40 protein-coding genes (1 of these 40 running past the window's edge) are annotated in these 43,573 nt (G+C 67.8%); 19 read left to right on the forward strand and 21 right to left on the reverse strand.

Annotated elements, in window-relative coordinates:
* The 7 genes from QUV35_RS09930 to QUV35_RS09960 form a co-directional block, all read right to left on the reverse strand.
* Positions 1-1,222 carry the 5' portion of a glycerol-3-phosphate dehydrogenase/oxidase gene (locus QUV35_RS09930; RefSeq protein ID WP_300873213.1) on the reverse strand. Its footprint begins 362 nt before the window's first position, so only the first 1,222 of its 1,584 coding nucleotides appear in the window; it begins with the start codon at positions 1,220-1,222; the stop codon falls past the left edge of the window.
* A gap of 70 nt (positions 1,223-1,292) precedes the next feature.
* The gene (locus QUV35_RS09935; protein ID WP_300873215.1) at positions 1,293-3,026 is read right to left on the reverse strand and encodes an ABC transporter substrate-binding protein; all 1,734 of its coding nucleotides are present in this window, start codon (positions 3,024-3,026) and stop codon (positions 1,293-1,295) included.
* An 88-nt stretch (positions 3,027-3,114) separates the two neighbouring features.
* The gene (locus QUV35_RS09940) at positions 3,115-3,423 is read right to left on the reverse strand and encodes a DUF2160 domain-containing protein (protein WP_300873217.1); all 309 of its coding nucleotides are present in this window, start codon (positions 3,421-3,423) and stop codon (positions 3,115-3,117) included.
* Between the two features lies 1 nt (position 3,424).
* Positions 3,425-4,237, reverse strand: a complete 813-nt coding sequence (locus QUV35_RS09945; RefSeq protein WP_300873219.1) for a carbohydrate ABC transporter permease — start codon at positions 4,235-4,237, stop codon at positions 3,425-3,427.
* Positions 4,238-4,308: 71 nt separating this feature from the next.
* Complete coding sequence (locus QUV35_RS09950; protein ID WP_300873222.1) at positions 4,309-5,202, reverse strand: carbohydrate ABC transporter permease; 894 nt, start codon at positions 5,200-5,202, stop codon at positions 4,309-4,311.
* A gap of 126 nt (positions 5,203-5,328) precedes the next feature.
* Positions 5,329-6,405, reverse strand: a complete 1,077-nt coding sequence (locus QUV35_RS09955) for an ABC transporter ATP-binding protein (protein ID WP_300873224.1) — start codon at positions 6,403-6,405, stop codon at positions 5,329-5,331.
* Positions 6,405-7,481: an ABC transporter ATP-binding protein gene (locus QUV35_RS09960; RefSeq protein ID WP_300873226.1), complete on the reverse strand. Its 1,077-nt coding sequence runs from the start codon at positions 7,479-7,481 to the stop codon at positions 6,405-6,407. Before QUV35_RS09960 ends, QUV35_RS09955 begins: the two co-directional genes overlap by 1 nt.
* A gap of 160 nt (positions 7,482-7,641) precedes the next feature.
* On the opposite strand from QUV35_RS09960, the gene QUV35_RS09965 reads away from it, so the two are divergent.
* From QUV35_RS09965 to proC, 3 genes are all read left to right on the forward strand, one after another.
* Positions 7,642-8,424, forward strand: coding sequence for a DeoR/GlpR family DNA-binding transcription regulator (locus QUV35_RS09965; RefSeq protein ID WP_300873228.1), 783 nt, complete (start codon positions 7,642-7,644; stop codon positions 8,422-8,424).
* Positions 8,425-8,437: 13 nt separating this feature from the next.
* Complete coding sequence (glpK, locus tag QUV35_RS09970; RefSeq protein ID WP_300873230.1) at positions 8,438-9,931, forward strand: glycerol kinase GlpK; 1,494 nt, start codon at positions 8,438-8,440, stop codon at positions 9,929-9,931.
* A gap of 123 nt (positions 9,932-10,054) precedes the next feature.
* The gene (gene proC, locus QUV35_RS09975; RefSeq protein WP_300873232.1) at positions 10,055-10,882 is read left to right on the forward strand and encodes a pyrroline-5-carboxylate reductase; all 828 of its coding nucleotides are present in this window, start codon (positions 10,055-10,057) and stop codon (positions 10,880-10,882) included.
* Between the two features lie 132 nt (positions 10,883-11,014).
* On the opposite strand, the gene QUV35_RS09980 is transcribed toward proC, so the two are convergent.
* The 7 genes from QUV35_RS09980 to QUV35_RS10010 form a co-directional block, all read right to left on the reverse strand.
* Complete coding sequence (locus QUV35_RS09980) at positions 11,015-11,641, reverse strand: LysE family translocator (RefSeq protein WP_300873235.1); 627 nt, start codon at positions 11,639-11,641, stop codon at positions 11,015-11,017.
* A gap of 198 nt (positions 11,642-11,839) precedes the next feature.
* Positions 11,840-12,154 carry a CcdB family protein gene (locus QUV35_RS09985; protein ID WP_300873237.1) on the reverse strand — a complete coding sequence of 105 codons (315 nt, stop codon included), beginning with the start codon at positions 12,152-12,154 and terminating at the stop codon, positions 11,840-11,842.
* Positions 12,155-12,161: 7 nt separating this feature from the next.
* Positions 12,162-12,431 carry a prevent-host-death protein gene (locus QUV35_RS09990; RefSeq protein WP_300873239.1) on the reverse strand — a complete coding sequence of 90 codons (270 nt, stop codon included), beginning with the start codon at positions 12,429-12,431 and terminating at the stop codon, positions 12,162-12,164.
* A 68-nt stretch (positions 12,432-12,499) separates the two neighbouring features.
* Positions 12,500-13,372, reverse strand: coding sequence for a 4-hydroxybenzoate octaprenyltransferase (gene ubiA / locus QUV35_RS09995; RefSeq protein WP_300873241.1), 873 nt, complete (start codon positions 13,370-13,372; stop codon positions 12,500-12,502).
* 10 nt (positions 13,373-13,382) lie between these two features.
* Positions 13,383-13,886, reverse strand: a complete 504-nt coding sequence (locus QUV35_RS10000; RefSeq protein WP_300873243.1) for a Dps family protein — start codon at positions 13,884-13,886, stop codon at positions 13,383-13,385.
* 29 nt (positions 13,887-13,915) lie between these two features.
* Complete coding sequence (locus QUV35_RS10005; RefSeq protein WP_300873245.1) at positions 13,916-14,875, reverse strand: hydrogen peroxide-inducible genes activator; 960 nt, start codon at positions 14,873-14,875, stop codon at positions 13,916-13,918.
* Between the two features lie 129 nt (positions 14,876-15,004).
* A complete protein-coding gene (locus QUV35_RS10010; RefSeq protein WP_300873247.1) occupies positions 15,005-17,278 on the reverse strand; it encodes an ATP-dependent DNA helicase RecG in 2,274 nt (757 codons plus the stop codon).
* 72 nt (positions 17,279-17,350) lie between these two features.
* Here QUV35_RS10010 and queA point away from each other — a divergent pair, with 72 nt between their 5' ends.
* From queA to QUV35_RS10025, 3 genes are read left to right on the forward strand one after another with little or no spacing between them, the layout of a single operon-like run.
* Positions 17,351-18,469 carry a tRNA preQ1(34) S-adenosylmethionine ribosyltransferase-isomerase QueA gene (gene queA / locus QUV35_RS10015; protein ID WP_300873249.1) on the forward strand — a complete coding sequence of 373 codons (1,119 nt, stop codon included), beginning with the start codon at positions 17,351-17,353 and terminating at the stop codon, positions 18,467-18,469.
* On the forward strand, positions 18,456-19,628 hold the full coding sequence (gene tgt, locus QUV35_RS10020) for a tRNA guanosine(34) transglycosylase Tgt (RefSeq protein WP_300873251.1): 1,173 nt from the start codon (positions 18,456-18,458) through the stop codon (positions 19,626-19,628). The genes queA and tgt overlap by 14 nt, the downstream gene beginning before the upstream one ends.
* A 47-nt stretch (positions 19,629-19,675) precedes the next feature.
* Positions 19,676-20,851 carry an MFS transporter gene (locus tag QUV35_RS10025; protein ID WP_300873253.1) on the forward strand — a complete coding sequence of 392 codons (1,176 nt, stop codon included), beginning with the start codon at positions 19,676-19,678 and terminating at the stop codon, positions 20,849-20,851.
* Here QUV35_RS10025 and QUV35_RS10030 read toward each other — a convergent pair.
* From QUV35_RS10030 to QUV35_RS10040, 3 genes are read right to left on the reverse strand one after another with little or no spacing between them, the layout of a single operon-like run.
* On the reverse strand, positions 20,848-22,074 hold the full coding sequence (locus QUV35_RS10030; RefSeq protein WP_300873255.1) for an osmoprotectant NAGGN system M42 family peptidase: 1,227 nt from the start codon (positions 22,072-22,074) through the stop codon (positions 20,848-20,850). The two genes, QUV35_RS10025 and QUV35_RS10030, sit on opposite strands and share 4 nt — an antisense overlap.
* A complete protein-coding gene (gene ngg, locus QUV35_RS10035) occupies positions 22,071-23,810 on the reverse strand; it encodes an N-acetylglutaminylglutamine synthetase (RefSeq protein ID WP_300873257.1) in 1,740 nt (579 codons plus the stop codon). The genes QUV35_RS10030 and ngg overlap by 4 nt, the downstream gene beginning before the upstream one ends.
* A 14-nt stretch (positions 23,811-23,824) precedes the next feature.
* On the reverse strand, positions 23,825-25,597 hold the full coding sequence (locus tag QUV35_RS10040) for an N-acetylglutaminylglutamine amidotransferase (RefSeq protein WP_300873259.1): 1,773 nt from the start codon (positions 25,595-25,597) through the stop codon (positions 23,825-23,827).
* 421 nt (positions 25,598-26,018) lie between these two features.
* On the opposite strand from QUV35_RS10040, the gene QUV35_RS10045 reads away from it, so the two are divergent.
* The 4 genes from QUV35_RS10045 to fba all read left to right on the forward strand — a co-directional run bounded on the left by QUV35_RS10045 (position 26,019) and on the right by fba (position 30,270).
* Positions 26,019-26,513 (forward strand): hypothetical protein, encoded by a 495-nt coding sequence (locus tag QUV35_RS10045; RefSeq protein ID WP_300873261.1) that lies wholly within the window; start codon positions 26,019-26,021, stop codon positions 26,511-26,513.
* Positions 26,514-26,619: 106 nt separating this feature from the next.
* The gene (gene pyk / locus QUV35_RS10050; RefSeq protein ID WP_300873263.1) at positions 26,620-28,053 is read left to right on the forward strand and encodes a pyruvate kinase; all 1,434 of its coding nucleotides are present in this window, start codon (positions 26,620-26,622) and stop codon (positions 28,051-28,053) included.
* Positions 28,054-28,252: 199 nt separating this feature from the next.
* Entirely contained in the window at positions 28,253-29,128 is an 876-nt protein-coding gene (locus QUV35_RS10055; RefSeq protein ID WP_300873265.1) for an alpha/beta hydrolase, read from the forward strand.
* Between the two features lie 77 nt (positions 29,129-29,205).
* Positions 29,206-30,270: a class II fructose-bisphosphate aldolase gene (fba, locus tag QUV35_RS10060; RefSeq protein ID WP_300873267.1), complete on the forward strand. Its 1,065-nt coding sequence runs from the start codon at positions 29,206-29,208 to the stop codon at positions 30,268-30,270.
* A 55-nt stretch (positions 30,271-30,325) separates the two neighbouring features.
* Here the strand turns inward: fba and QUV35_RS10065 are convergent, their stop codons facing one another.
* A complete protein-coding gene (locus tag QUV35_RS10065) occupies positions 30,326-31,153 on the reverse strand; it encodes an IclR family transcriptional regulator (protein WP_300873269.1) in 828 nt (275 codons plus the stop codon).
* Positions 31,154-31,376: 223 nt separating this feature from the next.
* Between QUV35_RS10065 and QUV35_RS10070 the strand changes: the two genes are divergently transcribed.
* The 3 genes from QUV35_RS10070 to QUV35_RS10080 all read left to right on the forward strand — a co-directional run bounded on the left by QUV35_RS10070 (position 31,377) and on the right by QUV35_RS10080 (position 35,159).
* Positions 31,377-33,065 (forward strand): long-chain fatty acid--CoA ligase, encoded by a 1,689-nt coding sequence (locus QUV35_RS10070; RefSeq protein ID WP_300873272.1) that lies wholly within the window; start codon positions 31,377-31,379, stop codon positions 33,063-33,065.
* A gap of 67 nt (positions 33,066-33,132) precedes the next feature.
* Positions 33,133-34,143: a tripartite tricarboxylate transporter substrate binding protein gene (locus QUV35_RS10075; RefSeq protein WP_300873274.1), complete on the forward strand. Its 1,011-nt coding sequence runs from the start codon at positions 33,133-33,135 to the stop codon at positions 34,141-34,143.
* Positions 34,144-34,250: 107 nt separating this feature from the next.
* Positions 34,251-35,159, forward strand: a complete 909-nt coding sequence (locus QUV35_RS10080) for a phosphoribosylaminoimidazolesuccinocarboxamide synthase (RefSeq protein WP_300873276.1) — start codon at positions 34,251-34,253, stop codon at positions 35,157-35,159.
* Positions 35,160-35,359: 200 nt separating this feature from the next.
* Here QUV35_RS10080 and trxA read toward each other — a convergent pair whose 3' ends face one another.
* A complete protein-coding gene (gene trxA, locus QUV35_RS10085) occupies positions 35,360-36,268 on the reverse strand; it encodes a thioredoxin (protein ID WP_300873278.1) in 909 nt (302 codons plus the stop codon).
* 147 nt (positions 36,269-36,415) lie between these two features.
* On the opposite strand from trxA, the gene purE reads away from it, so the two are divergent.
* The 3 genes from purE to QUV35_RS10100 are packed head-to-tail and all read left to right on the forward strand — an operon-like array spanning position 36,416 to position 39,173.
* A complete protein-coding gene (purE, locus tag QUV35_RS10090; protein ID WP_300873281.1) occupies positions 36,416-36,904 on the forward strand; it encodes a 5-(carboxyamino)imidazole ribonucleotide mutase in 489 nt (162 codons plus the stop codon).
* A 9-nt stretch (positions 36,905-36,913) separates the two neighbouring features.
* Entirely contained in the window at positions 36,914-38,152 is a 1,239-nt protein-coding gene (locus QUV35_RS10095) for a 5-(carboxyamino)imidazole ribonucleotide synthase (protein ID WP_300873283.1), read from the forward strand.
* Positions 38,153-38,159: 7 nt separating this feature from the next.
* Positions 38,160-39,173, forward strand: coding sequence for an L-threonylcarbamoyladenylate synthase (locus QUV35_RS10100; RefSeq protein WP_300873285.1), 1,014 nt, complete (start codon positions 38,160-38,162; stop codon positions 39,171-39,173).
* Positions 39,174-39,188: 15 nt separating this feature from the next.
* Here QUV35_RS10100 and QUV35_RS10105 read toward each other — a convergent pair whose 3' ends face one another.
* Both QUV35_RS10105 and dacB read right to left on the reverse strand, forming a co-directional pair.
* Positions 39,189-39,452 (reverse strand): SemiSWEET transporter, encoded by a 264-nt coding sequence (locus QUV35_RS10105; RefSeq protein WP_300873287.1) that lies wholly within the window; start codon positions 39,450-39,452, stop codon positions 39,189-39,191.
* 12 nt (positions 39,453-39,464) lie between these two features.
* Positions 39,465-40,970, reverse strand: coding sequence for a D-alanyl-D-alanine carboxypeptidase/D-alanyl-D-alanine-endopeptidase (gene dacB, locus QUV35_RS10110; RefSeq protein ID WP_300873289.1), 1,506 nt, complete (start codon positions 40,968-40,970; stop codon positions 39,465-39,467).
* Positions 40,971-41,066: 96 nt separating this feature from the next.
* On the opposite strand from dacB, the gene tsaB reads away from it, so the two are divergent.
* The 3 genes from tsaB to QUV35_RS10125 all read left to right on the forward strand — a co-directional run bounded on the left by tsaB (position 41,067) and on the right by QUV35_RS10125 (position 43,296).
* Positions 41,067-41,855 (forward strand): tRNA (adenosine(37)-N6)-threonylcarbamoyltransferase complex dimerization subunit type 1 TsaB, encoded by a 789-nt coding sequence (gene tsaB / locus QUV35_RS10115; protein WP_300873291.1) that lies wholly within the window; start codon positions 41,067-41,069, stop codon positions 41,853-41,855.
* Positions 41,856-41,992: 137 nt separating this feature from the next.
* A complete protein-coding gene (gene rimI, locus QUV35_RS10120) occupies positions 41,993-42,487 on the forward strand; it encodes a ribosomal protein S18-alanine N-acetyltransferase (RefSeq protein ID WP_300873299.1) in 495 nt (164 codons plus the stop codon).
* Complete coding sequence (locus tag QUV35_RS10125) at positions 42,484-43,296, forward strand: uracil-DNA glycosylase (RefSeq protein WP_300873293.1); 813 nt, start codon at positions 42,484-42,486, stop codon at positions 43,294-43,296. The genes rimI and QUV35_RS10125 overlap by 4 nt, the downstream gene beginning before the upstream one ends.
* The last annotated feature ends 277 nt before the right edge of the window (positions 43,297-43,573 follow it).

The following is a 43,573-nucleotide window of genomic DNA, read 5'->3' on the forward strand; positions in this document are numbered from 1 at the left end:
CACTGCGACCCCCCGGGCGCCGGGGCAGAAGATGGCTGTCGAAGCACCGCTCGAGTACGTCTTCGGCCATGGCACGGTAGGTGGTCCATTTGCCCCCGGTCACCGTGACCAGGCCGTTGGCATCGACCACGATGGTGTGCTCGCGCGACAGCACCTTGGTGCCGCCATCGACGGCTGCGGGTGCCGCCACCAAGGGGCGCAAGCCCACCCACAGACTGCGGATGTCCTCCCGGCGCACCGGCCGGCTCAGCGCCTGGCTCGCCTCGGTGAGGATGAAGTCGAGCTCCTCGGCGAAGGCATCGGGCTCGCGCGCGAGGTCCTGGCGCGGGGTATCGGTGGTGCCCAGCACCAGCTTGCCCAGCCACGGCACCGCAAACAGGACCCGCCCGTCGCGCGTCTTGGGCACCAGCAGTGCGTGGCCGCCGGGCATGAAGTCGCGATCGACCACCACATGCACGCCCTGGCTGGGACTGACCATGCGCGAGGGGGTGCCGGGGTTGGCCGCCGGCTGGGTGTGGTCGCGCAGCGCATCGACCCAGACGCCGGTGGCATTGACCACGCAGCGGGCTTGCACGCGAAAGGTGTTTCCGGTGAGGCGGTCGCTCACCTCGACCGACGAAAGCGGACCTTCGCCACCGCTCAACTGGCTCACCGCCTTCACTTCGGCGTAGTTCAGCACATGGGCGCCCGCGTCTTCCGCGCTGCGGGCCAGCGCCAGGGCCAGGCGGGCGTCGTCGAACTGACCGTCCCAGTACTTGACGCCACCGCGCAGTCCGACAGGGTTCACGCCCGGCAGGGCCTGCAGCGTCTGCGCACGGTTGAGGAATTCGGTGGGTCCGAGCCCGGCACTGCCGGCCAGCATGTCGTAGAGCTTCAGGCCAATGCCGTAGAACGGCGTCTGCCACCAGTGGTAGGACGGCATGACGAAAGGCAGGGGTTGGGCCAGGTGGGGCGCGATGCGCAGCACCGTGGCGCGTTCGGCCAGCGCTTCGCGAACCAGGGCCAGGTTGCCCTGGGCCAGGTAACGCACGCCGCCATGCAGCAGCTTGGTGGAGCGGGAAGAGGTGCCACCGGCGAAGTCGTGCGACTCCAGCAGCACCACGGAAAAACCGCGCAGGGCTGCGTCCAGCGCGACCCCGAGGCCGGTGGCGCCCCCACCGACGACCACCAGGTCGTGGATGCCCTGGCGGGGCAGCGAATCAAGCAGTTCTGCGCGTGTCATGAAAGGGGAGTTGACCCTCCGCACAAGAGCAGTGCGGAGGGCGGGTTGCTACAAAAACCGGTGCATCAGATCAGCGTGCCTTGCCATTCTTCCACGCGTTGAGCAACTGGTCGTAAGCGATGGTCTCTCCCTTGGGCTTCTCGTTCGCCAGCTTTTTCCAGGGTGCAGCCTTGTCGCTCAGGTACTTGGCCGGGTCGCCCTTGGGGTTGAGCTTGGGCGCACAACGCTCCATGCCGGCACGCTCCAGTCGGCTCATGACCTGGTCCATCTGCTCGGCCAGGTTGTCCATCGCCACCTGTGGCGTCTTCTCGCCCGTCACGGCCTGGGCCACGTTCTGCCACCAGAGCTGGGCCAGCTTGGGGTAGTCGGGAACGTTGGTGCCGGTGGGGGTCCAGGCCACGCGTGCCGGGCTGCGGTAGAACTCGACCAGGCCACCCAGCTTGGGGGCCAGATCGGTCATGGCCTTGCTCTGGATGTCGCTCTCGCGGATCGGGGTGAGACCCACGATGGTCTTCTTCAGCGAGGTGGTCTTGGCAGTGACGAACTGTGCGTACAGCCAGGCTGCCGCGGTCTTGTTCTCATCGTGGCCATTGAAGAACGACCAGGAACCCACGTCCTGGTAGCCGTTCTGCATGCCCTGCTTCCAGTAAGGACCGTTCGGGCCGGGCGCCATGCGCCACTTCGGCGTACCGTCGGCGTTGACCACCGGCAGGCCGGGCTTGGTCATGTCGGCGGTGAAGGCGGTGTACCAGAAGATCTGTTGTGCGATCTGGCCCTGGGCAGGCACCGGGCCGGCTTCACCGAAGGTCATGCCCGTTGCTTCCTTGGGCGCGTACTTCTTCATCCAGTCGATGTACTTGGTGAGCGCATAGACAGCGGCTGGCGAATTGGTGGCGCCGCCGCGCGAGACGCTGGCCCCCAGCGGGGTGCAGCCGTCGGCACTGGCGCGGATGCCCCATTCGTCCACGGGTTTGCCGTTGGGAATGCCGATGTCGGCGGTGCCGGCCATCGAGAGCCAGGCATCGGTGAAGCGCCAGCCGAGCGACGGGTCTTTCTTGCCGTAGTCCATGTGGCCGTAGATCGGCTTGCCGTCGATGGTCTTGACGTCTTCGCTGAAGAAAGCGGCGATGTCCTCATAGGCGCTCCAGTTCAACGGCACGCCGAGGTCGTAGCCGTACTTGGCCTTGAACCTGTCTTTCAGGTCCTGGCGCGCGAACAGGTCGGCGCGGAACCAGTACAGGTTGGCGAACTGCTGGTCGGGCAGCTGGTAGAGCTTGCCGTCCGGTGCGGTGGTGAAGCTGGTGCCGATGAAGTCCTTGATGTCCAGGCCGGGGTTGGTGAACTCCTTGCCCTTGCCGGCCATGTAGTCGGTCAGGTTCATCATCTTGCCGTAGCGGTAGTGCGTGCCGATGAGGTCGGAGTCGCTGATCCAGCCGTCGTAGATCGACTTGCCCGACTGCATCGAGGTCTGCAGTTTCTCGACCACGTCGCCCTCCTGAATGAGGTCGTGCTTGACGGTGATGCCGGTGATCTCGGCGAAGGCCTTGGCCAGGGTCTTGCTCTCGTACTCGTGCGTGGTGATGGTCTCGGAAACCACCGAGATTTCCTTCACGCCCTTGGCCTTGAGCTTGGCTGCGGCATCGATGAACCACTTCATCTCGGCGGCTTGCTGCGCCTTGGTCAGGGTGGAAGGCTGGAACTCGCTGTCGATCCACTTCTTGGCTGCGGCCTCGTCGGCCCAGGCGGGCAAGGAGCCCAGGGCGAGCAAGGCTGCCAGGGCCACAGGGGTGTGTCGCATTCTCATGTTGTCTCCTCGATCGGTGTGCTTCCCCGGTGGGTGACAGGTCTCGGCCCCGGGGAAGCAACGGGCCGAATACCGAAGACGACGGCGTTCAGCCTTTTCGCAGAGCCAGCACCAGCCAGGCCATGGACGCGATGAAGGAAATCCAGATGCTGGGCTCCTGCTCGAGCGACAGCCACTGGGCGAACCAACCGGCCATGCCGATGAATGCCAGATTGATGTAGGCCGCGCCGAGCAGACCGATGAAAAGGCGGTCACCGCGTGTGGTGACCATGGGCAGGAAGCCTTTGCGCTCCACCGTGGGCAACTTGATTTCCCACACCGTCATGCCGATCAGCAGCAGCGCGATGCAGGTGAAGAACACCGCCACGGGTGTCGTCCAGACCATCCACTGGAACATGTCAGACCCTCCCCATTGCAAAGCCCTTGGCGATGTAGTGCCGCACGAACCAGATCACGATCGCGCCGGGCACGATGGTCAGCACGCCGGCGGCGGCCAGCGTGGCCCAGTCCATGCCGCTGGCGCTCACGGTGCGCGTCATGGTGGCCACGATGGGCTTGGCATTCACGCTGGTGAGCGTGCGTGCCAGCAGCAGCTCGACCCAGCTGAACATGAAACAGAAGAAGGCCGCCACGCCCACCCCGGCCTTGATCAGCGGCAGGAAGATGGTGAAGAAGAAGCGCGGAAAGCTGTATCCGTCGATGTAGGCCGTCTCGTCGATCTCGCGCGGGATGCCGCTCATGAAGCCCTCCAGAATCCAGACCGCCAGCGGCACGTTGAACAGCAGGTGAGCCATGGCCACGGCGATGTGCGTGTCCATCAGGCCGAGCGTCGTGTAGAGCTGGAAGAACGGCAGCAGGAACACCGCAGGCGGCGTCATGCGGTTGGTGAGCAACCAGAAGAACACATGCTTGTCACCCAGGAAGCGGTAGCGCGAAAACGCGTAGGCCGCAGGCAGCGCCACCGTGAGCGAGATCACCATGTTGATGCCCACGTAGATCAGGCTGTTGATGTAGCCGGAGTACCACGACGGGTCGGTGAAGATGGTCCTGTAGTTGGCCCAGGTGAATTCGGTCGGCCACAGCGTGAACGAGGAGAGGATTTCCTCGTTGGTCTTGAAGCTCATGTTGACCATCCAGTAGATGGGCAACAGAGCGAACACGAGGTAGGCGATGAGGAACAGCGTCCTCTTCCTGAAACGTCTGTTATCCATGGGATCCCCTTCGCGCTGCGCGCTGCCCCCCCGATGGGGAGCGGTATTCCTTGAGGCGGCCCGGCGGAAAGTCATCCATGACCCTGCTCCTTTTCAGACGTGCCCAGGCGCTGCATCCAGTTGTAGAGCACGAAGCAGAACAGCAGGATGATGAGGAAGTAGATGAGAGAGAACGCCGCCGCCGGACCGAGGTCGAACTGACCGACCGCCTTGGTGGTGAGGTACTGCGACAGGAAGGTCGTGGCGTTGCCGGGGCCACCACCGGTGAGCACAAAGGGCTCGGTGTAGATCATGAAGCTGTCCATGAAACGCAGCAGCACCGCGATCATGAGCACGCCGCGCATCTTGGGCAGCTGGATGTAATGAAACACCGCCCACTTGCTCGCACCGTCGATGCTGGCCGCCTGGTAGTACGCATCGGGGATGCTGCGCAGGCCGGCGAAAGCCAGCAGCGCCACCAGCGGCGTCCAGTGCCACACATCCATGGCCAGCACCGTCCACCAGGCGTGCGACGAATTGCCGGTGTAGCTGTATTCCATGCCGGCCTGCTGCAGGTAGTAACCGAGCAGGCCGATGTCGGCGCGGCCGAAGATCTGCCAGATGGTGCCCACCACGTTCCACGGAATCAGCAGCGACAGCGCCACCAGCACCAGCACGGCCGAGGACTTCCAGCCCTGGGCCGGCATGGACAGCGCCAGCGCGATACCCAGCGGAATCTCCACCAGCAGCACGGCCAGCGAGAACTGGATCTGGCGCCACAGCGCCAGGTGCAGCTCTTCGTCGCGCATCACCGCCGCGAACCATTCGGTTCCCACGAACACGCGGCGGTCGGGCGAGAAGATGTCCTGCACCGAATAATTCACCACCGTCATCAGCGGGAGGATGGCCGAGAAGGCCACGCAGACGATGACCGGCAGCACGAGAAACCAGGCTTTCTGGTTCACGGGTTTGGTGGTGTTGCTCATTCGAAAACCTCCGTGCTGCGCACTGCGGTGCGAGCTTGCTTGGGGCGGCCCGGCGTGGCGCTCATTCAAATACCTCCGTGCTTCGCACTGCGGTGCGAGCTTGCTTGGGGCGGCCCGGCGCGGCGCTCATGAAACCAGTGCCTCTTCTTGATAGAAGCAGGTGTGTTCACCCAGCACCCGCAGGTGCACGGTCTCGCCCACCACCGGGGCAGCGGCTTCGGGTGCCAGCCGGCACTTCAGGGGGTGCGTGCCGGCTTCGCAGGTGACCATCAGGTAGGTGCCGATGTCCTGCACCCGCACCACCCGCGCGGGCAAGGTGTTGGGCTCGCCGGCATGACCGAGCGCCAGGTACTCGGGGCGAATACCGAGCTTGAGAGGCCCTTCGGGCAACACCAGGCCGTCGGTGAGCGCCAGCGGCTGGTTCAGCACCACCAGGCCGCCGCGCACGCTGGTCACCGGCAGGAAATTCATGCCGGGTGAACCGATGAAGTGCCCCACGAAAGTGTGAGCCGGCCGCTCGAACAGCGCCTCGGCCGCACCCACCTGCACCGCGCGCCCGCGCGTCATCACCATCACCTCGTCAGCGAAGGTGAGCGCCTCCACCTGGTCGTGTGTGACATAGATCAGCGTCAGCTTGAGTTCGTGGTGGATCTGCTTGAGCTTGCGCCGCAACTGCCATTTCAGGTGCGGGTCGATCACGGTCAGCGGCTCGTCGAACAACACGGCCGACACATCGGAGCGCACCAGGCCGCGCCCCAGCGAGATCTTCTGCTTCTGGTCGGCCGACAGCCCCGCCGCGCGCATGTCGAGCTGGTGGCTCATTTCCAGCATTTCGGCGATGCGACCCACCTGCTGCTGGATCTCCGCCTGCGGCACCTTGCGGTTCTTGAGTGGAAAAGCCAGGTTCTGCGCCACCGTCATGGTGTCGTAGATCACCGGGAACTGGAACACCTGGGCGATGTTGCGCTGTTGCGGGCTCTTGCGCGTCACGTCCTGGCCATCGAAGCTCACCGAGCCCCGCGACGGCACGAGCAGGCCCGAGATGATGTTGAGCATGGTCGTCTTGCCACAACCCGAGGGGCCCAGCAAGGCGTAGGCGCCGCCGTCCTGGAACGTCATCTTCAGGGGCAGCAGTGCGTAGTCCTCGTCCTTCGTCGGATTCGGCTTGTAGGCATGCGCCAGGTCGAGTTCGATGCGTGCCATCAGCCCGCCCTCCCGGGCCGCGCCGGTGCGCGCACCAGCGGACCCTTTTCGTCGAAGACGAACAGGCTCGTGGGCTGCAGGTACAGCGTGATCGGATCGCCCAGCGGGCACACATGCACACCCGTGAGCTGGGCCACCAGCTCACCGACCCCGGTGTGCACGTGCACGAAGGTGTCGGAGCCTGCGATTTCGGCCAGCTCGACCCGCCCGGGCACGGCCACGTCGCCCGGCCGCTCGACCACGCGCAGTGCGCCGGCGCGCAGGCCCAGCGTGAGGCGTTGCGGCGCATCGGCGGGCAGCGGCACCGGCCAGGTGGCGCCCCCCTCCACCCGGACACCGCCGGCCACCGCTTCGGCGGCCATCAGGTTCATGGGCGGATCGCTGAACGCCCGGGCCACCCGGATGCTGTCGGGCGCATGGAACACCTCGGCGGTGGGACCGTATTGCAGCAGCTCGCCCGCATCCATCACCGCGGTGTAGCCGCCCAGCAGCAGGGCCTCGCCCGGCTCCGTGGTGGCATAGACCACGGTGGAGTCGCCGGTGGAAAACAGCTGGGTGAGTTCCTCGCGCAGCTCTTCGCGCAGCTTGTAGTCGAGGTTCACCAGCGGCTCGTCGAACAACATCAGCGGCGCCTGTTTGGCCAGTGCGCGGGCCAGCGCCACCCGTTGCTGCTGCCCGCCCGAGAGCTCGGCCGGCAGGCGATCGAGAAACATCTCGATGTGCAGGCGCGCGGCGATGTCGCGCACCCGCTGGTCGATGTCGCGCTCGCCGCGCAGGCGCAGCGGCGAGGCGATGTTCTGCGCCACCGTCATTGACGGGTAGTTGACGAACTGCTGGTAGACCATGGCCACGTTGCGCTGGCGCACCGACAAGCGGGTCACATCCACACCATCCACCAGCACCCGGCCGCTGCTGGCCACGTCCAGACCCGCCATGACGCGCATCAGGCTGGTCTTGCCCGCCTGCGTGGCACCCAGCAGCACCGTGACGGCGCCAGGCACCAGTTTCAGGCTTTGGGGATAGAGGTGGACGGCAGGCCCGACGGTCTTGCCCACGTGCTCCAGAGACAACTGCATTCGACTCCCGGCGTGAAAAAACGCACAACCATGATCGGTTGGCATTTCGCTTGGGCAATTTTATGTTTCGTTTTTGTTCGTTTTTATTCGGTATTTACCCTGACGGGGGCCAAAAAGAATTCCGTTATGTTTGGACGAACCCCGCCTCAGCCCACGACCGATGAACCTCAACCCGCGACACACCCAGCTGCTCGACGAAGTGCGTACCCACGGTCCGCAGACCATCGAAGCCATGGCCGAGCGCTTCGGCGTCACCCTGCAAACGGTGCGCCGCGACGTGCAGCGCCTGGCCGAGGCCGGCCTGCTTTCGCGCTTTCATGGCGGCGTGCGTCTGCCGGGCTCGACCACCGAGAACATCGCCTACCGCCAGCGCCAGGCCATGCAGTCCGACGCCAAGACGCGCATCGCGCGCACCGTGGCCCGGCGCGTACCCAACGGCTGTTCGCTGATCATGAACATCGGCACCACCATCGAGGCGGTGGCGCGCGAGTTGCAGCACCACCGTGGCCTGCGCGTGATCACCAACAACCTGCACATCGCCTCGCTCATGAGCACCCACCCCGACTGCGAGGTGATCGTGGCCGGTGGCGTGGTCCGCGGCGCCGACCAGGGCATCGTGGGCGAGGCCACGGTGGACTTCATGCGCCAGTTCAAGGTCGACATTGCCCTGATCGGCATCAGCGGCATCGAGGCCGACGGCACGCTGCGCGACTTCGACTTCCGTGAAGTCAAGGTGGCGCGCGCCATCGTCGAACAATCGCGCGAGGTCTGGCTCGCCGCCGACCACAGCAAGTTCAACCGGCCGGCCATGGTCGAGCTCGCGCGGCTCGACGACATCGACGTGGTGTTCACCGACCTGCCCCCGCCCGCGCCCTTTGAAGACCTGCTGGCACAGGCCAACGTCGAATGCGTGGTGGCACGCATCGAGACCGACAACACCTGACCCGGACACTCCCATGACCTACCTGCTGGCCCTCGACCAGGGCACCTCCAGTTCGCGCAGCATCGTGTTCGACCGCTCCGGCCACGTGGTGACCATGGCGCAGCGCGAGTTCCGCCAGATCTACCCCCAGCCCGGCTGGGTCGAACACGATCCGCGTGACCTCTGGCAGACGCAACTCGACACCGCGCGCGAGGCGCTCCAGCAGGCCAGCCTGCGCGCCGACCAGATCTCGGCGGTGGGCATCACCAACCAGCGCGAGACCACCGTGGTCTGGAACCGCCAGACCGGCGAGCCGGTGTACAACGCCATCGTCTGGCAGGACCGCCGTGCCGAGGGCACCTGCGCCGAACTGCGCGAACAGGGCAAGAGCGAGACCGTGCTGCAGAAAACCGGCCTGCGCATCGACGCCTACTTCTCCGGCACCAAGCTCAAGTGGATCCTGGACAACGTGCCCGGTGTGCGTGCGCAGGCCGAGCGCGGCGAACTCGCCTTCGGCACGGTCGACAGCTGGCTGATCTGGCAGCTCACCGGCGGTGCGCGCCACGTCACCGATGTCAGCAACGCCTCGCGCACCATGCTGTTCAACGTGCACACCCGCGCCTGGGACGACGAACTGCTCGCCCTGCTCGACGTGCCGGCGAGCCTGATGCCCGAGGCCCTGCCGTCGAGCGCGCACTTCGGCAAGATGAAGGCCGAATGGCTGGGCGCCCCGCTGGAGATCGGCGGCGTGGCGGGTGACCAGCAAAGCGCCCTGTTCGGCCAGGCCTGCTTCACCGCCGGCATGGCCAAGAACACCTACGGCACCGGCTGCTTCATGCTGATGCACACCGGCGAACGCTTCCAGATCAGCCAGAACGGGCTGATCACCACGGCCACAGCGCAACCTCCTGGACCGCAGCAGTACGCGCTGGAGGGCAGCGTGTTCATCGGCGGTGCGGTCGTGCAGTGGCTGCGCGACGGCCTGAGCGCCATCGAGTCGAGCAGCGAGGTGCAGGCCCTGGCCGAGAGCGTGCCCGACGCCGGTGGCGTGGTGCTGGTGCCGGCCTTCACCGGCCTGGGCGCACCCTACTGGAAGCCCGAGGCGCGCGGCAGCATCACCGGCCTCACGCGCGGCACCACCATGGCCCACATTGCACGCGCCGCCCTGGAGAGCATTGCCTTCCAGAGCGCCGCCCTGCTCGGCGCCATGAGCCGCGACGCGGTGGCCGCCGGCGGCGTGCCGGTGAGCGAGCTGCGGGTGGACGGCGGCGCCTGCGTGAACGACCTGCTGATGCAGATCCAGGCCGATCTGCTGGGCATCCCGGTGGTGCGCCCGGCCGTGATCGAGACCACGGCGCTCGGCGCTGCGTACCTGGCCGGTCTGCACACCGGCCTGTATGGCGGTCTGGACGAACTCTCCAAACAATGGCGCGCCGAGCGCACCTTCCACCCCACGCTGTCGCGCGAGCACGCTGCAGAAAAAATGGCGCAGTGGGAACACGCCGTGAGACAGACGACAGCGGCGTAGCCGCCTGCCCCCGCGCCGCTTTGCGTCACCCGCCAGAGGGGGGCGGCACCAGAGCCCCGGCAAAGCCGGTTCCTCGGTGCCCTTGGCTGACTCCTCTTCGCGGGAGCGGGCGACAATCCCCGAATGAACACCCCCACCCCACCCACCATCACCTTCATCGGCGGCGGCAACATGGCCAGCGCCATCGTCGGCGGCCTGCTCCGCCAGGGACATCCCGTCAGCGCACTGCAGATCGTCGAGCCCTGGGACGAACAGCGCACCAGGCTGGCTCAGCAGTTCCCCGGCGTCTCGGTCTTCGCCGCCGCCAGCGCGGATCTGCGACCCCCGGACCTCGTGGTCTGGGCCGTGAAACCGCAGACCTTCAAGGACGCCGCGCTCGCCAGCCAGCCGTTTCTGGGCAGCGCGCTGCACCTGAGCGTGGCCGCCGGCATCACCAGCGAGAGCATGGCCGGCTGGCTGCAGACGCAGCGCATCGTGCGCGCCATGCCCAACACGCCGGCACTCGTCGGTCTGGGCATGACCGGGCTGTTCGCGCGCGACGGCGCCAGCACCGCCGACCGCGCACTGGTCGAGGCCGTGGTGAAGACCACCGGCGAGTTGGTGTGGGTGAGCGCCGAACAACAACTGGACGCGGTGACCGCGCTCTCGGGCTCCGGCCCGGCCTATGTGTTCTATTTCCTGGAGGCCATGCGCGACGCCGGCACCCGCATGGGCCTGCCGCCCGAGGTGGCCTACCAGCTCGCCGTGGGCACCTTCATCGGTGCGTCGACCTTGGCGCAACGCTCGGACGATCCGCCGCAGACGCTGCGGGAGCGTGTGACCTCCAAGGGTGGCACCACGTACGCGGCGCTCACGTCAATGGAAGCGGCGGGTGTGAAAGCGAAGTTTGAGGAGGCGCTGTTTGAAGCGCAGAAACGCGCCGAGGAGCTTGGCCGAGAGTTCGGGAAGTAATCCCCTTGCGCTCGGCTCGCGGACGCGGTGCACTCTGCTCCGCGGCTGTACGCCTCGCTCCGAAGCGGTCGGTCGGATGGGGCCTGTGCCGTGCTCATTTGTCTGAGAATAAAAAATCATGCCCGGGTTGCATCACGCGCTCCGGCGCGTGAACAGCAGCAGCCCCCCCATCAGCGTGAACAGGCCGCCACAGATGCGATTGATCCAGCGTACGGTGCCGCTCTGTCGCAGCAGAGGCGCCAAGCGCGACACGCTGAGCGCACAGGTGGTGAGCACCGTGAACTCAAAGGCCATGAAGGTCAACGCAAGAACAGTGAACTGGGGTGCCATCGGCGCGGCCGGGTTCAAGAACTGCGGGAAGAACGCCGCGAAGAACAGCACGGCCTTGGGGTTGCTTGCGCCGACCAGCAGACCCTGCAGATAAAACGAGCGACGCGGTGTTCCGGCCGCATTGCCATCGACCGCCAAATCCGACGCGTCGCTGCGAAAGGTCTTGATGCCCAGCCAGACCAGGTAGGCTGCGCCAATCAGCTTGGCAGTCGTGAAGGCCGTCTCCGATGCGGCCAGCAGCGCGCCCAGGCCCATCGCCGACAGCACCATCACCACCAACACGGCGCTCACCGAGCCGGCAACAGAGGTCATCGCCCGACGCGGGCCGTGATTCAGCGCATTGGTCATGCACATCAACATCGTGGGTCCAGGCGTAGCGATAAGCAACGCAACGGCTGCAACGTAGAGAAGATAGGTGGACAGCGTCATGGTTGAAAGTATCTACGAACTGACGTGGCCTGGCGACCAGGCGAAAGACTGCCTCGCGTGAAACACCGGTCACGGCCGCTTCTGACCGTTGGCCGTTGGCCGCCAACGTACAGCGCCCAAACCCATGAACGCGCACTCTCGCGCTACACCGCCCACGGAAGGGGTGCGCTCTGCTCCGTGGCTGCCCCCCGATACAAATCAAATGCCCGACAGCACTGCGTCCATGGCCGTCACCAGGGCGCTGGCCTGCGTTGCCACGTTGCCCACAAGTTGGCGCAAATCTTTGGCGGGCAGGGGAGCGGCATAGTGCGCCAGCGCGTGCAAGCGCTTGCCTTTGACCATGATGACCGGACACAGCGCGGTCGGCACCTTGGTACCTGAGCTGAACAAGGCAAGCGGCATGGTCAGCCGCGTGGCCAGGGCATCGAGCAGATCGCTCTGGATCACGACCACATAGGGAATGCCATCGGCCGCGCTGCGGCTGGGATTGGCGTAAACGTCGTACTGCGGCATCGGCTGTTCACCAGGGGCGCAGCTCTTCACCCGGAATGCCGCGCGTCTCGAAGCGGGCGTTCTGGGCTTCAATCCAGTCACCGAACTCGGCTTCAAACGCCTTCTTGCGGGCAGCTCGGGTGGTCTTTTTGCTGTTGGCCTGCAGCGCCAGGAACTGTTCGGCGGAGAGGATCACGGTGTCGATGTGGCCGGCCTTTTCCACGAAAACCGGTTCGCGCTTGGCTTGCGCGCAGAGGCTTCCAAATCGATTCTTGGCTTCGGTGGCGGTGACTCGCATGGCGGGCTCCTTGTTGATTTGGCCATTTTAGCCATTGACAGGCCAAGACGACCGAAGCGCTGCGCACATCAAACCAGGCCGAGCACCACGCCCACGAACACGGTGAAGCCCAGCCAGTGGTTGAGCCGGAAGGCCTTGAAGCAGCCGTCGCGGCTGCGGTCCCTGATGAGCTGGAAGTGCCACGCCACCTGGGCCAGCGCCACCACCAGCATGGCGCCCCACACCCAGGGGTTCACCACCGGCCACAGCGCGATGGTCCAGATGGCCAGAAACACGAGATAGAACAACGCGACCGCAGGCACGTCGTACGCGCCCAGCGTGATGGCCGAGGTCTTCATGCCGATGCGCAGGTCGTCGTCGCGGTCGACCATGGCGTATTCGGTGTCGTAGGCCAGCACCCAGAACAGGTTGCCCAACAACAGCACCCAGGCCAGCGGCGGCAGTTGCGCCTGCACGGCGGCGAACGCCATGGGCACGCCGAAGCTGAAGGCCACGCCCAGCACGGCTTGCGGCATCGACACGAATCGCTTGGCGTAGGGGTAGGCCAGCGTGATGGCGAGTGCGGCGAACGACATGAACACCGTGAGGGTGTTGGTGGTGAGCACCAGCGCAAACGCTGCCAGCGCGAGCACCGCACCCACGGCCAGCGCTTCGCGGCTGGACACCTTGCCCGACGTCACCGGGCGCTGCGCGGTGCGCTTGACGTGTTTGTCGAACTCGCGGTCGGCCACATCGTTCACGCAGCAGCCGGCGCTGCGCATGAGGATGGTGCCGAGCACGAACACGGCCAGCAGGTGCCAGCCGGGAAAGCCCCCCGCCGCGACCCACAGCGCCGACAACGACGGCCAGAGCAGCAACAGCCAGCCGGCCGGGCGGTTCCAGCGGATCAGGTCAAGGTACAGCGACAGGCGCGAAGGCGCCTGGGACGTTGCAGCGACCATGATCAGCCGATCACTCCTCGAGGATGGAGCGCAGCATCCACGCGGTCTGCTCGTGCACGGTGAGGCGCTGCGTCAGCAGGTCGGCGGTGGGCTCGTCACCGGCCTTGTCGACCACGGCGAACAGCTCACGCGCCGTGCGCGCCACCGCTTCGTGGCCCTGCACCAGGATGCGCACCATCTCCATCGCCTTGGGCGGCGATGCCGGTGCGTCGGGCACCGAGCTGAGCTTGCCGAACTGCGCGTAACTGCCCGGTGCCGCGTGGCCCAGCGAGCGGATGCGTTCGGCCACCGGATCGACCGCCGTCCACAGTTCGGTGTACTGCGCCATGAACATCGCATGCAGCGAATTGAACATCGGACCGGTCACGTTCCAGTGGAAGTTGTGCGTGGTCAGGTACAGGGTGTAGGTGTCGGCCAGCAGCCTGGACAGGCCTTTGGCGATCGCTGCGCGGTCCTTCTCGTTGATGCCGATGTTGATCGCGGGCGCGGTGACTTTGCTGACGGTTTTGGCCATGAGGACTCCAGAAAAAAGAGGTGAAAGAACTAGGAGAGGCGTTTGACGCCCGGCAGTTCACAGGCGTAGATGGCGTTGCGCAACTCGGCGATGGCCTCGTAGCGGGTGAAGCTGCGGCGCCAGGCCAGCACCACGCGCCGCGTCGGCGGCTCGCCCTGGAACGGCAGGTAGCGCACATAGGACGAATCGCCGAAGTCCTGCCCCGGCGTTGCCGAGCCTTCGAGCGCCGACGAAGGCACCGACAGCCGCGGCACCAGGGTCACGCCCATGCCGGCGGCCACCATGTGTTTGATGGTCTCGAGCGACGAACCCTCGAAACTCTTGCGGATGCCTTCGGCGTCATTGGAAAACCGCGCGAACTCGGGGCAGACCTCGAGCACGTGGTCACGGAAACAATGGCCGGTGCCCAGCAGCAGCATGGTCTCGCGCTTGAGCTCGTCGTTGGTGATGTGGTCCTGGCTGGCCAGTGGGTGCGTGTGCGGCACGGCGGCCAGAAACGGCTCGTCGTACAGGGGAGCAATCGCCAGGTTGGTGTCGGGGAACGGCTCGGCCAGGATGGCGCAGTCGATGTCGCCCAGGCGCAGCTGCTCCAGCAACTTGACCGTGAAGTTCTCCTGCAGCATCAGCGGCATCTGCGGCGTGCGGTCGATCACGTGGCGGACCAGGTCGGGCAGCAGGTAGGGACCGATGGTGTAGATCACACCCAGGCGCAACGGACCGGCCAGCGGGTCCTTGCCACGTTTGGCGATCTCCTTGATGGCTGCGGCCTGCTCCAGCACCGTTTGCGCCTGGCGCACGATTTCCTCGCCCAGCGGCGTCACGGTGATCTCGCTGGCGTTGCGCTCGAAGACCTTGAGCTCCAGCTCCTCTTCCAGCTTCTTGATGGCCACCGACAGCGTGGGCTGCGAAACAAAGCACGCCTCGGCCGCCTTGCCAAAGTGCTTTTCGCGCGCCACGGCCACGATGTATTTGAGTTCGGTCAGGGTCATGAAGCTATTGTGCCCCCCTGCGCCGCTTCGCGTCTTCCCCCCTGGGGACCACGCCAGTGGCCCGTCCTGAGCTTGTCGAAGGGCGGTTCCACGGCGTGTGCTTGATGAAGGCACGCGCTCCGGTCGACTTCACGCCTTGAGGAACTCCGCCTTGCCACCCAGCCAGCGCGTGATGTGTTTTTCAGCCAGCTGCGGGTACTCGGCCAGCATCACCGGCGCGGCGGCGCGGGCCCATTCGAGCAGGTGGGTGTCGGTGGCGAGGTCGGCAAAGCGCAACAGGGGCGCGCCCGACTGGCGCGCGCCCAGGAATTCGCCCGGTCCGCGGATCTCCAGGTCGCGGCGGGCGATCTCGAAACCGTCGCTGGTCTCGACCATGGCCTTCAGACGTTCGCGCGCGGTCTCGCCCAGGCGCCCGCCGTCGGGCGGCGAGTAGAGCAGCACGCAGGCCGAAGCCGCTGCACCGCGCCCCACGCGCCCGCGCAACTGGTGCAGCTGGCTCAGGCCGAAGCGCTCGGCGTGTTCGATCACCATCAGCGAGGCGTTCGGAACGTCCACCCCGACCTCGATCACGGTGGTGGAGACCAGCACGCCCATCTGCCCACCGGTGAACAGCGACATCACCGCCTTCTTTTCGGCCACCGGCATGCGCGAATGAAGAAGCCCAACCAGAACACCGGGAAGTGATTCGCTCAACTCGGCGTGCGTAGCGGTCGCGTTCGACAAGTCCAGCGCCTCGCTTTCCTCGATCAGCGGACACACCCAGTACACCTGCCGACCTTGCGCGAGCTGGCCACGGATGCGCTCGACCACCTCGGCGCGGCGGCTGTCGGCCACCACCTTGGTGACGATGGGCGTGCGCCCGGGCGGCAGCTCGTCGATGGTGGAGACGTCAAGGTCGGCGTAATAGCTCATGGCAAGCGTTCTGGGAATGGGCGTGGCCGTCATCATGAGGAGATGGGGCTCCTGGGCGAGGGCTTCGACAGGCTCAGCCCGAACGGGGATGGACTCAGCCCGAACGGAGGCGGGCTCAGCCCGAACGGGGATGGACTCAGCCCGAACGGAAACCGTCTCTGTTCGAGAGGAAGTGGATTCCTTTCGGGCGGAAGAAAAATCCGTTCGGGCTGAGCCTGTCGAAGCCCCTGCCGACACCTCCGCACGACCCGTGCCCATCTTCCCCCGCAACGCCAGCCGCTGCGCCACACCAAAGCGGTGCTGTTCGTCAATGATGGCCAAGGCCAGGTTCTTGAACACCACCTGGTCCTGGATGACGGCGTGCGTGCCCACCACCAGCGCGGCTTCGCCGCTGGCGATGAGCGCGAGCATTTCAACCCGCTGCTTTTTCTTCTGGCTGCCGGTGAGCCAGGCCACGCGTCTGCCCAGCGGCGTGAGCAGGGGCTCCAGCCAGCCGATGAGCTTGGCGAAGTGCTGCTCGGCCAGGATCTCGGTGGGGGCCATCAGTGCACATTGCCAGCCCGCGGCGATCGCGATCGCCGCTGCCAGGGCGGCCACCACCGTCTTGCCCGAGCCCACATCGCCCTGCAGCAGCCGGTGCATCGGGATCTGGCGCATCAGGTCGCGCGCGATCTGCTCACCGACACGGCGCTGCGCGGCGGTGAGGTCGAACGGCAGCACGCCCAGCAGCTGTTCGTGCAGGCCGCCGGGCCGGGGGCGCAGCGCCGGCGCGCTCAGGGCGGCGCGCTCCTGCCGCGCCGTGAACTGCGAGAGCTGCTGCGCGAGCAACTCTTCGGCCTTCAGGCGCTGCCAGGCCGGGTGGCTGCGGTCTTCGAGCGCGTCCAGCGACACGTCGGCGCCCGGGTGGTGCAGGAACTGCAGCGCATCGCGCAGGGTCCAGGTGCCGCGCACCACGGCCTGCAAGCCGCCGAGCAGCGCCGCCGGCAGGCTCTCGCCCAGGTCGGCACGCCGCAAACCGCTGGCCACCACCTTGCGCAGGTAAGCCTGCGGCAGCTGTGCGCTGGTCGGGTACACCGGTGTGAGCGCGTCGGGCAGCTCACCACCCGCGGCGTGGAAGGCCGGGTGCACCATGGTCCAGCCCAGAAACCCGCCACGCAGTTCGCCACGCACGCGCACGCGTTCGCCCACCGCCAGGGTTTTCTGGTGCGCCGGGTAGAAGGTGAAGAAGCGCAGGGTGCAGGTGTCGGTGCCGTCGTCCAGCGTCACCAGCAACTGCCGGCGCGGACGCAGCGTGATCTCGCTGTGGGTCACCGTGCCCTCGATCTGCGCCAGCTGGCCGTCGCGCGCGCCCCGCAGCGTGACGATGCGCGTTTCGTCTTCATAGCGCAGCGGCAGGTGCAGCGCCAGGTCGATGTCGCGCGCCAACCCGAGCTTGAGCAAGGCCTTCTGCGGGGCAGACAGGGGCTTGCGGGCGGGGGTGGCGTCGGTCATGGGACAATTCTGCCCGCTTCCCCTCACCCTTCCCTTCCACTTGGCACGGGCTTCGTCCAGCCCTCAAGCAGCATGACCCTGTCTCCGCCCGAAACCGCCGCGCGCGCCTTCACCGTCGCCGACTTCGATTTCCATCTTCCCCCCGAGTTGATCGCCCAGCACCCGGCGCCCGAGCGCAGCGCCTCGCGCCTGCTCGATGGCACCGACAGCGCGCCGGTGGACCGCATCTTTCGTGACCTGCCCGGGCTGCTGAGCGCGGCTGACCTGCTGGTGTTCAACGACACGCAGGTGGTCAAGGCGCGCCTGTTTGGCCAGAAAGAAAGCGGTGGGCAACTGGAGATGCTGATCGAGCGGGTGCTGCTGCCCGCCGAAGCCGGCGACGCATCCACCGGCGAGGTGGTGGCGCATTTGCGCGTGAGCAAGAAGCCGCAGGTCGGCGGCCGGCTGCACATGGCCGGGGGCCTGCATGGGGGCGGGTTCGATGCCGTCTTCATCGGCCGCTGGCCCGACCAACAAGGGCAGCTGTTCCGCTTTCGCCTGCAAGGCCCGGCGGGTGAAACCCCATACGAGCTGATGGCGCGCCACGGCCACGTGCCGCTGCCGCCCTACATCACCCACTCCGACGAGGCCGACGACGAGCGCCGCTACCAGACGGTGTTTGCGCGCGTGCCCGGCGCGGTGGCCGCACCCACGGCCGCGCTGCATTTCGACGAAGCCGTGCTGGCCGCGCTCGACGCGCGTGGCGTGAAGCGCGCCAGCGTCACGCTGCACGTGGGCGCAGGCACGTTTGCGCCCATGAAGGCCGGCCGCATCGAAGACCATGTGATGCACCACGAGCGCTATGCGATCCCGCCCGGGACCCTGCAGGCCATTGCCGATTGCCGCGCGCGCGGCGGGCGGGTGGTGGCGGTGGGCACCACCACCGTGCGAACGCTGGAGAGCTGGGCGCGCACCGGTGAGACCGAAGGCGACACCAACATCTTCATCACGCCCGGCTTTTCGTTCCAGGTGGTCGACCGGATGGTGACCAACTTTCACTTGCCCCAGTCCACGCTGATGATGCTGGTCAGCGCCTTCGCCGGCTTTGACCACATCCGCGCGCTCTACGCCCACGCCATCGATCACCGCTACCGATTCTTCAGCTATGGCGATGCCATGCTGCTCTCAAGGAACCCCGATGCTGCAATTTGAAGTCATGAAGACCGACCCCGCCAGCCACGCGCGGCGTGCCCGGCTCACGCTCAACCACGGCGTGGTGCAGACCCCCATCTTCATGCCGGTGGGCACCTACGGCACCGTCAAGGGCGTGATGCCGCAAAGCCTGCACGACATGGGCGCGCAGATCATCCTGGGCAACACCTTTCACCTGTGGATGCGCCCGGGCCGCGAGGTGATGAACAGCTTCGGCGGCCTGCACGGCTTCGAGCAGTGGCACAAGCCCATCCTCACCGACTCGGGCGGGTTCCAGGTCTGGTCGCTCGGCGCCATGCGCAAGATCACCGAGGAAGGCGTGACCTTCGCCAGCCCCGTCAACGGCGACAAGCTCTTCATGTCGCCCGAGGTCAGCATGGACATCCAGACCGGGTTGAACAGCGACATCGTGATGCAGCTCGACGAGTGCACCCCGTATGAGACCAACGGCCACCTCACCACCGAGGCCGAGGCGCGCAAGAGCATGGAAATGAGCCTGCGTTGGGCGAAACGCTCGCAGGACGAGTTCGCCCGGCTGGAGAACCCCAACGCGCTGTTCGGCATCGTGCAGGGCGGCATGTTCGAGCACCTGCGACAGGAGTCGCTCGACGCGCTGGTGGACATGAACTTTCCCGGCTATGCGATCGGCGGCGTGAGCGTGGGCGAGCCCAAGGAGCAGATGCTGCAGATCATGGCGCACACCCCGCACCGCTTGCCGGCGCACAAGCCGCGTTACCTCATGGGCGTGGGCACGCCCGAGGATCTGGTGCAGGGTGTCGCCGATGGCGTGGACATGTTCGACTGCGTCATGCCGACGCGCAACGCGCGCAACGGCACGCTGTTCACCCGCTTCGGCGATCTGAAGATCCGCAACGCGCGCCACAAGACCGACCACCAGCCCCTGGACACCACCTGCACCTGCATGGCCTGCGCGGGCAAGGGCGGCGTGAGCTGGGACAACGGCGGGCGCGACGGCTTCAGCCGCGCCTACCTTCACCACCTCGACCGCTGCGGCGAAATGCTCGGCCCCATGCTGGCCACCATCCACAACCTGCACTACTACCTGAACCTCATGCGCGAGGTGCGCGAGGCGCTGGACGCGGGCACCTTCGGCGCGTTCCGGGCGCAGTTCAAGGCCGACCGCTCGCGCGGGGTCTGAGCGCGCACCGGCCCGAACAGAACGGCTTGCGCGACACGTCGGCTTCCATGACCCAGGCCCCGGTCCCCCGCCACATCCTGCCCCTCCTGGTGCTGGCCCAGTTTCTCGGCACCTCGCTGTGGTTCGCGGTGAACGCGGTCATGCCCGACCTGCAGCGCGAGCTGGGCTGGCCCACCCGTGCGGTGGGCACGCTCACCTCGGCGCTGCAGTTCGGCTTCATCCTGGGCACGCTGGTGTTTGCGCTGCTGGCCATCGCCGACCGCTTCGCGCCGCGGCGCGTGTTCCTGGTGTGTGCGCTGGCCGGCTCGGCCTGCACCGTGGGCGCGTGGTGGATGGTGCGCGACCACTCGGCCTTGCTGGTCTGGCGCTTTGCCACCGGCTTCTTTCTGGCGGGGATCTACCCCGTGGGCATGAAGATCGCCGCGCAGTGGTACACGCGCGGCCTGGGTGGTGCGCTCGGCCTGCTGATCGGCGCGCTGGTGCTGGGCTCGGCCAGCGCACACGCGCTGCGCGCACTCGGTGGCGCCCTGCCCTGGCCCACGCTCATGCTCGGAGTGGCGGCCCTCGCGGCGGCCGGGGGTCTGCTGCTGTTCTTCGGCACCACCGACCCACCCCATGCCCAGGCGCGCGTGACGGTGCTGCAATGGCGCGCACTGACCACGCTGTGGACCGACGCGCGCGTGCGCAGTTCGGTGCTCGGCTACTTCGGTCACATGTGGGAGCTCTACACCATGTGGGTGATGGTGCCGCTGGTGCTGGCCACCCGGCTGCAGGGCGCCGCGCTGTCCTGGACCGCGTTTGCCGTGCTGGGTGCCGGTGCCATCGGCTGCGCCGGCGGCGGCTGGATCGCCCAGCGCTGGGGCAGCGCGCGGGTGGCAGGCACGCAGCTGGCCGTCAGTGGCCTGTGCTGCCTGGCGGCGTTCGTGATGATCGACGCCAGCGATGCGTGGTTCTATGCCTGGCTGGTGCTCTGGGGCATCACCGTCGCCGGCGACTCGCCGCAGTTCTCCACCCTCACCGCGCGCAACGCACCGCCCCAGGCCGTGGGCAGCGTGCTCACCCTGACCAACAGCATCGGCTTTGCGATTTCCATCGTGAGCATCCTGCTGTTCGTCTCGCTGGCCGAGACGGTGGCACTGGGCGCGCTGCTGCCCTGGCTGGCGCTGGGCCCGGCGCTGGGCCTGTGGGCGCTGCGCCCACTGCTGCGCGAAGAGTCGCGCTAGTTTTCCGGTGACACGGTGCCGTCCGCCTCGAGGAAGCGCACCGGGTCGGGCAGCGGGGTGGTTGCCACACCCATGTCGCCGGGCTTGAGCTGTTCGGTGAAACCCTCCAGCGATCCCATCGACTTGCGGTCGCGCCGCGCCACCGGCTCCGACAGCATGTAGGCCACGGTGAGTTCGGCAAGGGCCTGCAGCGAATCGCGGTGCGTGCGCTCCTGCGCGTGCGACGCATCGGCGCCAAAGCCGATGAGTGCGGTGCGGATGTCGTTGCCGGCTTCCACGGCCGCGGCCGAGTCGGAGCGGTAGAAACGGAACACGTCGCGACGGTGGTTGATGCCGTGCGCCTTCGCCAGGTCGATCAGCTTGTGCGTGAGGTGGTAGTCGAACGGACCGGCCTGGTCCTGCACGCAGATGGTGGCGGCGCGCTCGTCGGTGTTCTGGCCGGGCGCGGCAATCGCAATGTCCAGGCTCACCATCTCCGCGATATCGCCATGCAGCGCGGCCGACGAACCCGAGCCCACCTCCTCGGTGATGGTGAACAGCGGGTGCGCGTCGACCGCCAGCTTCGCGCCGCTGTCGACGATCGCCTTGCAGGCGGCGAGCAGCACCGCCACGGCGGCCTTGTCGTCGAGGTAGCGCGAGTTGATGTAGCCCCCGGGCTGCAGCTCGGGCTGCGGGTCGAAGGCGATCCAGTCGCCCACGTTCACGCCGGCATCCAGCAGGTCCTGCGCGCTGTGCGAGGGCACATCGACGCGCACCTCCACGTGGTCCCAGCTGGAAGGCTGGGTGTCGATCTCGTCGCCGTAGGCGTGGCCCGAGGTCTTGAGCGGCAGGCAGGTGCCGCGCAGCTGCTGGCTGTCGGTGAACACGGTCAGACGGGCACCCTCGGCAAAACGCGACGACCAGCTGCCGATCGGCACCACGCCGATGCGCCCGTTGGGCTTGATCTCGCGCACCATCGCGCCCAGCGTGTCCAGGTGGGCCACGATGGCGCGGGCCGGGCGCTGCTCGCGCCCCTTGAGCGTGGCCCGGATGGCACCACGGCGCGTGATCTCGTACGGAATGCCGATGGCATCCAGCCGGCTCGCGGTGTAGCGCACCACCGCATCGGTCAGGCCCACCGGGCTTGGAATGGCGAGCAGCTGCAGCAGCGTTTCTTCGAGGAACGCGTAGTCGATAGCGGGCAGTTTTTCCGGGACAGGAATGGATGTGGATGTCTGGGTCAAGCGGGCACCTCGTCATGGGAAGTCTGGGGAAACAGCAAGTCGACAAAGCGCTGCGCGGTGGGTTGGGGTTCGTGATTGGCCAGCCCGGGCCGTTCGTTGGCTTCGATGATCACGTGCTCCGGACCGTCGACGGCGGGCACCAGGAAGTCGAGCCCCGTCACCGGAATGTCGAGCACACGGCTGGCGTGTTCAGCGGCGATCTTGAGTGCGGGATGCAGCTGCGCGGTCACGTCGTGGATGGTGCCGCCGGTGTGCAGGTTGGCCGTCTTGCGCACAGGCAGCGGCCGACCGAACGGCAGCACGTCCTCGAGCGTGTGGCCCTGCAAACCGATGCAGCGGCGCGTCTCGCCATCCACCGGAATGCGCGATTCACCGCCTGTGGCCGCGGCGCGGCGACGGCTCTGCTTTTCGATCAGCTGCGCGATGCTCGACTGCCCGTCGCCCACCACGGTGGCGGGTTTGCGGATGGCCGCGGCCACCACCTGGTGGTTGATCACCACGATGCGCAGGTCCTGCCCCTCGCAGAACTGCTCGAGCAGCACCCGCTCGCCGAACTGGCTGGCATTCTGGATCGCGGCTTCCACGTCGTCGGCGGCGGTGAGGTTCACGGCGATGCCCTTGCCCTGTTCACCATCGACCGGCTTGACCACGATGGCGCCCTGCTCGCGCAGGAAGGCCGCGTTGGCCTCGGCGTCAGCGGCCAGCGTCTGCTGCGGCACCTTCAGGCCGGCCTGGGCGAGCAGGCGCGCGGTCACGCGTTTGTCGGCGCAGCGGCTCATGGCCACGGCGCTGGTGAGTTCGCAGAGCGACTCGCGGCAGACCACGCTGCGCCCGCCGTGGCTGAGCTTGAAGTAGCCGTTTTCAGCGTCGACCACCTCCACCCGGATGCCGCGGCGCTGTGCCTCGTCCACGATGATGCGGGCGTACGGGTTCAGGCCGTCGGCGCCAGCGCCCTGGCCGGTGAACAGCGGCTCGTTGATCGCGTTGCGCCGCTTCACCGCAAACACCGGAATGTTCTGGAAGCCGAGCTTCCTGTACAGCGCGATCGCCGAGGCGTTGTCGTGCAGCACCGAGAGATCCATGAACGCACGGCTGCGCGCCTGAAAGTGTTCGGCCAGGTACCGCGTGAGCGCCTCACCGATGCCGGGGTGGCTGGCCTGCGGCGAGACCGCCAGCGCCCACAGGCTCGAACCCGGTTCGGCATCACCAAAGGCCTCGGCATGGTCCAGTCCCATGGCCACACCGATCACTTCACCCGTGAGCCGGTCTTCGGCCAGCGCATACACGACCTGGCGCTGCGCACGCTCGCCCCAGACCCGCGCCGGATCCACCGGCACCATGCGGCGCGCGCGGTAGATCGCATTGATGGCCGCCACGTCGGCGCGCGAACGCAGTCGGCGGATGGTGAAGCCGCGGCGCACCGCGCGCTGGGGCGTGTAGGCATTGAGCCAGAGCCGGAAGGTCTCCGACGGATCGACGAACAGCTGGCTGGGCGCATGCGCCACCACCACATGGGGCTTGTCGACGTAGAAGGCGATGTCGCGCTGACCGGGCTGCTCCTGCAGCAACGCGGCAGCGATGTCGGCTGCATCGGCAAAGGTGTGGCCGGCGATCAGCCGGCCCCAGCCGCAGGGCAGGACCACCCGGGTCCGTTCGGGCGACTGGCCCCGGGCGTCTGCCTGGGGCATGGGCGCGCGACCGAGGCGCAGGGCGCGTTGGGCTTGTTTGTGGATCATGGTGGTGCTTCCTTTCAGCGCAGGTGTTGCTGCAGCCAGAGTTCGAGCAGGCCGAGCTGCCACAGCTTGGAGCCGCGCAGGGGCGTCATGTGGGCCGAGGGGTCATCGAGCAGTTGTTGCACATACGCCGGGCGGAACAACCCGCGTTCGCGCGCGGCCTGGCTTCCCAGCGCATCGCGCACGCTCTCCAGCACCGGGCCGCGCAGGTGCTTGAGCGCAGGCACCGGAAAGTAGCCCTTGGGCCGGTCGATCACCTCGGACGGAATCACCCGGCGCGCCGCCTCCTTCAGGATGCCCTTGCCACCGCCGGCGAGCTTGTGGCGGGCGGGAATGCGCGCGGCCAGCTCCACCAGCTCGTGGTCCAGGAAGGGCACGCGCGCTTCCAGGCCGAAGGCCATGGTCATGTTGTCCACCCGCTTGACCGGGTCGTCCACCAGCATCACGGTGGTGTCCATGCGCAGCGCCTGGTCCACCGGATCGCTGGCGCCGGGTGCGGTCAGCCGGCTGGCAATGAAACTGGCCGTGACGTCGCCGGTGAGGTAGCGGTCCTGCACCAGCGCGCGCATCTCGGCGTGGTCGCGGTCGCAGAACGCTGCGAGGTAGTCGGCCACCGGCTGGGTGCTGCCCTGCAGCCTGGGGTACCAGTGGTAACCGCCGAACACTTCGTCGGCGCCCTGCCCGCTCTGCACCACCTTGCTGTGGCGCGAGACCGCCTCGCTCAACAGGTAGAAACCGATGCAATCGTGGCTGACCATGGGCTCGCTCATGGCGTGAATGGCCTCGGGCAGCCGGTTCAGCAACTCGGCCTCGGGCACGAAGATGCGTTCGTGCACGGTGCCGAAGCGCTGCGCCACCAGGTCGGCGTATTCGAACTCGTTGCCCTTCTCGCCACCCACGTCCTCGAAACCCACGTTGTAGGTGCGCAGGTCGCGCACGCCGGCTTCGGCCATCAGGCCAACGATGAGGCTCGAATCCACGCCGCCCGAGCGCAGCGCACCCACCGGCACATCGGCCACCAGCCGGCGCTTCACGGCGGCGCGCAGTGCATCGAGCAGGATCTCGCGCCAGTCGTCGAACGGGCGTGCCTCGTCCGCTGCGTCGCGCTCGTAATTCAGCGACCAGAAGCTGTGCTCGGCGGACGTGCCGTCGGCTTCGATCTGCAACAGCGTGCCGGGCGCGAGCTTGCGCACGCCGCGCAGGATGGTGTGCGGCGGTGGCACGATGGCGTGCAGCGAGAGGTAGTGGTTCAGGCCCACCGGGTCGATGGTGGTGTCGACGCCGCCGGCGGCCAGCAGCGCCGGCAGGCTGGAGGCAAAACGCAGCCCGCCCGGGATGGACGCGAGGTACAGCGGCTTGATGCCCAGCCGGTCGCGCCCGAGCAGCACGCGGCCGCTGTCGCGCTCCCAGATGGCGAAGGCAAACATGCCGTTGAGCCGCTTGACGAAGTCCGGGCCCCAGGCGTGCCAGGCCTTGAGAAGGACCTCGGTGTCGCCGCTGGAATGGAAGTGGTAGCCCTTCGCCTGCAGCTCCCGGCGCAGCTCGGCGTGGTTGTAGACCGCCCCGTTGAAGACGATGCCCGCACCCAGCAGCGGATCGAACATGGGCTGCTGCGCAGCGTCGGACAGATCCATGATCTTCAGACGGCGGTGACCAAAGCCCAGGCGATCGCTCACCTGCAGGCCCTGCCCGTCGGGGCCTCGCGAGCACTGCCGCTCGTTCATGCGCGCCAGCGCCGCCACGTCGACACTGCTGCCGTCAAACCGGATTTCTCCTGCAATTCCACACATGGGTGTTCTGCCCTCCAGACAGGAAAGCCGGTCACCTCCACCGCTGCAGAAAATGCGACGGCCCGGACGAGGCCGGGCAAGCGGACAGGGGATGGGGGGATCGGCAGGTGCACGACCGTGGGAACGCGCGTCGCTGGCAACGACGCCGGGCGGAAGCCATTTCCTGACCACCGGGCAGCGGGGCCAAAGGCGGCCCGGCCCGGGACTTCCAACGCTCCGTGGGCACAAGGTGCACGCGGGGTTAAAGATGGGGTGAGGCGTTATTATATTTTTTTCGATATGAAAATCAACCCAAGTGACTTCTTTTTCATATGATGAATCACCGCTCCCACCGGCGCGCTCGGGCAGGCAGCCCAGGCGTCCTCAAGGCCGGGCGACCGCACGGACAACTTTGTGGGACATCACGGGTCACACTGCGCCTATGAAAAAAATTCTGCTTTGTGTCGGCTGCCTGTTGTTCGCTGCGAGCGCCTCGGCCCAGGCGCTGTGGCAAGACATCCCGGTCGACGCGACCGTGGCCGAGGTGCAGGCTTTGGTGCCCGAAGCACAGACCCTGCCCGCCGGGCCGGCCGCCGACGGCGGGACGGTGCAACTGGAGATCCCGGCCTACGAGCTGGCCGGGGAATCGTTCAAGGTGTCTTTCGTGTTCAAGGCCGACCGCCTGCAACGCATCACGCTGCTGGCCGATGCCGGCTCGGCAGACAAGGCGCGGGCCCTGGGCCAGCGGCTGACCACCTCGCTGCGTGCGCGCTACGGGCTGGAGCGGAGCACCCGAAGCCGGGGCTCCACCTCCTCGGTGACGATCGACCGCCAGTGGTCGTTCCGGCGCACCATCGTGCATCTTCAGGTGGTCGACGTGCGGTTCGTGAGCCTGGAGTACAGCGCCCAGGTGCCGGTGCGCAACAACCGGCTGTGAGGCGCGGTGGCTGTGGCGGCCATGTAACCGCCATCACAGATAATTGAAACCAAATTACACCCGGGCACTGTGAAGCCCGACCATCCACCGACAGGAGACTCCCTTCATGCCCGTGCGCGCCACCAAGATCGTTGCCACCCTCGGCCCTGCTTCCAGCGACCCGGCTTTGCTCGAGGCCATGATCCGCGCCGGGGTGAATGTGGTGCGGCTCAACTTCTCCCACGGCACGGCGCAGGACCACATCGATCGCGCCACGCTGGTGCGTGCGGCGGCCCAGCGCGCCGGGCGCGAGGTCGGCATCATGGCCGACCTGCAGGGCCCCAAGATCCGGGTCGGCAAGTTCGCCGACGGCAAGGTGCTGCTGGTGCCGGGCGAAAAATTCGTGCTCGACGCCTCGCGCACCGAGCCCGGCAACCTGCAAGGCGTGGGACTGGACTACAAGGAGTTGCCGCGCGACGTGAAGGCCGGCGACACCCTGCTGCTCAACGACGGCCTGATCGTGCTGACCATTGACCAGGTGGTGGGCCCGGCGGTGCACACCACGGTGCATCTTGGCGGTGAGCTCTCGAACAACAAGGGCATCAACAAGCAGGGTGGCGGCCTGACCGCGCCGGCACTCACCGCCAAGGACATGGACGACATCAAGACCGCCATGGGACTGATGGCCGACTACGTGGCGGTGAGTTTTCCGAAGAACGCCACCGACATGGAGCTGGCGCGCCAGCTGTGCAACGTGGCCGGTTCAGCCACCGGCCACCGGCCAGCGCTGATCGCGAAGATCGAGCGCGCCGAGGCGATCCCCGAGCTGGCCAACATCCTCAAGGTGTCCGACGGCATCATGGTGGCGCGCGGCGATCTCGCGGTGGAAGTGGGCAACGCGGCGGTGCCCGGCCTGCAGAAGCACATGATCCGGCTGGCGCGCGAGATGGACAAGGTGGTGATCACCGCCACGCAGATGATGGAGTCGATGATCGTCAACCCGGTGCCCACGCGCGCCGAGGTGAGCGACGTGGCCAATGCCGTGCTCGACGGCACCGACGCGGTGATGCTCAGTGCCGAAACCGCGGCCGGCAAATACCCGCTGGAGACGGTCAAGGAAATGGCCAACATCTGCCAGGAAGCCGAGAAGGCCGAGTACAGCGAGCTCGGCGCCGACTTCACCGGCAAGACCTTCAAGCGCATCGACCAGTCGATCGCCATGGGTGCGCTGTTCACCGCCCACCACCTCGGCGCCAAGGCCATCGTGGCACTCACCGACTCGGGCTCGACCGCGCTGTGGATGAGCCGGCACAACGTGCGCATGCCGATCTACGCCGTGACCTCCAACCTGTCGACCCAGCGCCGCATGACGCTCTACCGCAATGTGCGCCCGCTGCTCATGGAAGCCAGCGCCGACCGCGACACCGCGCTGGCCGAAGCCGAAGACCAGCTCAAGCGACGCGGCATCGTGCACAGCGGTGACGTCTACGCCATCACGGTGGGCGAACCCATGGGTCAGCCCGGCGGCACGAACACCCTCAAGATCTGCCGGGCCAGGTGAAGCACCCCCCTGCGCCGCTGCGCGGCTTCCCCCCTCTCTGGCGCGCCTGCGGCGCTGGGAGGGGGGACGGCACCTTGGGCCGGCGGAGCCGGGCCCTCGGTGCCTTTGGGTTGAGGCACCTCGCTCGCTCCGGCCCTTTGCGAATCCGGTGAACGACGCTCGGCGTACCCAGGGGATGACTTCACCGCAATCCGCCACCGTGTCGGCCCCCGGCCGCCGCCGCTGGCTTACCCTGCTGGGCCTGGCGCCCCTGCTGCAGGCCTGTTCACCGCTGCGGCTGATCAACGCCACCGTGCCGTCGAACACGCACACCCTGCAGCGCGACGAGGCCTACGGCAGCGCCGGTCGCCAGCGCATGGACGTGTACCGGCCGGTGGGTGCCGCGCCCGATGCGCCGATCGCGGTGTTTTTCTATGGCGGCAGCTGGAGCAGCGGTGACCGCGCCGACTACCGCTTCGTGGGCGAGGCGCTGGCCTCGCGCGGCATCGTCACCGTGGTCGCCGACTACCGCCTGAGCCCCGAGGTGCGCTACCCGGTGTTCCTGCAGGACTGCGCGCAGGCGGTGCGCTGGACGCGCGACAACGCAGGCCGGCTCGGCGCTTCTCCCTCGCGGCTGTTCGTCACCGGCCACAGTGCCGGTGCCTACAACGCGGCCATGCTCGCCCTCGATGCGCGCTGGCTGGCCGACGTGGGCATGAAGCCCGCCGAACTCGCCGGCTGGGTCGGCCTGGCCGGACCCTACGATTTCCTGCCCATCGGCATCCCCGATGTGCAACGCGCCTTCAACTGGCCCGACACGCCGGCGAACTCGCAGCCGCTGTTCCATGCCGGCGGCGCCGAAGGCCTGGACCACCGCGTGCTGCTGCTGGCGGCCAGAAACGACACCCTGGTCAACCCGCGGCGCAACACCCTGGCGATGGCGCAAGCCCTGCAACGCCGCGGCACGGCGGTGGAACTCGAGCTGTTCGACCGCCTCGGCCACACCACGCTGATCGGTGCCCTGGCCCCGCCATTGCGCGGCCTGGCACCGGTGCTGGACCGCTTCAGCGCATTTCTGCAGCAGCGAAGCGGCTGATGCCGCTGGGCCCGGCGCCGCCCGCGCCGTAAAATCCCGGGTTACCAACCGGTTACCAACTGACTGAAGGGATTCTCATGGCGCTCGTTTCCATGCGCGAACTGCTCGACCATGCCGCCGTCCACGGCTATGGCATTCCAGCGTTCAACGTCAACAACCTCGAACAGGTCCAGGCCGTCATGGCCGCCGCCCACGAAACCGGCGCGCCGGTGATCCTGCAGGCCAGCGCCGGAGCCCGCAAGTACGCCGGCGAGCCCTTCATCAAGCACCTGATCCAGGCCGCGGTGGAGTCGTATCCGCACATCCCCCTGGTCATGCACCAGGACCACGGGCAGAACCCCGACGTGTGCCGGGGCGCGATCGACCTGGGCTTCAGCTCGGTGATGATGGACGGCAGCCTGGAAGGTGACGGCAAGACGATCGCCAGCTACGAGTACAACGTGGACGTCACCCGCCGGGTGGTGGACATGGCCCACAAGCTGGGCGTGACGGTGGAAGGCGAACTCGGCTGCCTGGGCAGCCTGGAGACCATGCAGGGCGACAAGGAAGACGGCCATGGCACCGACGCGGTGATGACGCGCGAACAGCTGCTGACCGACCCCGAGCAGGCAGCCGACTTCGTCAAGCGCACCCAGCTCGATGCGCTGGCCATTGCCATCGGCACCAGCCACGGCGCCTACAAGTTCACCCGCAAGCCCACCGGCGACATCCTGGCGATCGACCGCATCCAGGAAATCAACCGCCGCCTGCCCAACACCCACCTGGTGATGCACGGCTCCAGCTCGGTGCCGCAGGACCTGCTGGCGGTGATCAACCAGTACGGCGGCAAGATCAAGGAAACCTACGGCGTGCCGGTGGAAGAGATCCAGAAGGCGATCCAGTTCGGCGTGCGCAAGATCAACATCGACACCGACATCCGACTGGCCATGACGGCCGCGGTGCGCAAGTTCCTGGCCGAGAACCCCGAGAAGTTCGATGCCCGCGAATGGCTCAAGCCCGCCCGAGAAGCCGCCAAGGCGATCTGCAAGCAGCGCTACATCGAATTCGGCTGCGAAGGCCAGGCCGGCAAGATCAAGGGCGAAAGCCTTCAGGTGGTGGCCGCCAAATACGCCAAGGGCGAACTGGCCCAGGTGGTGCACTGACCGGTTCCCGCCTCAAGCGCCCTTGCAAACGCCACCTTCGGGTGGCGTTTTTCATTCAATCCTCCCAACCCGCTGCCTGGATCGCGGCCACGATCTCGCGCCCGGTCGTCACCAGCGCCGGGCCGAAGTCCTCGTGCAGCAAGGCGCCCTGCAGTCGCGCAGCCGGGCCGCCCACGGTGAGCGCCAGCGGCTCGCGGCCATCGCCGAGATCCAGGCCCACGCCGATGGCGGCGATCTCGCTTTCCCACTCCGAGGCCGACACCGCATAGCCGCGCCGGGCGCACTCGACCTCGGCGCGGTGCAGCCCGGCTTCGCGCGCAGGCCACAGCCCCGGGTCTTGCGCCTGCAGGCGCCGCCCCACCGTGGCCCGCAGGCCCGGCGAGGCCGCGCACCAGATCGCGCGGCCCATGGCCGTTTCGGCGAACGGCAGGCGGGTGCCCACATCCAGCCCCAGGATCAGGCGCGCCGTGCTGCGGCAGTGGGCCACATAGACCACCGAGGTGTCGTGCCGCACGCCCAGCGAGACCGCCGCCTGCGTGTGCTCGGCCAGCGTTTCCATGAACGGCCGTGCAATGCGCCCGACCTCGAAGTTGGACAGCACGCTGAAGCCCAGCGACAGCACCGCCGGGCTCAGCGCGTACTCGCCGCTGGCCGGGCGGTGCCGCAGATAACCCAGGCTGGTGAGCGTGAAGGTGAGGCGCGAGACGGTGGCCTGCGGCAGGCCGGTGCGCCGGGCGAGTTCCTGGTGAGCCAGCCAGCGGTCGGCCGGGCTGAAGCAGCGCAGCACGGTGAGCCCGCGCGCCAGTGCGGTGACAAAGCGCCGGTCGTCGGCCGGGTCTGACTCGGCCAGGGGCGCAGGGGGTGAATGGCGATGGCGTCCCATGGCGGGCTCCTTTTTCTGCAGACCGGAATATCCGGTCCGGGCCTTCGGCTTGTATTCCGCAGAACGGAATTCTGCAGGTGTTCCGGCATGAAACCCATGCTCGCTTTCCCTGATGTGTGCCGATCCGCATTTACAGGGGCAGCCGCTGCGCCGTATATTGAATGTCCGACTGTCGTTTTCCGCCAAGCGGAATTGATCAAACCCCTGCGCTCCCTCCATCGGCATGACGACTCCCCCACCGGCCCACTGGCCGCCCGGCCTGCCGCAGCACCTCACGCTGCCGCAGACCCATGTCTTCTACAACCTGGAGGTGTCGGCCCGGCGCTACCCCGACAAAGCCTTCATCGTGTTCTACGACACGGCGCTGAGCTACGCGCAGTTCCTGCGCGAGACCGAGTGCCTGGCCGGCCACCTGCAGCAGGTCTGCGGCGTGCAGTCGGGCGACCGGGTGCTGCTGTGCATGCAGAACAGCCCGCAGTGGGCGCTGGCCTTCTATGCCATCCTGCGCGCCGGCGCGGTGGTGGTGCCGGTGAACCCGATGAACCGCACCGAGGAACTGCGCCACTGCCTGACCGACAGCGGCGCGCAGGTGGCCCTGGTGGCGCAGGACCTGCTGGCGCAACTGCGCCCGCTGCTCGAGCCCGAGGGCGACGGTCTGCGCCATGCGGTCGTGGCCACCTACAGCGACCACCTGCGCGTGCCCACCGACCTGGCGGTGCCCGACTTCGTGGCGGCGCCGCGCCAGCCTCTCGAAGGTCCCGGCCTGGTGGCCTGGGCCGATGCGATCGGCCCGGGACGCATCCCCGGGCCCTTGGCCACCGGCCCGGACGACCTGTGCGCCATGCCCTACACCTCGGGCACCACCGGCCTGCCCAAGGGCTGCATGCACACCCACCGCAGCGTGATGAGCACGCTGGTGGGCGGTGTGCGCTGGTTCGGCACCTCGCAGGACGCGGTCTGCCTCTCGGTGCTGCCGTTCTTCCATGTCACCGGCCTCACCGGCAGCCTGAACGGGCCGCTCCATGTGGGCGCCACCATCGTGGTGCTCGCCCGCTGGGACCGTGAGGTCGCTGCGGTCTGCATGCAGCGCTACCGCGTGACCATGTGGCAGGCCATCTCCACCATGGTGATCGACTTCCTCGCCCACCCGAGGCTGGAGCGCTTCGACCTCTCCAGCCTGAGCTGCGTGCGCGGCGGCGGCGCGGCGATGCCCGAGGCACTGGCCGCGCGCCTCAAGACCCTCACCGGGCAGGACTACATCGAGGGCTACGGCATGTCCGAAACCATGGCCGCCACCCACATCAACCCGACGCACCGCCCCAAGCGCCAGTGCCTGGGCCTGCCGGTGTTCGACGTGCGCGCGCTCGTGGTCGACCCCGACACCCTGGCCGAACTGCCCGCCGGCGAGACCGGCGAGATCGTGGTGCACGGCCCGCAGGTGATGCAGGGCTACTGGCGCAACCCGGCGGCCACGCAAGAGGCCTTCGTGACCATCAACGGCCAGCGCTTCCTGCGCACCGGCGACCTCGGCCACGTGGACGAAGAAGGCTACTTCTTCATGACCGACCGCCTCAAACGCATGATCAATGCCAGCGGCTTCAAGGTCTGGCCGGCCGAGGTGGAAGCGCTCATGTACCACCACCCGGCCATCCAGGAAGCCTGCGTGATCGGCGTGCGCGATGCCCGGCGCGGCGAGAGCGTGAAGGCACTGGTCGTGCTGCGACCCGAACACCGCGGGCAGGTGAGCGCGCAGGACGTGATCGACTGGGCGCACGGCCACATGGCCGCCTACAAGAGCCCGCGCAGCGTGGAATTCGTGGAGGCGCTGCCCCGCTCGGGCAGCGGCAAGGTGATGTGGCGCGAACTGCAGGAACAGCAGGCCGCGCTGGACGCCGCCACCCCTCCCCCTTGAGCAACTCCATGGCGCACACCGCGCCACCACCACCGCCAGACCGGCATTTCCCCCGAAGGAGACAAGCATGAAGAACACGACATCGACACCCCCATCGCAGCGCCGCCGCGCGATGCTGCTGGCCGCGGTCACCGCCACGGCGGCTGCCGGCGTGGCACCCTGGAGCGTTGCGAACGCACAAGCCCAGGCCTACCCGACCCGCCCGGTCACGCTGATCATTCCGTGGCCCGCCGGCGGCTCGACCGATCGCCACCTGCGCACCCTGGCCGAACTCGCGTCCAAACACCTGGGCCAGCCCATCGTGATCGAAAACAAGCCGGGTGCCGGCGGCACCCTGGGTCCGAGCACCATGGCCCAGACCGCCAAGCCCGACGGCTACACCATCGCGCAGTTCCCGCTGGGCATGTTGCGCCTGCCGCACATGCAGAAAGCCAACTGGAACCCGCTGACCGACTTCAGCTACATCATCGGCGTCTCGGGCTACACCTTCGGCCTCACGGTGAAGGCCGACTCGCCCTACAAGACCTTCAAGGACTATGTGGAGGCCGCCCGCAAGCAGCCCGGCATGATCAACTACGGCTCCACCGGCACCGGCAGCAGCCCGCACCTGCTGATGGAAGAGCTGGCGGGCAACGCCAAGGTGCAGTTCACCCATGTGCCGTTCAAGGGCAATGCCGACCTGCAGTCGGCCCTGCTCGGTGGCCATGTGATGGCACAGAGCGACGCGACCGGCTGGGACAAGTTTGTCGACAGCGGCGAAATGCGCCTGCTGGTGACCTTCGGTGACCAGCGCACCAAGCGCTGGCCCGACGTGCCCACCGCGATGGACCTGGGCTACAACGTGGTGTCGAGTTCGCCTTACGGCCTGGTGGGCCCCAAGGGCATGGACCCGGCCATCATGAAGACGCTGCACGACGCCTTCAAGAAAGCCATGGACGAACCCCGGCACCTGGAAGTCCTGGGCCAGCTCAACCAGGCCATGTGGTACCGCAACGGCGACGAGTATCGCCAGTGGGCAGCCGAGACCTTCACCAAGGACAAGGCCCTGATCGAGCGCCTGGGGCTGGCAGCGAAATAAGCGGTGACCCGGGGGACCGCCAACTTGCGATAATCCCCCGGAATGGTTCAAAGCCCGTTGGCTGTTCAACGGGCTTTTTTCTTGTCCTGCCTTTTCCTGATCCGACCATGACCCCTGCCCTGCACACCTCGGCCCTCACCTCCCTGCCCTTGCTGGCGCGCGGCAAGGTGCGCGACAACTACGCCGTGGGCGACGACCGCATCCTGATGGTGGCGAGCGACCGCATCAGCGCCTTCGACGTGATCATGGGCGAGCCCATCCCCGGCAAGGGCGAGCTGCTCACCCGGCTTTCGCTGTTCTGGTTCGACAAGCTCGGCCCGAACGGCCTGAACATCTGCCCGATCCACCTGACCGGCGAGGCGCCCGAGAGCGTGGTGTCGGCGGCAGAAAGGCCCCAGGTCACCGGCCGTTCGATGCTGGTGCAGCGCCTCAAACCGATCCCGGTCGAAGCCGTGGTGCGCGGGTATCTCGCCGGCAGTGGCTGGAAGGAATACCAGGACAACCAGGCCGTGTGCGGCGTGAAGCTGCCCGCCGGCCTGCAGAACGCCTCCAAACTGCCCGAGCCGATCTACACGCCCGCGGCCAAGGCCGAGATGGGCGAGCACGACGAGAACATCACCTTCGAACAAACCGTGGCCATGATCGGCCCCGAGCTGGCCGCGCAGATCCGCGACGTGTCGATTGCGCTCTACAAGGCCGCGGCCGAAATGGCACGGCTCAAGGGCATCATCATTGCCGACACCAAGTTCGAGTTCGGCCTGGACAAGGCCGGCCAGCTGGTGCTCATGGACGAGGTGCTCACGCCCGACAGCTCACGCTACTGGCCAGCCGAGAGCTATGTGGTCGGGCAGAACCCGCCGAGCTACGACAAGCAGTTCCTGCGCGACTGGCTGGAGACCGCGCAAGTGGGCGGCAAGCCCTGGGACAAGACACCCCCAGCGCCGCGCCTGCCCAAGGACGTGATCGAGAAGACGGCAGCAAAGTACCAGGAAGCCCTCAGCCGCCTCATGGGCTGAGCCATCTCCGCTCGGGCCGAGCCATCTCCGTTGGGGCCGATCCCCCTCCGTTCGGGCTGAGCTTGTCGAAGCCCTTGCACACCAAGGTATGGGTGAGCCCTTCGACAGGCTCAGGGCGAACGGGGTTGTGTCGCCTCAAGGCGAACGGGGCTGGTTCGGGTCCTGCGAAAGGACGTGCGCGCGCAGCGCACGGTGTTTTCTCAGCTCAGCACAACACTCGACAAGCGCCGCCGGTAGGTCGCCACCGTCGGGTCTTCCGGCGGCACCTGGCCTTCGGCCACCTTGGGCTTGGGCGGCTCGATGATGTCCAGGATGGCGATGAAGGTCTTGCGCGCGAGGTCTTCGCTCCAGGCCTTGTCGCGCATCAGGATCTCCAGCAGCTCGTCCATGGCCGGCACCCACTGGCCGTGCGCCATGAGCAGCTGGGCCAGCGCAAAGCGCGATGCAAAGTCGCGTTTGCTGGTGGCAATGGCCGCCTGCAGTTCGGCCGCGCGGGCCTGAGGATCGGCCACGTCGGCGTTGGCATCGCGCGCGGCCATCCAGCGCTGCAGCGAGTCGAGACGGCGCACCGCGGCCGCCTTGGCGATCACGGGGGCGAACGCCACCTTGGCGTCGTCATCCAGGCCGAGCTCGAGCTGCAGCTTGACCAGATCGAAGCGTGCGTCGTCGTTGTTCGGATCGGTCTTCACCGCCTCCTGCAGCTTCTCCAGCGCGCCTTCCAGGTCGCCTTCGGCGATGGCCTCCATGGCTTCCTCTTCCACCGCCACCGCTTCCAGCTCGTTGGCGGCAGGCAGGTGCTTGTCGAGAAACTCCTTGATCTGGCCTTCGGGCAGCGCGCCCATGAAGCCGTCGACCGGCTGACCGTTCATGAGCAGCACGCAGGTGGGGATGCTGCGGATGCCGAACGCCGCGGCCAGTTGCTGCTCCTGGTCGGAGTCGATCTTGACCAGCTTGAAGCGACCGGCGTAGGCCGCCTCAACCTTCTCCAGCAGCGGCCCGATGACTTTGCAGGGGCCGCACCAGGGGGCCCAGAAATCGACCAGCACAGGGGTGTGGTGCGAAGCCTCGATGACCTCGGCTTCGAAATTTGCAATGGTGACGTTGATCATGAGGGGGAGGCCTGAAGGGGATGCGGTGCGAAGCGGCCGGCGCCGTGGACGCGAACCGTAAAATCGACACTTTACCGGAGAGCGCATGCACGTTCATGCGCGCCACCGGGCAACGCCCCTTGCGGGCGCATCGGCCAAAGGCACAACATGAACCCCATCCAGGTGGGCGTGGTCATGGGCTCCAGCAGCGACTGGGACACCATGCAGCACGCCGTGCAGATCCTGCAGGAATTCGGCATCGCCTTCGACGCCCGCGTGGTGTCGGCGCACCGCATGCCCGACGACATGTTCAGCTACGCCGAAAGCGCGGCCGGGCGGGGCATGAAATGCATCATCGCCGGGGCCGGCGGCGCTGCCCACCTGCCGGGCATGCTGGCGGCCAAGACGGTGGTGCCGGTGCTCGGCGTGCCGGTGGCCAGCAAGCACCTGAGCGGTGTGGACTCGCTGCACAGCATCGTGCAGATGCCCAAGGGCGTGCCGGTGGCCACCTTCGCCATCGGCGCGGCGGGCGCGGCCAACGCGGCCCTGTTCGCCGTGGCCATGCTGGCCAACGAAGACCCCGCCCTGCGCGCGAAGCTCGAAGCCTTCCGCACCCAGCAGACCGCCGCCGCCCGCGGCATGACCCTTCCCCTGTGACACCACCCCATGAGCCTCAAGACCATCCTCCCCGGCAGCACCTCGCCCACCGGCCAGCAGACCACGCTCGGCGTCATGGGCGGCGGGCAGCTCGGGCGCATGTTCGTGCAGGCGGCGCAGGCCATGGGTTACTTCACCGCCGTGCTCGACCCCGATCCGGCCAGCCCGGCCGGCCTGATCAGCCATTTCCACATCCAGACGCCCTTTGATGACGAACAGGGTCTGGCGCAGCTGATGCAACGCTGCGAAGCCATCACCACCGAATTCGAGAACGTGCCCTCGCCCGCGCTGGTCACGCTCGGCGCCCATCGCCCGGTGGCGCCCTCGGCCAGCTGCGTGGCGGTGGCGCAGGACCGCATCAAGGAGAAGGCGCATTTCGTGCAGTGCGCGCCCCTGAGCGGCGTCTTCCCGGCGCCGTACGCCGCCATCACCACCGACGCGCTGCTGGCCGCCGCGCCGGCCGATCTGCTGCCCGGCATCCTGAAAACCGCGCGCCTGGGCTACGACGGCAAGGGCCAGGTGCGCGTGTCCACGCGCGAAGAGCTGGCCGCCGCCTGGGCTGGCCTGAACAAGGTGCCTTGCGTGCTCGAAAAACGCATGCCGCTGCGCGGTGAATGCTCGGTGATCGTGGCGCGCGGCGCAGACGGCCAGACCGTGAGCTTTCCGGTGCAGAAGAACACGCACCACGACGGCATCCTGGCGATCACCGAGGTCCATGAAGGGGCGCTGGACCCGGCCCTGGCCGCGCGCGCGCAGGCCAGCACGGTGGCCCTGGCCAACCACCTCAACTACGTGGGTGTGCTGTGCGTGGAGTACTTCCTCGTCGACACCGCCGAGGGCGGCGTGGACCTGATCGTCAACGAGATGGCGCCGCGCCCGCACAACAGCGGCCACTACACACAGGACGCCTGCGACATCTCGCAATTCGAAGCGCAGGTGCGCACCCTCGCCGGCCTGCCGCTGCCCACGCCGCGCCAGCACAGCCCCGCCATCATGGTCAACCTGCTGGGCGACCTGTGGTTTGCGCCCAATGCCGTGCGCGAAAAGGTGAACGAACGCGGCGTGTCGCCGCCCTGGGCACAGGTGCTGGCCCTGCCCGGCACCCACCTGCATCTCTACGGCAAGCTGAGCGCACGCCCCGGGCGCAAGATGGGTCACCTCAACATCACCGCACCCACGGTGGGCGAGGTGCGTGCCACCGCAGCCGAGGCCTTGCGGCTGCTGGGGCTGCCCCCGCTGGACGCCTGACCCTTCCATGCCGCTGTTGCTGAATGCCGCCGATGCGTCCGCCGTGGAGCAGGCGGCACTGCGGCTGAAGGCGGGCTCGCTGGTGGGCATGCCCACCGAAACCGTGTATGGCCTCGCGGCCGACGCCGACAACGCCACTGCGGTGCACCGCATCTTCGACGCCAAGGGCCGCCCGGCCGATCACCCGCTGATCGTTCACCTGGCACCCGGCACCGGCGCGCAAGGCTGGCGCGACGGCGTTGACCATTACGCGCGCGACGTGCCGGCCTTCGCGTTGTCGCTCATGCAGGCCTTCTGGCCCGGCCCGCTCACGCTGATCCTGCCGCGCCGGGAGGGTGTGGCCGCCGTGGCCGCGGGTGGACAGGACTCGGTGGGCCTGCGCTGCCCGGCCCATCCGGTGGCGCAGGCGCTGCTCGCGGCGGCCGCGGCTCACGGGGTGAGCGGCGTGGCCGCCCCCAGCGCCAACCGCTTCGGCCGCGTGAGCCCGACCACCGCTGCACACGTGGTCGAGGAATTTGCCGCGCTGCCGGATGCCGAGCTGCTGATCCTCGATGGTGGCGCCTGCCCGGTGGGCATCGAGTCCACCATCGTCGACGCCACGCGCTCGCACCCGGTGCTGCTGCGCCCCGGCATGATCAGCGCCGCGCAGATCGAGGCGGTGTGCAGGCAGCCTCTGCGCGAGCGCGACCAGGCCGCACCACGCGCCTCGGGCACGCTGGAGTCGCACTACGCACCACGCGCCAAGGTGCGGCTGATGGACGCCAAGCCCCTGCAGGCCGCCCTGGATGTGCTGGGCACAGACGCTCGCCACATTGCGGTGTACGCCCGTTCACCCATCAAGGCCGCGCGCGGCGTGCAGGTGCGCCGCATGCCCTCCGAGGCCACCCGCAGCGCACAGGAACTGTTCGCCGTGCTGCGCGAACTCGACGCCACCGGCGTTCGCCTGATCTGGGTGGAAACGCCGCCCGAAGAACCCGGCTGGGACGGCGTGCGCGACCGGCTGGTGCGCGCCGCCGCCTGAGGACCCCGGTCAGGATCACGGCAGGCGTCCGTAGCGCAGCTTCATCACCAGGATGGCCAGCGCCAGCATCAGCGTGATGGTGTTGGCCACCACCAACGGCCAGGCTCCGAGGCTCAGGCCGTAGACCAGCCACAGCGCCACCCCGAGCGTGAACGCGCAGTACATGGCCAGCGAGATGCCGCTCACATCGCGGGTGCGGAAGGTGTGCCAGACCTGCGGCACGAAGCTGGCCGTGGTGAGGAAGGCGGCACTGAAACCGATGGCGTCACCGAGCTGCATCTGTCGGCTCCCTCAGTCCGGCTGCGAGGCGGTCCACTCCACCAGCGCTTCGAGCGCCGGGCGGGCCGCCGGCGCATTGGGGTGGTTCACGAAGCCGACCACCACGTAACGCGCGCCATTGGCGGCGTTCACATAACCGGCGATGCCTGTCACGTCCTTGAGCGTGCCGGTCTTGAGCAGGGCGTTTCCACGCGCGGCGCTGCCGGGCGCACGCGCCATGCGGGCGGCCGTGCCGTTGACACCGGCCACCGACAGCGAGCTGGCGAACTGTTCGCCCTGCGGGTGGCGGCTGGCATGGCGCAACAGGTTGGCCAGTGCTTCGGGCGAGATGCGCTCTTCACGCGAAAGCCCCGAGCCGTTGTCCATCACCGGCAGCGCGCTGCGGATGCCGAAGGTGCGCTTCCACCAGTTTTCAACCACCTCCCGCGAACGCTCGAAGCGCGCCGGACGCATGGGAATGAGGCGGTCGGCGGATCCTTGCGTCATCACCGGCTGCGGCGCCGGCGTGGGCACCAGCCGGCCCAGCGTGAGGTACACCTGTTGCGCCATCACGTTGTTGCTCCACTGGTTGACGTCGGTGATGATCTCCGAGAGCGGCAGCGACGCCGCTTCGTGCAGCAGGGTGGCGCCCGGCGGCGTGAGGCCCGGGCGGGCGTGGCCGGTGATGGCGCCGCCGCTGGCGCGCCACAGACCTTCCATGGCGCGGGCAGCGTAACTGGCCGGGTCCTGGTAGGCAACCGGCCACTTGAGTTCACCACAGCTTGGCGGATACCGGCCCTCGAAGCGGATGGTGTTGGCGTCATCGAAGCGGGTCCGCAGGCCGCTGCGCCAGTCGCCGCAGCGCGTGCCCGCACCCGCCAGCGGCACCGAGGCATCGATGGTGAGCCCGGCCATGGGCGGCTCGCTGACCACGTGGGCCACGCCGCTGGCGCGGTCGGGCTGGAACGTGAGCACCACCGACTTGAAGTTGACCAGCAGCGCATCGGGCGTGGCGTTGTAGGGCCGCAAGGCCTCGCCATCGAACGCACCCGGGTCGGTGGCGGCGATCTCGAAGGCACTGTGGTCGAGCACGATGTCGCCCAGCACCACACGAACGCCTTTGTCCTGCAAGGCCCAGAAAGCCCCCTGGATGCGCTCGAGCACGAACTTCGGGTCGCCGTCGCCGCGCACATACAGGTTGCCGCGCAGCACACCCTGGTCGATCGTGCCGTCGGTGTAGAAGCGGGTGTTCCAGGTGTAGTCGGCCCCCAGCAGGTCGATGGCGGCGTAGGTCGTCACCAGCTTCATCACCGAAGCCGGGTTGACCGGCACGCTGGCGCGAAAACGCAGCCGCTCTTCAGCCCGGTTGTCGGCCGAGACCACCAGCGCCGACAAGGCACTCGGCGGCACCTGCGCCCGTTTGAGGGCGGCCACCACCGTGGGTGGCAGGGCGCCGTACTCGCCGGGCAGCTGGGCACAGGCGGGCAAGGCAACCACCAGCGTGGCCAGCAGCGTGAACAGGGGGCGGGGCAGGGACATGCGTTTCATTATGAAACGGCACTGCGCCCGCTGCGACATACCCTGCTTCGATGGACCGCAGGACTGACCACCGGCACGCTGGCCGATAATCTGGCGATGTCCTTTTCACCCCCGCACAGCCTTCGTCTGCTGGCCCTTGAAACCAGCACCGATGCACTTTCCGTGGCGCTGGGTTCGGGCGAACCCGGCGCAGCGCTCTGGCAACGCAGTGGCCCGGGCGGTGCGCAGGCCTCGGGCACGCTGCTGCCCATGGTTCGCGGCCTGCTCGATGAGGCCGGCTGGTCACTGGACACGCTGAATGCGGTGGTGTTCGGGCGCGGACCGGGCTCGTTCACCGGCTTGCGCACCGCGTGTTCGGTGGCCCAGGGGCTGGCCTATGGCGCGCAAGGCCCGGGCCGCCCCGGTGGATTGCCGGTGCTGCCGGTGGACACCCTGCTGGCCCTGGCCGAAGAGGCCCGACAGGCACAGACAGACGCCGGCCGGCCCATGCCGCAGGTGATCGTGGCGCTGCTCGATGCCCGCATGGGAGAACTCTATGTGGCGCCCTACGCCTGCCACGCCCAGGGCGCTGCCGGGCTGACGCCGCTGGCGCCACCGCGCCTGTGCACGCCGGCCGACCTGCCGGCCTGGCTGCAAGACCTGCCCCCTGGAGAGCGGCTGCTCACCGGCAACGTGTTCGAGATCGAAGCGCTGAATGCGCTCGGCGGCCAGCACCTGCCAGCACTGCCCACCGCTGCTGCCTTGCTGCGCCTGGCGCCGGGCCTGTTGGCCGCGGGCCACGCGGTGGCGGCGCAAGACGCCTTGCCGCTGTATGTGCGCGACAAGGTGGCTCAGACCACGGCGGAGCGCGAGGGCATCCGTCTGGCTGCGGAGGCTGGCACATGAGCACCTCCACGCCAGCCGACGCAGCACCGCGCAACGCCCTGCCCGCCTGGGCCAGCGGTCTGTGGCCCGCGCCCACCGAACCGCTGACACCGCCGCGCTCGGTGTCGCATCCCGAGCGCCGGATCGTGTTCGAACCCATGCTCGAGTCCGACCTCGACTCGGTGCATGCCGTGGAATCGCAGGCCTACGCCCATCCCTGGTCGAGGCGCCACTTCCACGACTCGCTCAAGGCCGGCTACCCCGCCATCCTGCTGCTGTCGCAACCGTTGCCGGGTGAGGTGGTTCATCCACCGCGTGCCGACGGGCGCGTGCTGCTGGGCTACCTCGTGGCCATGCCGGGGGTGGACGAAGTGCACCTGCTCAACATCACCGTGGCCACCGCCCACCAGCGCCAGGGCTGGGCTCGCTTCATGCTCGATGCGCTGGGGCTGTGGTCGCGCGGCCAGGGCGCGCAGTGGCTGTGGCTGGAAGTGCGCCAGGGCAATGCGCCGGCGCGCGCCTTGTATGAACGCTGCGGCTTTGCCCAGGTGGGCCTGCGCAAGGGCTACTACCCGGCGGGCCATTTCCAGCGCGAAGACGCGGTGGTGATGAGCCTGCGCCTGGCGCCGGCTGCCGGGGGACCCACCCCATGAACCTCGAGACCGACACCTCGTTCGTGCCCGACCTCGACGCGCGCCAGCGCGCCATGCTGGCCGAAATGGGCGTGCGGGTCTGGGCCCCCAGGCCGGCGCCGGCGAATGCGGTCCCGGCCGAACCGGTGGCGACCGTGCGCCCGACCGGCGCAAGCCCGGTCGCCACCGCCCCCCGGCCGCCAGCGCTGCCGGCACCCACGGCCGCGCCGGCGCCAGGCGCCCAGCCGCAGCCCCCCAGCCCTGTCGCCACCCTCGACTGGCCCGCCCTGCGCGAAGCCGTGGCGGGCTGCCAGGCCTGCGGGCTGTGCCAGGGACGCACCCAGACCGTGTTCGGCACCGGCGACACACAGGCCGACTGGATGGTGGTGGGCGAGGCGCCCGGGGAAAACGAAGACCTGCAGGGAGAAGCCTTCGTGGGCGCCGCCGGCCAGTTGCTTGACAACATGCTCAAGGCCGTGGGCCGCCACCGATCCGGTCGGGGAGCCGAAGGGGTGTTCATCACCAACGTGCTCAAGTGCCGCCCACCGGCCAACCGCAACCCGTTGCCCGACGAAGTGGCCCGCTGCGAGCCCTACCTGGCGCGCCAGGTGGCCCTGGTCCAGCCCAGGGTGATCGTGGCCATGGGCCGCTTCGCGGTGCAGGCCCTGCTCAAGACCAGCGAGCCGATCGGCCGGCTGCGCGGTCAGGTGCACCACTACGAAGGTGTGCCGGTGATCGTCACCTACCACCCCGCCTACCTGCTGCGAACGCCCACCGACAAGGGCAAGGCCTGGGCGGACCTGTGCCTGGCGATGGCACATCGGGCCTGAGGCAAGACCCGCCCACAGCGCCTTCCGCCGCCTCCATGTTGCCGTTTGGCGAGCGGTGCATTCTTTTTCGGCGGCTTGCTGCTGCGGAAGAATACAAATCCGGGTATCTGGCCTGTGGCTGTCAACGTCGGCACTTCCGCGTACCGTGTGATGCATTACCACTCATTACAGGATCGACCCGGAAGCATTGCGCCTGACCGATACACTTGAGACACTCCGCTCAGGGATGGTGTTCAAAACCCCGCGTAGTTCCCGATGGCGTGAAGGCCAGCGAAGC

This window comes from Hydrogenophaga sp., from assembly GCF_030373225.1.
GTDB lineage: Bacteria > Pseudomonadota > Gammaproteobacteria > Burkholderiales > Burkholderiaceae_C > Hydrogenophaga.

Coding starts and splice junctions, on each gene's coding strand:
- QUV35_RS09935 (WP_300873215.1), bottom strand. CDS start 3,026: ATGAGAATGCGACACACCCCTGTGGCCCTGGCAGCCTTGCTCGCCCTG.
- QUV35_RS09940 (WP_300873217.1), bottom strand. CDS start 3,423: ATGTTCCAGTGGATGGTCTGGACGACACCCGTGGCGGTGTTCTTCACC.
- QUV35_RS09945 (WP_300873219.1), bottom strand. CDS start 4,237: ATGGATAACAGACGTTTCAGGAAGAGGACGCTGTTCCTCATCGCCTAC.
- QUV35_RS09950 (WP_300873222.1), bottom strand. CDS start 5,202: ATGAGCAACACCACCAAACCCGTGAACCAGAAAGCCTGGTTTCTCGTG.
- QUV35_RS09955 (WP_300873224.1), bottom strand. CDS start 6,405: ATGGCACGCATCGAACTCGACCTGGCGCATGCCTACAAGCCGAATCCG.
- QUV35_RS09960 (WP_300873226.1), bottom strand. CDS start 7,481: ATGCAGTTGTCTCTGGAGCACGTGGGCAAGACCGTCGGGCCTGCCGTC.
- QUV35_RS09965 (WP_300873228.1), top strand. CDS start 7,642: ATGAACCTCAACCCGCGACACACCCAGCTGCTCGACGAAGTGCGTACC.
- glpK (WP_300873230.1), top strand. CDS start 8,438: ATGACCTACCTGCTGGCCCTCGACCAGGGCACCTCCAGTTCGCGCAGC.
- proC (WP_300873232.1), top strand. CDS start 10,055: ATGAACACCCCCACCCCACCCACCATCACCTTCATCGGCGGCGGCAAC.
- QUV35_RS09980 (WP_300873235.1), bottom strand. CDS start 11,641: ATGACGCTGTCCACCTATCTTCTCTACGTTGCAGCCGTTGCGTTGCTT.
- QUV35_RS09985 (WP_300873237.1), bottom strand. CDS start 12,154: ATGCCGCAGTACGACGTTTACGCCAATCCCAGCCGCAGCGCGGCCGAT.
- QUV35_RS09990 (WP_300873239.1), bottom strand. CDS start 12,431: ATGCGAGTCACCGCCACCGAAGCCAAGAATCGATTTGGAAGCCTCTGC.
- ubiA (WP_300873241.1), bottom strand. CDS start 13,372: ATGGTCGCTGCAACGTCCCAGGCGCCTTCGCGCCTGTCGCTGTACCTT.
- QUV35_RS10000 (WP_300873243.1), bottom strand. CDS start 13,886: ATGGCCAAAACCGTCAGCAAAGTCACCGCGCCCGCGATCAACATCGGC.
- QUV35_RS10005 (WP_300873245.1), bottom strand. CDS start 14,875: ATGACCCTGACCGAACTCAAATACATCGTGGCCGTGGCGCGCGAAAAG.
- QUV35_RS10010 (WP_300873247.1), bottom strand. CDS start 17,278: ATGACCGACGCCACCCCCGCCCGCAAGCCCCTGTCTGCCCCGCAGAAG.
- queA (WP_300873249.1), top strand. CDS start 17,351: ATGACCCTGTCTCCGCCCGAAACCGCCGCGCGCGCCTTCACCGTCGCC.
- tgt (WP_300873251.1), top strand. CDS start 18,456: ATGCTGCAATTTGAAGTCATGAAGACCGACCCCGCCAGCCACGCGCGG.
- QUV35_RS10025 (WP_300873253.1), top strand. CDS start 19,676: ATGACCCAGGCCCCGGTCCCCCGCCACATCCTGCCCCTCCTGGTGCTG.
- ngg (WP_300873257.1), bottom strand. CDS start 23,810: ATGATCCACAAACAAGCCCAACGCGCCCTGCGCCTCGGTCGCGCGCCC.
- QUV35_RS10040 (WP_300873259.1), bottom strand. CDS start 25,597: ATGTGTGGAATTGCAGGAGAAATCCGGTTTGACGGCAGCAGTGTCGAC.
- QUV35_RS10045 (WP_300873261.1), top strand. CDS start 26,019: ATGAAAAAAATTCTGCTTTGTGTCGGCTGCCTGTTGTTCGCTGCGAGC.
- pyk (WP_300873263.1), top strand. CDS start 26,620: ATGCCCGTGCGCGCCACCAAGATCGTTGCCACCCTCGGCCCTGCTTCC.
- fba (WP_300873267.1), top strand. CDS start 29,206: ATGGCGCTCGTTTCCATGCGCGAACTGCTCGACCATGCCGCCGTCCAC.
- QUV35_RS10065 (WP_300873269.1), bottom strand. CDS start 31,153: ATGGGACGCCATCGCCATTCACCCCCTGCGCCCCTGGCCGAGTCAGAC.
- QUV35_RS10070 (WP_300873272.1), top strand. CDS start 31,377: ATGACGACTCCCCCACCGGCCCACTGGCCGCCCGGCCTGCCGCAGCAC.
- QUV35_RS10075 (WP_300873274.1), top strand. CDS start 33,133: ATGAAGAACACGACATCGACACCCCCATCGCAGCGCCGCCGCGCGATG.
- QUV35_RS10080 (WP_300873276.1), top strand. CDS start 34,251: ATGACCCCTGCCCTGCACACCTCGGCCCTCACCTCCCTGCCCTTGCTG.
- trxA (WP_300873278.1), bottom strand. CDS start 36,268: ATGATCAACGTCACCATTGCAAATTTCGAAGCCGAGGTCATCGAGGCT.
- purE (WP_300873281.1), top strand. CDS start 36,416: ATGAACCCCATCCAGGTGGGCGTGGTCATGGGCTCCAGCAGCGACTGG.
- QUV35_RS10095 (WP_300873283.1), top strand. CDS start 36,914: ATGAGCCTCAAGACCATCCTCCCCGGCAGCACCTCGCCCACCGGCCAG.
- QUV35_RS10100 (WP_300873285.1), top strand. CDS start 38,160: ATGCCGCTGTTGCTGAATGCCGCCGATGCGTCCGCCGTGGAGCAGGCG.
- QUV35_RS10105 (WP_300873287.1), bottom strand. CDS start 39,452: ATGCAGCTCGGTGACGCCATCGGTTTCAGTGCCGCCTTCCTCACCACG.
- dacB (WP_300873289.1), bottom strand. CDS start 40,970: ATGTCCCTGCCCCGCCCCCTGTTCACGCTGCTGGCCACGCTGGTGGTT.
- tsaB (WP_300873291.1), top strand. CDS start 41,067: ATGTCCTTTTCACCCCCGCACAGCCTTCGTCTGCTGGCCCTTGAAACC.
- rimI (WP_300873299.1), top strand. CDS start 41,993: ATGCTCGAGTCCGACCTCGACTCGGTGCATGCCGTGGAATCGCAGGCC.
- QUV35_RS10125 (WP_300873293.1), top strand. CDS start 42,484: ATGAACCTCGAGACCGACACCTCGTTCGTGCCCGACCTCGACGCGCGC.